The sequence below is a fragment of the Methylobacterium sp. 2A genome (assembly GCF_009806555.1).
GTDB lineage: Bacteria > Pseudomonadota > Alphaproteobacteria > Rhizobiales > Beijerinckiaceae > Methylobacterium.
Genome location: NZ_VUOK01000003.1, coordinates 394,712 through 452,382, shown reverse-complemented (window position 1 = coordinate 452,382; position 57,671 = coordinate 394,712). Strand labels below are relative to the sequence as shown.

Below are 57,671 nucleotides of genomic sequence, written 5' to 3'. Positions count from 1 at the left end.
ATTCAGGATCACACCGGTTACGATGAGCATCGCGGCTCCGGCGAGCGCAGGGACCTGTTCGATTCCGCGCATCTGCGCGCGCGCGAAGAGGCCAAAGCATTTCGTCTTGAGCACGGACCACGCAACGAAGATCCACGCCAGCATCACGACAACAATGTGAACGACCGCAATCAAGAGAGGATTTGCCCGGACATCACAGGCCTGCGGGACAGCCGCACAGGATTTCATATCGGGAACAATGCGCAGGATCGCCGTCCGATGCCACCACGCGAATTGCAGAAATCGTGCGGGTGACTTCATGGGCTCCCAAACGTAGAAGGTCATGAGCTGCTGCAGCCCATTCTGCAGAATGCGCGTGATGACGGCTGCGGGCGCGCGCGCGACCACTGCGGATACGAAGGCCGGCTCCTCGTTTCGCAACCGATCCCGAATCTCATAGTCGGAGGTGGAGAAAACGCCCTTCGAAGGATCCTCCGACCAGAGGACCTCGTCCTCACTGGCAAACGGCCGATCCGCGAACTGGCACAAGGTCGGGCTGGCCCCGTTCGGACACACGGCCGCCAGATAGTCTCGGCCGGGCCCGTCAGCGAGGAGACGCGCCATGAGGAAGGGCGGCGTGCGCTGCGCGACCCCGGTATCCGCCCTGTAGATCACACCGAAGACCCAATTCATGGACAGGGCCACCAGAATGGCCAGGGTGAGCCATCCCGCCCGGTTCGCGATGACCCGCAATGGCGCTCCGGACACGGCCAGGATCGCGAGGGCCATGCCGGACAGAGCCGCGGCGAGCGCGACGTTGGCCGCATGAAACGTCAGGCTTGCAACGAGCAGCAGCCACAGCAGGAAGCGCTCCGATGCGGGCGGGCGCGCCGGGGAGGCGAGGATCGTCACCGCGATGATCAGCAGTCCGGCATAGAGATCCGGCATCGCGAAGGCGGTGAAAAACGGCAGGCTCGTGCCGAGGCCGAGCGCGAGAACGACGCCCTGGTAGAAAACGGGCGTCGCCTCCGGCGACACCCTGCGGATCAGGACGCAGATCGACCACGCCGCCAGGAAGGCCTGCGCCCCGGCCAGCAGCCACAACGTTCCAAATCTGACCGCCAGGACGAGGACCAATCCGTAGAACGGGGATCGACCGCCTGCGATGGTCGCGGGCGTCTTGTCGCGCATCGCTTGCGACCCCGGCAGGACCGAGGTCGGATCGGTCCGGCGGTTCTCGTCGAGGTCCGGCAGCGCGAGGCCCAGGCGCGTGGCGAGATACTCCCCTTGCGAATAGTACCATGCCGTATCGGTGAAGACCGATGGCCGTCCATTGGCTGCCGCGACGGCGAACAGCACGGCAGCGGCCAGGAGGATGTGCATCCACCAGGCTCTGCGTTCGCGGCCGGCTGCAACACCGCGTGCAGTCGGACGGCGCTGCGCGACGGCGTCGGGCGTTGCGGCTGTCATCGCGATCCTGAATTCCGGCCGGAACCATCGCGGCATCCGCCGAGAGCCGTTGCCGATCGCCTTGCGATCGAGACCATCTCCAACCCCTGTCTGGGCGCGCGATCGTGCATCGCGCCGCTCCCCGGTTCGGCGGGGAGCGTTCGTTTCAGGCCGCCGGTTGCCGGGCTTCCGGTGCCGGAACCTCGATCTGCGGAGCTTGGTACTGAAGGAATTCAGCCTCGTTGCCGCCGATCACGGCCAGGAGGAAGCCGCCGAGCGCGTTCTGGGTGCCGACCACCAGAAGCGTCGTTCCGGCAACCGCCGGCAGAACACTGCCGATCGGTCCGTAGCTGTGCCGCGACCAGTACCAGATCACCAGCGCAAGGATGGTTACGCCCGCCGTGACGGTGATGAGGCCAGCGCCGAGCATCGTCTCCAGCGAGATCCAGGATGTCTACCGCACAAGACGCCGGCTCGATCTCCGGTATCCTTCCCGGATACCGTAAAGATGCGTTGCCGCAGCAAAAAGGCTCAAGCTGTGGGCCAGCCCGAGCATCGCACCGGCCAGGATCACCCAATAATTGCCAAGGAAGAACGTCCGTTCCGTGCCCAGGGCCAGGGCGGCCGCGGCCAGAAACACGATTGCGAGACCGCCGCTCGCGAGCAGAGCGGCGGGGGCTGCGAAGATCCCGGTCGGGCTCAACATCAGCAGGTAGCGCAGGTGGCGCCATCCGTCCCGCCATGGGCGAAGGTGCGAACCGCGACCGCGGCAATCGCGCGACAGGGTCGCCGGGCGCTGGGTGATGCGCTCGCCCTTCAGCGCCGCCTTGATCACCATCTCGCTGGCGAACTCCATGCCGCTTCCGCGCAGGTTCAGCCGGCGATGGCAGCCTTTCGTCAGAGCGCGCAGGCCGCAATGAGCGTCCTCGATACCGGCCCGGAACAGAAGGTTCAGGATGCCGGTCAGCACAGGATTGCCGATGTAGCGGTTCTTCCACGGCATGGCACCAGCCGCGATGCCGCCCTGAAAGCGCGACCCCATGCACAGATCCGCACCGGAGCGCAGAGCCGCCACCATGGCGACGGCGTCGCGAAAATCGTAGGAGCCGTCGGCATCGCCCATGACGAGGTAGCGGCCCTGAGCGGCGTGAAAGCCGCCGTTCAGCGCGGCGCCATAGCCGCGCCGGGAAACCGCGACTACGCGGGCGCCGGCAGCCGCCGCGATCGCGCGGCTCTCGTCGATACTGCCGTTGTCCGCGACGATGATTTCACCGGTCAGCGCATGCGTCTCGCTGAGTTGCTCGAGGGCTGCGCGCGCCGTCTCCAGGGCGACGGGCAGAGCCCGTTCTTCGTTGAGGCACGGAATAACGATCGAGACGTCGATCGGGCTCACGCTTCGCGCGCCTGAAGTCCAGTCGTTCCGACTCATGGAAACCGTCCGAGCTGCTCGCCGGACAAGCTAAGGTGTCCCAACCTACGGTTCGGTTAACCAAATCGGTATCGGCTGACGTAGGATTTGAATTTTCTCATACGTGACAAGATCAGCACCGAATGAGCCCAGCGCCATGCTTCCCGTCGGCAGCCGGCGCGGGGGTGATCTGTTCGATGAAGCGAGCACTCTGAGCCATCGCCGCGCGTTGCGATGAGCCGCGCCCCGATGGGCTGATGGCTCATCGCATTCCGGTATCGTGACGGGTTCTCGCCGCAGAAGCGGCAAGCCCACCGCACTCCCTGCTCAAGCCTCCAGCTTGGCCACCAGCGCATCCGACAGGGCGAAGTTCACGTAGACGTTCTGAACGTCATCCTGATCCTCGATGACCTCGACGAGGCGGATCAGCTTCTCGCCGGTCTCGTCGTCCACGTCGATCGTGTTCTGCGCCTTCCAGATCAGGCCGGTGCGGCTCGGCTCGCCGAACCGGGCTTCGAGCGCCTTGGCGACCTCACCGTAGGAATCCTGGGCGCAGATCACCTCGTGCCCGTCCGGGCCGGAATTCACGTCGTCGGCGCCGGCCTCGATGGCGGCCTCCAGCATCGTGTCGGCGTCTGCCACCGAAGCCGGGTACGCGATGACGCCGACACGGTCGAACATGAAGGCGACGGCGCCGGTCTCGGCGAGGCTGCCGCCCGACTTGGTGAAGGCCGAGCGCACGTCCGAGGCGGTGCGGTTGCGGTTGTCGGTCTGCGCCTCGACGATCAGGGCGGCGCCGCCGGGGCCGTAGCCCTCGTAGCGGATGTCCTCGTAATTCTCGCCGTCGGCGCCGGCGGCCTTCTTGATGGCGCGCTCGATATTGTCCTTCGGCATGTTCTCGGCGCGGGCCGCCAGGATCGCGGCGCGCAGGCGCGGGTTCATGGCCGGATCGGGCGTGCCGAGCTTGGCCGCCACCGTGATCTCGCGGGCGAGCTTGCCGAACACCTTCGAGCGGACCGCGTCCACCCGGCCCTTGCGGTGCATGATGTTCTTGAACTGGGAATGGCCTGCCATGGCGTATCGGACTTTGTGCGTTGGCGCGGGCGGGGATGAGGACCCCGCCGACGCGGCTGTGAGGTCGCCCGCGTTATAGGCCGCCGGGTTTCGGCGAAGCAACGCGCTCACCCACGCAGTTCGTGATCGGATCGCCCTGGAAAGATTGCCGCGATCGGGCGTTGCCGCAGGGATTTTCTCGCGCGCTGGGGACCCGATGTCAGGCCGGAACGGACGCAATACGGTGATGGTGGCGGGCGCGAGCGCCGGCGTCGGACGGGCGGTCGCCCACGAATTCGCCCGGCACGGCTGGAATGTCGGCCTGATCGCCCGGGGCGAGGCGGGGCTCCGGGGCACGATCCGCGATGTGGAGCAGGCCGGCGGCCAGGCGCTGGCCTTCGCGGCGGATGTTGCCGACGCGGACGCGGTCGCACAGGCCGCCGACGAACTCGCCGAGCGGTTCGGCGGCATCGACGTGTGGGTCAACAACGCGATGGTGACGATCTACGCCCCCGTGCAGGAGACCAAGCCGGACGAGTTCCGGCGGGCCACCGAGGTCACCTATCTCGGGCAGGTCCACGGCACGCTCGCCGCTCTCAAGCACATGGTGCCGCGCGACCGGGGCACGATCGTCCATATCGGCTCGGCGCTGGCTTACCGGTCGATCCCGCTCCAGGCGAGCTACTGCGCCGCCAAGGCCGCGGTGCGGGGTTTCGTCGATTCCTTGCGCAGCGAATTGCTCCACGACGGCAGCCGGGTGCGGCTGACGATGGTGCAACTGCCGGCGGTGAATACGCCGCAATTCGACTGGGCGCGCTCACGGTTGCCGCGCAAGCTCGAGCCGGTGCCGCCGATCTACCAGCCGGAGGCCATCGCCCGCCACGTATTCCGGGCGGCCCACGACGCGCCGCGGGAATTGTGGATCGGCGCCTCGGCCTGGAAGGCGATCGTCGGCAACATGCTGATTCCGGGCTGGATCGACGGCTACCTCGCCCGGCACGGCTACCGTGGGGAGATGACCAGCGTGCAGGCCCAGAAGAACCGCCCCGACAACCTCTACGACCCGGTCGACACCGATCCCGGGGCGCATGGCCGCTTCGACGCGCGCGCGACCGGGCATGTGGCAGCCGCCGATCCGCGCTGGCTCAAGCTCGGGATCGCGGCGGCGCTCGGGGTGGTGGCCGGCACGATGCTGTTCGCCACGGAGGCGCAGGGTCGGAGCGAGGGGCGTCGTGCGGGCCGGCGCGACCCTCGCCTGGACCGGCCCTAAGCCTTTGTCGCGATGCGCTCTCTTGCGCCGAACCCGTCCGCTTCGGCAGGGCAACCTCGTCGTCGGAAGCGGTCCGAAGTTTCACGCCGCACGCACGGCGGCGAGGAAGCGCAGGATCTGGGCCGGGGAACGCGCGGTCCGACAGGGTTGAGGTCGATCTATGGACAGGCCGCAGCGGTCGCTTTTGCAGCACCGGCTTAGCGACGTCCCGCGTGCCAATCCTTCAGGGCGGCCAGCGTCACCACGTGGCGCGGCCAGGCAAGGCCCGCGATGTGCCGGTGAGGCTGCCCCGGCTCGCCGAGGTCCGAGACCGCCGAGAAGGCGCCGTCGAGCCGGTGGCGCTCGGTGTAGCGGCTGCGGGTCGCCAGCACCGGCAGGCCGGCGGCGCGCGCCGAGCTGATGCCGGCAGCCGAATCCTCGAACGCGACGGCCTCCGAGGCGGAGACATCCAGGCCGGCGAGCGCCAGGAGGAACACATCCGGAGCGGGCTTCTTGCGGTCCGCCTCATCGCCGGCCGCGATCACGTCGAAAGGCTTGGCGCCCGGCGGGAAGTTGACGGCGAGCAACTGATCGACATTCGGCCGGCTGGTGGTGGTGGCGACGGCGAGCCGGAGGCCGTCCGCCCGGGCCTCGGCGAGGAGCCGGGCGATGCCGGGACGCAGGGGCAAGCGGCGCTCCGACACGAGGGCACCGTAAGCTGCGGTCTTGCGGGCGTGGATCTCCGGGGCGAGCGCATGGAGCGCCCCGGCCTCGGCCGGGTGCTGCGCATCGATGTAGTGGGCGAGCCGCTCCTTGCCGCCCATCACGGTGAGCAGGTCGGCGTAGAGCGCCGGATCCCAGTGCCAGGGCAGGCCCAGTTCGGCGAAGGCGCGGTTGAACGCCTGCCGGTGCAGGTCCTCGGTCTCGGCCAGCGTGCCGTCGACGTCGAAGATCAGCGCCCTCAGCACGACAGGTCGCGACCGGAGGCGCCCTCCGCGCCGTCCCGGATCGCCGCGATGCGCTCGGCATAGGCGTCCGGACCGCCGCTGAAGACGGCGTTGCCGGCCACGAAGGTGTCGGCGCCGGCACGGCTCGCGAGCTTCACGGTCTCGGCATCGATGCCGCCATCGACCTGGATCCGGATGTCGCGCCCCGCCACCATCGCGCGCACCCGCGCCACGGATTCCATGCAGCTTTTGAGGAACTTCTGGCCGCCGAAGCCCGGATTGACGGTCATCACCAGAACGAGATCCGCGAGGTCGAGCACCGGCTCGACCAGGGCCGCCGGGGTTCCGGGATTGATCGCCACCCCGGCGCGCTTGCCGAGGTCGCGGATGGTCTGGAGCGAGCGATGGATATGCGGCCCGGCCTCGGCATGGACCGTGATGCCGTCGGCGCCGGCCTCCGCGAAGGCCGCGAGGTAGGGATCGGCCGGGGCGATCATCAGGTGCACGTCGAAGTATTTTTGCGTGTGCGGCCGGAGCGCCTTCACGACCGGCGGGCCGAAGGTGATGTTGGGCACGAAGTGGCCGTCCATCACATCGAGATGGATCCAGTCGGCCCCGGCGGCGTCGATGGCGCGGGTTTCTTCCGCGAGCTTCGAGAAGTCTGCGGAGAGGATGGACGGGGCGATGACGGGAGGCAGCATCACAGGTCTTTCAGCAACGAGCGGGCACAGGCAGGTTTGAGCGGGCTAAGAGCCTCTCACAAAACTCCCGCCAGGCTGTCGTGGCCGGAGGGCGCCCCCCCTGGTGCCCGGGAGTTTTGTGAGGAGCTCTTATTCCATCAAGACCCTCATCCTGAGGTGCCGGAGCGCAGCGGAGGCCTCGAAGGAGGGCTCCAGTTATCGCGTGGCCAGCTGGAGGGCTCCTTCGAGGCCCGCTGGCGCGGGCTCCTCAGGATGAGGCTGAGGATGGGGGCAACATTCTGGCGGGTTCCAAGATGTCCCCTCCCTCTAGGCCAGCCGGCGCCGCCGCTCGACGAGCTGCATGATCATCGGCGTCAGGATCAGCTGCATGGCGAGGTCGAGCTTGCCGCCGGGGATCACGATCGAATTCGCCCGGCTCATGAAGCTGTCGTGGATCATGGAGACCAGATAGGAGAAGTCGATCCCCTTCGGATCCTTGAACCGGATCACCACCATCGACTCGTCGGCGGTGGGGATCCAGCGGGCGATGAACGGGTTCGAGGTGTCGACCGTCGGCACCCGCTGGAAGTTGATGTCGGTGAAGGAGAATTGCGGGCAGATGGTCTGCACGTAATCGGGCATCCGCCGCAGGATCACGTCGGTAACGGCCTCGGTGGAGTAGCCGCGGAACGAGCGGTCCCGGTGCAGCTTCTGGATCCATTCGAGGTTGATCACCGGCACGACGCCGATCTTCAGGTCGGCGTAGCGGGCGATGTCGACATCCGGGTCGGCGACGCAGCCGTGCAGGCCCTCGTAGAACAGAAGGTCGGAATCGGGGGGGAAGGACTCCCACTCGGAAAAGCTGCCCTCCGGGATGTTGTACATCCGGGCGTCGTGCTGGTCGTGGGCGTAGTGGCGGGTGCGGCCGGTGCCGGATTCGGCGTAGCTGCGGAACACCGCCTCCAGTTCCGGCAGGAGGTTCGCCCGGGGCGCGAAGTGCGACAGGGTCGGCTCGCGCGCCATCATGGTCCGCATCGTGTCCCGGTCGAAGGCGTGGAAGCCGTCGCCCTCGATGAACACCGCCCGCACATCCTCCCGGCGGAAGATCTGCTCGAAGGTGTTGCGCACCGAGGTGGTGCCGGCCCCCGAGGAGCCGGTCACCGAGATGATGGGATGCCGCGCCGACATTCTTTCCGGGCTTCGCGTGGCGCTTACGAGCGCATCAGGCCGCGCTGGCCGAACAGCGGCGAGCGGCCGGCATCGGGCTTGCCGCCGCCGTAATAGGCGGCGACGCACTCGACCTCCTCAGTCGAGCCGCAGACCAGCGGGGCGCGCTCGTGGATCCCGGTGGCGACGATGTCGAGGATGCGCGTCTGACCGTCGGTGGCTGCGCCGCCGGCCTGCTCCACCAGCATCGCCACGGGGGCGACCTCGTAGAGGAGCCGCAGGCGGCCGCGGGCGTAATTCTTCCGGGCGTCGCCGGGATAGAGGAACACGCCGCCGCGGGTCAGCACGCGCTGGATGTCGGCCACCAGGGAGGCGAGCCAGCGCATGTTGTAGTCCTTGTCGCGCGGCCCCTCGGTGCCGCGCTGGCAATCCTCGATATAGGCCTTCACCGGGGCGTCCCAGTGCCGGGCGTTCGAGGCGTTGATGGCGAATTCCTTGGTGGCGGCCGGGACCGACATGGCCGGGCTCGTCAGCTTGAACGTCCCGTCCTTGCGGTCGAGCACGTAGGATTGGGTGCCCTGGCCGAGCGTCAGGATCAGCGCGGTGGCCGGACCGTAGGTCACGAAGCCCGCCGCGATCTGCGCCGAGCCTGGTGTCGTGAACGACGCGATGGGGTTCGACGGATCCTTGATCGATGGCCGGATGCCGAAGATCATCCCCACCGCCATGTTGACGCCGATGTTGGAGGAGCCGTCGAGCGGGTCGATGGCGACGGCGAGCGGCGCGTCGGGATTGAGCCGCATCACCTCCTCGGCCTCCTCGGAGGCGACCTCGGCCACGGGGGCGCCGCGCAGGGCCGCCGTCACGCTCTCGTGGGCGATCACGTCGAGCGCCTTCTGGACGTCGCCGTCGCTGTTGTGCTCGCCCGCCGCCGCGAGGTCGCCGCCGAGCGCCCCGCGCCCGATCCGCTCGCTGATCTCCACCGCGGAACGTGCCACCGCTGCAATCACCGCGGCGGCGTCCTTCAACGCCGGGTTGCCGTCCACGGCCTGCGCCAGACAGGTATCGAGAGGCGTCCCGATCGCCGCTGAGATTGCCATCGGCTTAACTCTCCTGCTCGGATCCCGCCCGCCGGGATCGCGCGTTCCGCGCGGGCTCTGTAGCGGCCGTTCGGCCCTCAAGATAGCGGCCCCGGCAACCGGATCGACAGGAGCCGGTCGCCCTTCGTTCAAGATTTCTGTGCGATCTTGTAAGGAAGCACAAAAAATACGAGACCCCGGCCATGCGCAACCTCTCCCTCAAGCAGCTTCAGGCGGTGGCGGCGGTGGCCCGGCTCGGCACCATGACCCGGGCGGCGCAGGAGCTGAACGTCACCTCGGCGGCGCTCTACGCCCGCATCCGCCAGCTGGAGGAAGAGGCCGGCCTCCTGCTGTTCGACCGGACGCCGGGCGGCCTCAAGCCGACGGATGCCGGCCGCGAGATGCTCTGGGCGATCGACAGCATCAACACCGTGCTGGAGACCTGCACGGACCGCCTGCGGACGCTCCGCGGCGCCGAGGGCGGGCGCGTGGCGCTCGGCGTCGTCTCCACCGCCAAGTATTTCGCCCCGCAGGTGATCGCCGGCTTCGTCAAGAAGCATCCGGGCGTCGAGATCAGCCTGTCGGTGCGCAACCGCGGCCAGACCGTGGAGGCCCTGCGCGGCTACGAGATCGACTTCGCCCTGATGGGCCGCCCGCCCCGGGATTTTCCGATCGAGGCCGCCACCTTCGGCCCGCACCCGATCGTACTGATCGCGGCCCCGGACCATCCCCTGGCGGGGCGGCCCGGCCTGACCCGCGAGGATCTCGCCGACCAGCCGTTCTTCCTGCGCGAGGAGGGCTCGGGCACGCGGATGGTGTTCGAGGAATTCATGGCCGGCGTGCTGGTCAAGCGCGCGCCGCTGGAGATCGACACCGGCTCGAACGAGACCATCAAACAGGCGGTGATGGCCGGGCTCGGCATCGCGCTGCTCTCGGTCCACTCGGTGGCGGCGGAGCTGGAGAGCCGCCGCCTCGTCCTCCTCGACGTGAAGGGCCTGCCGATCCGGCGCGACTGGTACGCGGTGCGCCGCGCCGACAAGGTGCTGGGGCCGGCGGCCTCGGCGGTGTGGTCGTACCTGATGTCGGAGGGCGCGCAGAGCCTGCCGGGCGTCGCGCAGAGCGGGCTGGCGCTGGCGGGAGCCGGAGCATGAGCGCGGCCGGGATCGTCGTCGCGGGCGCGGGCCAGGCGGGCTTCCAGCTCGCCGCCTCCCTGCGCGAGGGCGGCTTCCGGGAGCCGATCACCCTGGTGGGGGACGAGGCCGCCCTGCCCTATCAGCGTCCGCCCCTGTCGAAGGCCTATCTCGCCGGCAAGACCGATCGGGAGGGCCTGTTCCTGCGCCAGCCGGGCTTCTTCGCCGAGCACGCGATCACGCACCGGCCGGGCATCCGGGCCGTCGCCATCGACCGGGCCGCGCGCCGCCTGCACCTGTCGGATGGGGACAGCCTCGCCTACGACCACCTCGTCCTCGCCACCGGTGCCCGCAACCGCCCGCTGCCGGTCCCCGGGGCCGATCTCGGCGGCGTGCACCAGCTGCGCGGCCTCGCGGATGCCGACGCGCTCCGGGCGGAGATCGCGGCGGCGCGGGCGATCGCGGTGGTGGGCGCGGGCTTCATCGGGCTGGAATTTGCCGCCGTGGCGGCCGCGCGCGGCCTCCCCGTGACGGTGATCGAGGCGGCCGAGCGGCCCATGGCCCGGGCGGTGTCGGCCGAGATGGGCGCGTTCTTCCGCAGCGCCCACGAGGCGGCGGGCGTGCGCTTCGCCTTCGGGGCGGGCGTCACGGCGATCCTCGGACGCGACGGCCGCGCGACCGGGATCGCGCTGGCGGACGGGACGGAGCGTCCCGCCGATCTCGTCCTGATCGGCATCGGCGTGCTGCCGAACCGGGAACTCGCCCTGGAGGCGGGTCTGCCGGCCGAGGACGGCGTGCGGGTCGATGCGTTCCTCGCCACCCCCGATCCGACGATCTCGGCGATCGGCGATTGCGCCCGGTTCCCGAGCCCCTTCGCGCACGGGCTCACGGCGGATGGCACGGTGCGGATCGAATCCGTCCAGAACGCCATCGACCAGGGCCGCTGCCTCGCAGCCCGGCTCCTCGGCAAGCCTTCCGCCTACGGCGCCTTGCCCTGGTTCTGGAGCGACCAGGGCCCGCACAAGCTGCAGATCGCCGGGCTGTCGGGTCCGGGCGATGCCAGCGTGGTCCGCGGGGCGGGCCCGGCCTTCTCGGTGTTCCGCTTCCGCGACGGGCGCCTGAGCGCGGTGGAATCCGTCGACCGGGCGGGCGACCACATGGTTGCCCGGCGCCTTCTCGCTGCCGGCACGCCGCTGACGCCGGATCAGGCGGAGGATCCGGGCTTCGACCTCAAGGCGCTGGCGATGGGGCGGTCCTGAGCGACGCTCACCCCGGGAACGCCACCGGCGCCGGCTTCTGCCGCAGGGCGAAGGCGGTGCCGATCCCCAGCGCCAGGATGGTCACGGCGCAGCCCGTGAGCGCCCCGAACTGCCCGAACCGCACCAGCGCCTGCCCGATCACCGCGACGCCGAGCGCCTGCCCGCAGAAGAACGAAAAGGCGTGGAGCGCCACCGCCGAAGCCCGGGCCGTGGGCGCGACCTCGGTGACCTGGGTCTGGTAGGTGTTGTGCAGCATGTAGAAGCCGAGCCCCATGGCGGTGAGCGCGGCGCAATCGACCGGCCACGAGCCCGCGAGCCCGACCACGGTGAGCGACGCGCCGCAGATCAGGCCGCCGCCGATCAGCATCCGCGGCAGGCCGAGCAGCCGCACCAGCAGCCCGACCAGCGCCGAGTAGAGCAGGCCGCCGACCGCGAACCCCGCCAGCACGAGGCCGGCCTCGCGCGGACCGCCCTCCCCCCGGGCCTCGAGCAGCGGCGCGAGGTGCGGGAACACGCCGAAGATCGCGATCGCCTCGATGAACACCGCCGAGAACAGCACCCGCGCGCGGGGATTGCCCAGGATCGTCCGGTAGCGCGTCACCGCCTCGCGGAAAGCCGGGCGGCGGGCCGGCGGGCGGCCGGCGCGGTCGAAGCCGAACACCGTCGCGGCGCAGGCGCAGGCCGCCACCGCGGCGGTGACCGCGAACACCCCGCGCCAGCCGATCGCCGCCTCGATCAGGCCCGCGAAGGTCGAGCCGGAGAGCTGGCCGAGGATCACCGCCACGAGGAAGCGCCCGATCGCCACCTGACGGCTCTCCATCGGGACCCGGTCGCCGAGCAGCGCCAGCGAGAGCGGGATGCAGCCCCCGGCGGCCGCGCCCGCAAGCATCCGCAGGCCGAACAGGCTGGCAAGATCGGGGGCGACGCTGCACAGGGCGAGGGCCACGGCGAGCACCGCAAGGCAAGTGCTCATCACCCGCTCCTTGCCGAGCGCATCGCCGACCGGCCCCAGGACCGGCTGGATGAACGCGTAGGGCAGCGCGAAGGCCGTGGAGAGCAGCGCCACCGTGTGGGCATCGCTCGCGAGGTCCCGGGCGAGCACGCCGACCAGAGGCTCGACCGAGCGCAGCGCGAAGGTGCTGCCGAAGCCGGCGCAGGCCAACACCACGATCAGTCGCGGGATCGAGGTTGCCGGCGGCGCGGCGCCAGCCGCGGCGGAGGTGAGAGCCGGCTCTGTGCGGTCGGTCATGGGGGCGCTTCGCGACGCGGACTGGGATCAGCCAAGCCGCATCGCATCTCCCCGGCTTCAGCGGAACCCCGCCGTGCGACAGATCAGTGCGCGTAGAATGCGGGATCCGACTCGTCGGTCGGATGCTCGAACGCCCAGCGCAGGGCAGAGGAGAGCGGCACGTTGTAGTTGAGACCGCGCGGGGGCACCGGCTTGAGGAACCAGCGGTCGTAGATCGTCAGGATCTTGGGGCTGCGGTAGAGTTCGGCGGTCGCCCGGTCCACCACCGCCTTGAAGGCCGGGTCATCCCTGCGCATCATGATCCCGTAGGGTTCCGGGTTGGACAGGGTCTCGTCGCTGACCACGTAGGCGGACGGCTCCTTGGACTGGGCCGCGACGACGCTGAGCTGCACGTCGTCCATCACGAAGGCCGCCGCCCGGCCGGTCTCGACCATCAGGAAGGCCTCCGGGACGTCCTTGGCGGCGATCACCGTGATGCCGAGCTTGCGCTCGTTGTTGGCCTTGATCAGCATCAGGATGTTGGTCGAGCCGGCCACCGACGAGACGGTCTTGCCGCGCAGGTCGTCCAGGCTGGCGATGTGCTGATCCCTCTTGGAGACGAAGCGGGTGGCCGTCAGGAAGTGGGTGTTGGTGAAGGCCACCTGCTTCTTGCGCTCGGCGTTGTTGGTCGTCGTCCCGCATTCGAGATCGACCGTGCCGTTGGTGATCAGCGGGATGCGCGAGGAGGAGTTCACGAACTCCATCGCGACCTCGAGGTCCGGCTTCTTCAATTCGCGCTTCACCGCGTCGGCGATCGTCATGCAGATGTCGATCGCGAAGCCGACCACCTTCTCGTTCTGATCGATGTAGCTGAACGGCGGCGCGGTATCGCGCACGCCGAGGACCAGCCGGTTGCTGTCCTGGATTTTCTTGAGCGTGCCGGTGAGGGCCTCGGCCTGGGCCGGTGCGGCCTGGGACAGGGCGAGGAGGGCCGCGAGGAGGGAAAGCAGACGCATGGGCTGGCTTGATCCGATCGTCGCGCGGGAATGCGGCCGGAAGAACCGGCGGAGCCCGGATGCGCGCCGGATCGGGCTCCGGGCGACCTCTCAGCAAGAGTCCGGCCGCGAAGACGCGATCCACCGGCGGACGATTGGATTTCGCCACCCGTCTCTGCGGCGCGGGTTACGGCGCGCGCAGCACCGGCGCCGTGACGCGCAGGAGGCCGCGCGCGGCACGCCCGGCTCCTCGAAGACCACGCGCACCCCGGACGAGCGCGTATTGGGCGCGTGATAGAACATGATGTCGGCTTTATCGGCCATTCCGTTCCGCCCGATATTGCCGATTCGCGCGGCGCGCCCGCTCATACCGGCCGGTGCCGGGGTCAACCGCGCGGGACGCCCCCTTCACCGCGGACCGGAATCGCGGCAGGAACGTTGGGCGATTGTGCGTTGCCGCGCGTTGGCCTGTCGGCCGGCAGGTCGCGAGCCGGGAATGTCGCGAGCCGGGGATTCGAGTTCTGATGGCGAAGATTCTGCTGGTCGAGGACCACGAAGAGATCTGGGACTTCCTGTCCCGGCGGCTCAAGCGCCGCGGCTACGAGGTGATCCTGGCCCATGACGGCGAGGCCGGCGTCCGGCAGGCGCGCTCGGGCCAGCCCGACGTCATCCTCCTCGACATGAACCTGCCGATCCTCGACGGCTGGTCGGTCGCCCGCACGCTGAAATCCGGCACCGACACGCGGGCGATCCCGATCATCGCGCTCACTGCCCACGCCATGTCGGGGGACCGCGACAAGGCGATCCAGGCGGGCTGCGACGACTACCACCCCAAGCCCGTCGATTTCTCGAAGCTGCTCAGCCAGATCAGTGCCGCCCTGGGCGAGACCGCGCAGGCGAGCTGAAGCGCGGATCCGTTCGCGTCCACGGCCGTTCCCACCCGACCCCTGCGCGTGAGAAGCCTGGAGCGTGTCCGTGAGCGAGGATCCCGTCACTGCCCAGCGCCTGCGGGAGGGCCTTCCCGTCATCGTGGCGTTGGCCTCGCTGCTCCTCGTCGTGGCGACGATGGCGGCTTTGTATCTCGGGCGCGATATCCTGGTGCCGGTGACGCTGGCGATCCTGCTGAGCTTCGTCCTGGTGCCGGCGGTGCGGATGCTGCGGCGGCTTCACGTGCCGCGCGCCCCGGCGGTCCTGCTGGTGGTGGTGATCGTGTTCGGCGCCCTGTTCGGGATCGGCAGTCTGATCGCCAGCGAGGCTTCGCAGCTGGCCGCGGACCTGCCCCGCTACACCCAGACCATGCGCACGAAGATCAAGGATCTGCGCGGCGCGACCGCCGGGAGCAGCAGCCTCTCGCGCATCGTCGACATGGTGCAGGATCTGAGCGCGACCCTGCAGCCGCCGCCGGCCGCGGAGGTCCGTGGCGAGCGGGGATCGGCAACCCATCCCCTCACCGTCGAGATCAGCCCCGCCCGCGCCAGCGTGATCGACACGCTTCAGACCTTCGCGGGTCCCATCCTGCATCCGCTGGCCACCACCGGCCTGATCCTGATCTTCACGATCTTCATCCTGCTCCAGCGCGAGGATCTGCGGAACCGGGCGATCCGGCTTGCCGGGGGCTCGGAGGACCTGCGCCGGACCACGGCGGCGATCGACGACGCCACCAGCCGGCTCAGCCGCTTCTTCCTGGCCCAGCTCGCCCTCAACATCGTGTTCGGTCTGGTCATCGGCGTCGGCCTCTGGCTGATCGGCGTGCCGAGCCCGACCCTGTTCGGTGTGCTCGCCGCAATCCTGCGGTTCGTGCCCTATATCGGTGCCGCGATCAGCGCGCTGCTGCCGCTGATCCTCGCCGCCGCGGTCGATCCCGGCTGGTCGATGGTGATCGCCACCGCGGCGCTGTTCCTGGTGGTCGAGCCGATCTGCGGCCACGTCGTCGAGCCGCTGCTCTACGGCCATTCCACCGGCCTCTCACCGATCGCCGTCATCCTGGCGGCGACGATCTGGACCTTCCTGTGGGGGCCGATCGGCCTCGTTCTGGCGACGCCGCTGACGGTCTGCCTCGTCGTGCTCGGGCGGCACGTGGAGCGGCTCTGGTATCTCGACGTGCTGCTCGGCGATCAGCCGGCCCTGTCGCCGCCCGAGATCTTCTACCAGCGCATGCTGGCCGGAGATCCGGCCGAGGCGATCGATCAGGGCTGGCAATTCCTGAAAGCGCGTGCCCTCGTCACCTACTACGACGAGGTCGCGCTGGCCGGCCTGCTTCTTGCGCAGGAGGACATGTCGCGCGGGACCCTCGACCGCGAACGCCAGCAGGAGGTCGGCGCGGCGATCCGCACCGTGGTGGATCGCCTCGGCACAGCGCCGGTCGCGCGGCGGACCCGGCGGGATGGCGGGCGCAGTTCCGACACCGAGACCGCGGCGGCGCTGGCCGCGATCGGGCCCGACCGGGATATCGCGGGGATCGTCCTCACCCGCGAGGAGCTGGCGCCCCATTGGCGCAGCGCGACCCCCGTCCTCTGCGTGTCGAGCCGCGGCCCGTTCGACGAGGCGGCAACCCTGATGCTGAGCCAGAGCCTGGCCCGGCACGGACTCGCCTCGCAGGTCATGTCGATGGCCGCGATCCGCGCCGGTGAGCGACCCGAGAACCCGGAGGGGCTTGCGCTGATCTGCTTCTCCTATCTGGAGCCGGTGAGCCTCTCGCAGATCCGCTTCACCGTCCGCCAAGCGCGGGCCGCGGTGCCGGGGGTGCGCATCCTCGTGGGCTTCTGGCGCGAGCGCGACCCGGCTACGCTGGACCGCCTGCGCCGTGCAACGTCGGCGGACTTCCTGGTGACCTCGCTCAACGAGGCGCTGTCGGCGGTGCTTGGCGCCTGCCGCGAGCCGGCGCGCCTGCGAGCCGCCCCGGTGTCGCCGGCGGCGCTGCCCGGCAAGGCACGCGAGACGGCGACCGTTTGAGCGTCGGGACGGAGAACCTGTGCGGTCGACTTCGCGTTGCAGACCGCTAGAGTCCCCATCGGCAGGTCGTGACGGGCCACATGCACCTGCCGAGCCCGGAGGGTGAAGACCGCCTCGCATGTCCGAGACCCCAGAGACCCCGCCCGCCGGCCCTGGCCCCCAGGTCCGGGACAGCGCGCCGAGCGACGTCACGGATCGCAAGAGCGACATCTTCTTCGCGGCGGTCGAGACGACGCGGATGCCGATGATCGTCACCGATCCGCGCCAGCCCGACAACCCGATCATCTTCGCCAACCGCGCCTTCCTGGCGATGACCGGCTACACGCCGGAGGAGCTGATCGGGCGCAATTGCCGCTTCCTGCAGGGCCCGGACACCGACCGCGAGACCGTGGCGCAGGTCCGCGCGGCGATCGCCGACAGGCGGGAATTCGCCACCGAGATCCTGAATTATCGCAAGAACGGCTCGACCTTCTGGAACGCGCTGTTCGTCTCACCGGTCTACAACGCCGACGGCGAGCTCGTTTACTATTTCGGTTCGCAGCTCGACGTCTCGCGCCGCCGCGATGCCGAGGAGGCCCTGGGCCAAGCGCAGAAGATGGAAGCGCTCGGCCAGCTCACCGGCGGCATCGCGCACGATTTCAACAACCTGCTGCAGGTGATCGTCGGCTACGTCGACATCCTGGCGGCCGGGCTCGAGAAGCCGGATGCCGACCGCGCCCGGCTGGGGCGCGCCACCGACAATATCCGGCAAGCCGCCGATCGCGCGACCACGCTGACGCAGCAACTGCTCGCCTTCGCCCGCAAGCAGCGGCTGGAGGGGCGCGCCGTCAACCTCAACACCCTGATCGAGGGCATGGGCGAGATGGTCGCCCGCTCGGTGGGCGAGGCGGTCAAGGTCGAGCTCGATCTCGCTCCGGACCTCTGGAACTGCCGCGTCGACCCGACCCAGACCGAGGTCGCGATCCTGAACGTGCTGATCAACGCCCGCGACGCGATGCCGGAGGGCGGCACGGTGCGGATCTCCACCGAGAACAGCGAGGTCGCCGCCCGCGCCCGGGAGATCGGCCCCCTGCGCGACGGCCGGTATGTCAGCATCGCGATCCGCGACACCGGCACCGGCATCCCGCCCGCGGTGCTGGCCCGGGTGATGGACCCGTTCTTCACCACCAAGGAGGAGGGCAAGGGCACGGGCCTCGGCCTCTCGATGGTCTACGGCTTCGCCAAGCAATCGGGCGGTGCGGCGCAGATCGAATCGACGGTGGGCGAGGGCACGACGGTGCGGCTCTCGTTCCCGGCGACCGACGGCGACGTCAACGCGTCGCCCAAGGTCTCCCTGCGATCCGTCGACCGGCAGGGCACCGAGACGATCCTGATCGTCGACGACCGCGAGGACGTGGCCGAACTCGCCCGCACGATCCTGCGGGATTTCGGCTACGTCACCCTGGTGGCCAGCAATGCCCGCGAGGCGCTGGAGATCCTCGATTCGAGCGAGCGGGTCGATCTGCTGTTCACCGATCTGATCATGCCGGGCGGCATGAACGGCGTGCTGCTCGCCCGGGAGGCGCGACGACGCCAGCCGAAGCTCAAGGTGCTGCTCGCGACCGGCTACGCGGAGGCGAGCCTGGAACGAACCGATATCGGCGGTTCGGAGTTTGACCTGCTCAACAAGCCGTACCGGCGCACGGAGCTGGTCCGCCGCGTGCGGGCGATCCTCGACGGTCCGACCGGGGTCGGCTGAGCGCACGGGAGCCGCGCGATGGCACAGGGCGACAAGTCGAAATACACGGACAAGCAGAAACGCAAGGCCGAGCACATCGCCGAGTCCTACGAGGCGCGCGGCGTGCCGGAGAACGAGGCCGAAGCCCGTGCCTGGGCCACCGTCAACAAGGACGATGGCGGCGGCAAGAAGCCCGGCGGCTCGGGGCGCGGTCAGGACCGGGGTCACCCGGCGGCCCACAAGGGCGGCGAATCGGGTGGCAAGGCGTCGGCCGGACGCAGCGCGGCCGAGCGCTCCGCCTCCGCCAAGAAGGCCGCCGCCACGCGCAAGGCCAACGCCGCCGCGCGTGCGTGATTGCCTGCCGCCGACCCGGCGCCATCCGGCAGCGGTGGATCGACGATGTCGGGGCGAGACATCTCGATTGTATCTCCGGCCTAGTCCAACGGGATGGCTGCCGGCGACGGTCGCGCCCGTCCCCGAGGGAACACACGGCCGCGTCCTACGACGTCAGCCTCGAACCTGCGCCTCGGCGAGCTTGACGAGCGTGTGCAGCATCCGGTTGGCCGGCGTGGGGATCCCCAGCGCGGCGCCCATGCGCACGACATAGCCGTTCAGGTGGTCGATCTCGCTGGGACGCCCCCGGGCGAGGTCCTGCGCGGTCGAGGAGCGCTGATCGGCCATGGTGGTGCTGAGGCTCAACACTCGGTCGAGGATATCGGGCGCCACGGACAATCCGGCCGCCTCGGCCACGGCGACGCATTCCCGCACCACGTCGGCCATGCACGCGACAACGCCTTCGCCCTGGACCAAGCGTCCGTAGGGAAGCTGCGTCAGCGCCGAGAGGGCGTTGTAGGCGCAGTTGAGGATCAGCTTGCCCCAGAGGGCGTCGACGGCCCGCTCCGACACCGTGGTCGGGATGCCGGCCGCCGAGAAGGCAGCGGCGATGCGCGCGCTCGCCGCCGAGGCGCCGAGGATCAGGTCGCCCCGCCCGTTGTGGCGGACGCGGCCCGGCCCGGCCATCTCGGTGGCGACGTAGACCGCAACCGGCACGACGGGCCGCCCGAGCACCGCGGCCAGACGCCCGGCATTGTCGACGCCGTTCTGGAGGCTCAGGACCGCCGCCGCGGGATCGAGATGCGGGGCGATCATCGCGCCGGCCGCTTCGGTGTCGCCGGACTTCACGCAGACCAGGACGAGATCCGCGCCGGCGACCCCGTTCCCCGCGGTGGTCGCCCGCACCGGCACGGAGGCGGTGCCGCTTGCGCTGTCCAGAATCAGCCCCGACGCCGCGACGGCCTCGACCAGGGCCGGGCGCCCGATCAGCGTGACCGCGTGGCCGGCCTTCGCCAGCATGAACCCGTAGTAGCAGCCGACCGCGCCGGCTCCCACCACGGCGGCGTTCAAACCCATGCCGCTCATCGCGCCGCGGCCGCCGCGCGCTCGGGATGGAACGGCGCCGCCCCGACCTCCGAACGGACATGCTCGAGAAGCGCCTGGACCGGATGGCGCAGCCGCACGCCGTCGACCAGCTTGGCCTGGGATCGGCAGGAATAGCCGTCCGCCAGCAACGTGCAGCCGGGGGCCTCGGCGACGTGGCGGGCCCAGCTCAAGCCGTAGATCGCCTCCGAGGTCGCGCGGTGGCGGGCCTCGTGCCCGTAGGTCCCCGCCATGCCGCAGCAGCCGGCCGCCGGCACGTCGAGCCGCAGGCCGAGATGGGCGAACACGGCCTGCCAGTCGCGCACCGCACCCGGCGCGTTGGTGCGCTCGGTGCAATGCGGCAGGAGCCGCATGGTCCGGCCGCCCCGGCGCGGCGCGATCCGGTCGAGCCGGGCCGTCAGCCATTCCTGCAGGAGATGCACCTTGGGCACGTCGGCGCCCAGCGCCTGCGCGTATTCGGACCGGTAGGTCAGCGTCATCGACGGGTCGATCCCGACCAGCGGCACCCCCTGCCGGGCGAGATCGCGCAGCATCGCGGCGTTCGCACGCGCGACGCCGGCGAACCGGGCGAGGAAACCGTGGACGTGCAGCGGCTTGCCGTTCGGTCGGTACGGCACCAGCCAGGGCCGGAAGCCGAGGGCGATGAGCAGCGCGCAGGCATCGGCCACCACCTCCGCATCGAAGTGGCTGGTGAAGGCGTCCTGCACCACCAGAACCGCGGTCTCGCGCTCCTGCGGGCTCAACCGGGCCAGCGCCTCCGGGCTCGCGACGGCGACGCCGAGTTCCGCGAGCCGCGTCCGGAGATCGACCGGCGACAGGGGCGGGATCGCCACCAGCCCGGCCCTGGCCAGGAGCAGGCGGGTGATCGGGCTGGTCAGGATCGCGTTGCTCAGGCGCGGCGCCCGGGCAGCCAGCGGCAGCAGCGGTTCCAGGGCCGCCACGAGGTGATCCTTCAGGGGGCGGGCGTAGCGCGTGTGGTAGAGCGCCAGGAACTTCGCCCGGAAGTTCGGCACGTCGACCTTGATCGGGCACGATCCCGTGCAGGATTTGCAGGCGAGGCAGCCATCCATCGCCTCCTTGACGGCATGCGAGAAATCGTCCCGCGCGGAACGCGGTCGCACGGCGCCGAGCAGCGTGGCGGCCACGTCGCGGAGCCAGCCGGAACGCTGTCGCGCCAGTTCGGCGGCCGGATCGAACCCTTCCGCCGCAGCCCGCCGCAGCCACTCGCGCATCAGCGAGGCACGGCCCTTGGGCGAATGCCGGCGCTCGCGCGTCGCCTTCCAGGACGGGCACATGGCCTCATCGGCGTCGAAGGAGAAGCAGGCGCCGTTGCCGTTGCAGTGGAGCGCCGCGTCGAAATCCTGCCGGACCGGAGCCGGGATGGTGCGATCCTGCTCGCCCCGGCGCGGCACGCCGTCGATCCGCGTGAGGCTCTGCCCCTTCGCGGAGGCGATCTTGCCGGGGTTCATCCGGTCGCCCGGATCGAAGGCCCGCTTGATCGCCTCCAGCGCGGGCATCAAGGGCCCGAAGGTCGCGGGCACGAATTCCGAGCGAAACCCTTTGCCGTGCTCGCCCCAGAGCAGGCCACCGTACTTCGCGGTGAGCGCGACCACGCCCTCCGTCACCTCGCGGATCAGGCCGTTCCGGTCCGGATCCTTGAGGTCGATCGCCGGGCGGACATGCAGCACGCCGGCATCGACGTGGCCGAACATACCGTAGCGCAGCCCCTTGCCATCGAGGAGCGCCCGGAACTCGGCGATGTAGTCGGCAAGCCGCTCGGGCGGCACCGCCGTATCCTCCACGAACGGGATCGGCCGGGCATCGCCCTTGGCGGCGCCAAGGAGGCCCACCGCCTTCTTGCGCATGGTCCAGAGCCGCTCGATCGCCGGGCCCCGGGCGATGGTGAAGCCGAGGCGCTTGGTGTCGGGGCCGCGCTCGGCCTCTAGCATCCCGGTGAGCCGCCCCAGGGCGGCCTCGACGCCGGCCGCGTCGTCGCCGACGAATTCCACGAGGTTGATCCCGTCCACCGGCCGCCCGGCCGGGTCGTCGGGGAAGAAGGCCTGCACCTCGGCCCAGATCGGATCTTTTCGCGCGAGGCCCAGCACGGTCGAGTCGATGGTCTCGACCGAGGCGGCGCCGAAGGGCAGCAAAGCCTGCGCGTCACGCAGCGCCGCGTCGAAATCCACGTAGGAGAGCGCCACCAGCACCGCGGCCTTCGGGATCGGCAGCACGTTGAGCCGCGCCTCGGCGATCAGGGCCAGCGTGCCCTCCGATCCACAGAGCACGCTCTTGAGGTCGAACCGCCCCTCTGCATCGCGCAGATGCGCGAGGTCGTAGCCGGTCAGACAGCGGTTGAGCTTGGGAAACCGCTCCTCGATCAAAGCCGCGTTCTCGGTGACGACGGCATCGACGGTGCGGTGGATCTCCCCGACCCGGTCGTTGCGCCCCTTGGCGGCCTCAAGGCCCTCCGCATCCAGGGGCTCGGCAGTCCAGACCGTGCCGTCGGTGAGCACGCAGGTCAGCGCCAGGACATGGTCCCGGGTCTTGCCGTAGAGGCACGAGCCCTGGCCGCAGGCATCGGTGGAGATCATCCCGCCGATCGTGGCGCGGTTCGAGGTCGAGAGTTCCGGCGCGAAGAACAGGCCGTGCTTGGCCAGTTCCCGGTTGAGCTGGTCCTTCACGACACCCGGCTCGACCCGGACGGTGCGGTTGGCGACGTCGATCTCCAGGATGCGGTTCATGTGCCGCGAGGTGTCGACCACGAGGCCGTGGCCGAGCGACTGGCCGTTGGTGCCGGTCGCGCCGCCCCGGGGCCGGATCACGATCTCGGCAAAGCGCGGGTCGTCGAGGAGTTTTGCGATCCGCACGAGGTCGTCGCGGGAGCGCGGGAAGGCCACGGCCCCCGGCTCGACCTGATAGATCGAATTGTCGGTGGAGAAGACGGTGCGGTCGGCATCCGACAGCGACAGGTCGCCCGCGAAGCCGCGCAGGCGCAGCTCCGCGCAGGCCGCGGCATAGAGCGGCACGGCCTCGGTGTGGCGGGTCAGGACCGGGATCATCCACGCCTTCTACACCCGGCGGACCGCCAGGGAAGATCGGCGGTTCTGTCACAGCGGCCCGATCGTGGCTGGCATCCGCCTTGCCACGCGCTCAAAACCTTCGGAACGGATGCCCATGAACGCGAGCGTGGAACGGGTCAGGGATGCCCTGGCCGAGCTGATCAAGGCGGCCCTGATCTCGGACGACGCGGCGAGCCTCGCCTGCCGGGACGCGGGCCGCGCCAAGATCGCGGCGCTCGCGGGCGATCCGCCCGACCCGGCGAGCCTGCGCATGGACGGCGCCTGGACGCTGGCCATCCACGATGCCGAGACGCCGGATCTGGCACCGCTGGAGGGACAGGTGAACCTGACCCTGCCGCGCGCCTGCCCCTTCACCCTGGAGGCGATCGTCGCGCCGGGCTTCGACGTGGATCAGGCGGTCGACCATATCCGGAAGATCGCCTCGACCGGCTGAGCGCGCCTGTTGAGGAGCGCCGGCGCGGCGTTGCCCTGGGCGGGTCCGGGACCCATGTTAGGCGCATAGGATCGAGTCGGTCCTCAGCCCGCACGGGCTTCGTTTTCCGAGACTTATCCGGCACCCATCGTTTGGCACGACGCACCACCGCCCCGGCGGCCGAGCCCGCCGCTCCGCCGCCCTTCCCCACCCGTGAGCAGATCCTCGCCTTCGTGGCCGAGTCGAAAGAGCGCGTCGGCAAGCGGGAGATCGCCAAGGCCTTCGGCATCACCGGGTCCGCCAAGATCGAGCTGAAACGCCTCCTCAAGGAGATCGAGGCGGACGGCGCCCTCGACCGCGACCGCGGCGGCCTCACCCCGGCGGGCCATCTGCCGCCGGTCGTGCTGGCGGATATCCGCGCGCGCGACCGCCACGGCGATTTTCTGGCGGTTCCGGCGGAGTGGACCGGCACCGGCAAGCCGCCATCCATCGTGCTGACGCAGGGGCGCGGCCCCCGCAAGGGAAACCGGCCGGCGCCGGGCATCGGCGACCGCGCCCTGATCCGGGTCGAGCGCGACGCCGAGGGCGGCTATAGCGGCCGCGTCGTCAAGGTCATCGGGAAGAACAAGGCCGAGATCATCGGCGTCTACCGGGCAGGCGCGCAGGGCGGCCGGATCGTCCCGGTGGAGAAGCGCTCGCAGGGGCGCGAGATCCTGATCCCGCCCGGCGAGGAGGGGCAGGCCCGCGACGGCGACCTCGTCAGCGTCTCGCTGGAGCGCGAGACCCGCTTCGGCCTGCCGCGGGGCCGCGTGCGCGAGCGATTGGGCTCGCTCGGCTCCGAGAAGGCGGTGAGCCTGATCGCGCTCCACCTGCACAACATCCCGCACGTGTTTTCGGATGCGACCCTGGCCGAGGCGGATTCCGCCAAGCCCGCCACGCTGAAGGGCCGGGAAGACTGGCGCGACCGGCCGCTGCTCACCATCGACCCGCCGGACGCCAAGGACCATGACGACGCCGTGATGGCCGAGGCCGATCCCGACCCGGCCAATCCGGGCGGTTTCATCCTCACCGTCGCCATCGCGGACGTCGCCGCCTATGTGCGCCCCGGCTCCAGCCTCGACCGCGAGGCGCTGGAGCGCGGCAACTCGGTCTACTTCCCCGACCGGGTCGTGCCGATGCTGCCCGAGCGGATCTCCAACGACCTCTGCTCGCTGCGCGAGGGCGAGGACCGGCCGGCGCTCGCGGTGCGCATGGTCATCGCGGCGGACGGCGAGAAGCGCCGCCACGGCTTCCACCGGGTGATGATGCGCTCCCGCGCCAAGCTCGCCTACGCGCAGGCGCAGGCGGCGATCGACGGGCATCCGGACGACAGGACCGGGCCGCTGCTGGAGACGGCGCTGCGCCCCCTCTGGGCGGCCTACGCGGCCCTGCGCGCAGCCCGGGACCGCCGCGGGCCTCTGGCGCTGGACCTGCCCGAGCGCAAGGTCCTGCTGAGGCCCGACGGCGCCGTCGACCGCGTGATCGTGCCGGAACGCCTCGACGCCCACCGGCTCATCGAAGAGTTCATGATCCAGGCGAACGTCGCCGCCGCCGAGACGCTTGAGCAGGCCAAGCAGCCGCTGATCTACCGCGTCCACGACGAGCCGGCCCTCGAGAAGATGCGCGCGCTCGGCGAGGTCCTGGCCTCGGTGGGGATCAAGCTGCCGAAGGAAGGCGCGCTGCGCCCCGCCCTGTTCAACCGCATCCTGGCCATGGCGGCCGAGACCGAGCACGGGGTCTTCCTCAACGAAGTGATCCTGCGCAGTCAGGCGCAGGCCGTCTACGCCGCCGAGAATCTCGGGCATTTCGGGCTGAACCTGCGCCGCTACGCGCATTTCACCTCGCCGATCCGGCGCTACGCCGACCTGATCGTCCACCGGGCGCTGATCACCGCCTGCCGGCTCGGCAGCGATGGGCTGGCGCCCGTCATCGCGGCGGGCGAGCTGGCGCAGATCGGCGAGCAGATCTCGGCGGCCGAGCGCCGCGCCATGGCGGCCGAGCGCGAGACCATCGACCGGCTGATCGCCCACCACCTCGCCGATCAGGTCGGCGCGACCTTCGCGGGTCAGATCGCGGGCGTCACCCGGGCCGGTTTGTTCATCAAGCTCGACGAGACCGGGGCGGACGGATTCGTGCCGATCTCGCAGCTCGGGGCCGACTATTTCCGCCACGAGGAGGGCCGCCACGCTCTGGTGGGCGAGCGGACCGGCGAGACCTTCCGTCTCGGCGACCGGGTCGAGGTGCGCCTCGTGGAGGCCGCGCCGGTGGCCGGCGCCCTGCGGTTCGAACTGCTGAGCGAGGGCCGCTCCGGCGCCCGGAAAGCCAGCCCCGGCAAGAAGCCCGGCGGCCGGCCGTTCAAGGCCGCGCCGCCCGGCCGCCCTGCGGGAATCCGCAACACCGGGTCGCGCCACCGCGGCTCGCGCCGCTGAGCCGGGCGGTGTAGACCTGGGACATGGCCGCCGAAGCGATTCCCCAGCGCACCCGCCTCGTCCCCGCGATGGCCCGGGGCTTGATCGGCCGCTGCCCGCATTGCGGCCGGGGGCGGATCTTCGGCCGCTTCCTCAAGGTGCGGCCCGAATGCGACGCCTGCGGCCTGGAACTGCATCACCACCGGGCCGACGACCTGCCGCCCTACGCGGTGATCTTCATCGTCGGCCACATCGTCGGCTACCTGATCCTCGAGACCGAGAGTGCGTACGACGTGCCGCTCTGGGTCGAGATGGGCGTGTGGCCGGTCGTCACGCTGGCGATGGCCCTGGCGCTGCTCCAGCCGGTGAAGGGGGCCGTCGTCGGGCTGCAATACGCCCTTGGCATGCAAGGCTTCGCCACGCTACCGCGGAGCCGTCCCGCCCCGGGGCTGGAGGAGACGCGCCTTGCCGCTGCCGCAGCAGGAATCCCAGACCGCGACCGCGCCTGAGCACAAGCCCGCCCCGGCGCGCCTGCGCCCCCGCGACGCCGCCACCATGATCGTGCTCGACCGGCGCGGACGCGGCGGCCCGAAGGTCCTGATGGGCCGGCGCAACCCGAACCTCGCCTTCATGCCTGGCAAGTTCGTCTTTCCGGGCGGCCGGATCGAGTTCGGCGACCGCCACATGCCGGTGGCCGGGGCGCTGCCCGACTACGCGGAGGCTGCCCTGACCCGGCAGGTCTCGCGGCCGCCGCACCATCTCGGCCGTGCCCTGGCGCTCGCCGCCATCCGCGAGACCTACGAGGAGACCGGACTGCTGCTCGGCACCACGGAACATGGCGCCCCGGAGGAGACGCCCGCGGGTTGGGAGGGGTTTGCCCGGCACGGCGTCCTGCCGGATCTGGAGGCGCTGCACCTCGTGGCCCGGGCGATCACGCCGCCCAAGCGCGTGCGCCGGTTCGACACGCGCTTCTTCGCGGTCGACCGGCAGATGGTCGCGGCCGAGGAGCCCGGACGCGTGACGGCCGACGCGGAATTCACCGAACTCGCCTGGGTCCGCCTCGACGCGGCCCGCAAGCTCGATCTGCCGTACATCACCCGCGCCATCCTGGACGATCTGGAAGCCCAGATCGCCGCCGACTTCGCTCCGCACCGCATGATTCCCTTCCACTACGAGCGCTACGGCCGCCGCGAGCGGGTGGCTTTGTGAACCAAGAGGAATTGGGTCAGGACGTGCGGCGGGTGATCCGGCCGGAGGATGTGGCGGCGATCGCGGCGGCCGTGACCTGCGTCACCGTGGTCGGCATCGGGCTGAGCCTGTCGATCCCGCTCCTGTCGATCGAGCTGGAGCGGCGCGGCGCGTCGAGCACGCTGATCGGGATCAACACCGCGGTGGCGGGCATCGCCAGCATCTGCACGGTTCCGTTCGTGCCGCGGCTCGCGGCGCGGATCGGAGTCGCGCCGCTGCTCGGCCTCGCGCTGGTCGTCGGGGCGGCGAGTCTCGCGCTGTTCCCGATCCTGCCGGGCATCGCGCTCTGGTTTCCCCTGCGCTTCGTCTTCTCGATGACGCTCGGCGCCCTGTTCGTGCTCTCCGAGTACTGGATCAACGCCGCCGCCCCGCCGGAGCGCCGCGGCCTCGTGATGGGCATCTACGCCACCGTGCTGGCGGCGGGCTTCGCGGTGGGCCCGCTCCTGCTGGCGCTCGTCGGCACCGAGGGGCTCGCCCCCTACGCGACCGGCGCCGCCCTCATGCTGGCCGGCGGCTTGCCGATCCTGCTCGCCCGCGGATTGTCGCCGACGATCGAGCCGGGTTCGGGCCAGGGTCTCTTCGGCTACCTGCGCCTCGCCCCCGGCGCGCTCGCGGCCGCCCTCGCCTACGGGGCGGTCGAGACCGGCATCTTCGCGATCCTGCCGCTCTACGGCCTGCGCCTGGGTTATGACGCACAGGGCGCGGCCGGGCTCGTCAGCCTGATCGCGCTCGGCAACGTCCTGTTCCAGATCCCGTTCGGCTGGCTCGCCGACCGGTTCGACCGCGGCGCGGTGCTGCTCGGCGCGGGCCTCTCGGGGGCCGTGGGCTCGGCGCTCATCCCCCTGACGGCCGGCAGCCCCCTGGCGTTCGGGCTGCTGCTGCTAATCTGGGGCGGCATCGCCGGCACGCTCTACACGGTCGGTCTCGCCATGCTCGGCGATAGGACGCCGCCAAACGACCTCGCGGGCGCCAACGCGGCCTTCGTGGTGCTCTACAATGTCGGGCTGATGCTGGGGCCGCCGGTGATCGGCGGCGGGCTCGATCTCGTGCCCCCGCACGGCTTCGCGCTGGCGCTGCTCGCCCTGTTCCTGGCCTTCACCGCCTGGCTCGCCCTGACGGAGTGCAAGCGCACCCGCTCTTGACCTGCCCGGCCCGATCGGGCATTCACCCGCCCGTATTCGGCCGGGTCTTCCCGGCCATTTGCGTTTCGCTCACGCGGAATGCCGCACCCCTGCAGGAGCGCCGCGCCATGGCCAAGGCCGTCACCGTCAAGATCAAGCTCATGTCCACCGCCGACACGGGCTACTTCTACGTCACCAAGAAGAATTCCCGGACGCAGACCGAGAAGCTGTCGATGCGCAAGTACGACCCGGTCGCGCGCAAGCACGTCGAGTTCAAGGAAACCAAGATCAAATAAGCCGACGCGCCGCAGCCCGGTCGTCGCAAAGCCGCTCCGGAGACGGGGCGGCTTTTTCGTGCGTCCCGCCATATGCGCGCAGGGCGCAACCCGCGATCAGGCGGATGACGCTTCCGACGAACCCGGATCGAGCGTCCGCGCCAGCGAGCGGGCGATGGCCACGAGGGCGGTGACCATCGGAGTCGACGGCTCGCGCCGCGGGGCGACGAGGCCGATCGTATGCACCAGATCCGGTGCGGTGATCGGGATGGCCCGAACGCCCTCCATGGGCCCCAGGGCATCGACCAGGATCTCCGGCATGACCGAGGCCCAGCGCAGGGTGCGCACATGGGTCAAGAGCACGATCATCGAGTTCGATTCGAGGGTGGCGGCCGGCTCGGCGCCCGATTCCCGGATCTGGTGATCGATGATCCGCCGGTTCTGCATGTTGGGGGTGAGCAGACAGAGCGGCAGGCTGCCGGTCTCGGCCCAGGTGACGCTCTCCCGCTGGTCGAACGGGCCGCCGATCGCCGTCACGAGGCGGTAGCGCTCCCGGTAGAGCGGCACGGAGATCACCCGCCCGAGGGGCTCGTTGTCGAGGTAGGTCAGGCCGGCATCCGCCTCCAGATTCTCGATCAGCGAGAAGATGTCGGTCGAGGTCGCCGACTCGACCGTCAGCCGCACGTCCGGATGCCGCTCCCGATAGGGCGTGGTCAGCTGCACGATCATCGGCAGGGCGGTGGGGATCGCCGCGATGCGCAGGTGCCCGGTCAGACCGCGGCGCAGGCCCGTGACCTCCTCGTGCATGGCGCGGGCGTCGGCCACGATCCGCCGCGCCCATTCCAGCACCCGCTCCCCCTCGGGGGTGAAGCCCTGGAAGCGCGAGCCGCGCAGCACGAGCTGCACGCCGAAGCGGTTCTCCAGCTGCTTCACGCCGGCCGAGAGCGTCTGCTGGGTCACCCCGCAGGCCTCGGCGGCGTGTCCGAAATGCTGCTCGCGGGCGAGCGCGAGCAGGAAGTCCAGCTTGTCGATCACCACGCAGGGATCCCGGCACCGCGAGTCGCCGGGAGCCTAGCGACCCCCGGCAGCACCGACAACCGGGCGACGCGGTCGCTCACCGGAACAGGATGAAGGCCTTCGACAGGGTGATGCCGATACCCCAGACGATCGGGATGCCGACCACCGCCCAGGCCACGGCCGCACCGGGGCTGAAGCCGCCATGGCCGATGCCGAAGGAGCCCGACGGTCCGGACGCCGTTGCGCCGGCCTTGACGTCGAGGGCGGCACGCTCCGTGTCGGACATGAACCAGCTTTGGGCCAGGGGCCGGACGAGCAGGTTGCAGAGGAACCCGACCGCCAGGAAGCTCGCCAGCACGTACATGGTCCGGCCGTAGAGGTCCGCGCCCTGCACGCCCGCGGCGACCTGCGCCTCGCGGATCTTGGTGATGACGAACGGTCCGACGATGCCCGCCATCGACCAGGCCGTGAGCAGGCGCCCGTGAATGGCGCCCACGAACTGCGTGCCGAACACGTCGGCGAGGTAGGCCGGCACCGTCGCGAAGCCGCCGCCATACATGGACAGGATCACGCAGAAGATGGCGACGAACAGCGCCTGCGAGCCGATGCCGGCCGCCCAGGGCGCCGCCGCGTAGAGCACTCCGCCCAGCGCGAAGAAGATCGCGTAGGTGACCTTGCGGCCGATGCGGTCCGACATCGACGCCCAGAAGAACCGGCCCAGGATGTTGAACAGGGAGAGCAGGCCGACGAAGCCCGCCGCGATCGCCGCCACCTGCGCCTTCTGGCCCCCGTCGAGGGCGGAGAAGGTCGTGCCCGGCTGGCCGATCAGCGCGCCGCCGAAGATTTCCTGCAGCATCGGCGAGGCGAGCGCCAGCACGCCGATGCCGGCCGACACGTTGAGGAAGAGGACGAGCCAGATCATCCAGAACTGGACGGTCTTGTGGGCATCCCGCAGATGGACGTGTCCCGAGGCGATCATGGCGCTCCTGGCCGCCGGCGCCGTCCAGCCGTCCGGGCGCCAGCCCGCGGGGGGGACGCGGTAGCCGAAGGCGCCGCCCAGCATGAACACGATGTAGCCGAGGCCCATCACCGCCAGCGTCTGCCAGACGCCGACGGAATCCGGGCTCCGGAAGGTCTTGATCAGCGTGTCGGCCAGCGGCGAGCCGATCATGGCGCCGCCGCCGAAGCCCATGATGGCCATGCCGGTCGCCATGCCCCGGCGGTCGGGGAACCACTTGATCAGGGTCGAGACCGGCGAGATGTAGCCGAGGCCGAGCCCGATGCCGCCGATCAGCCCCATGCCGAGCCAGACCAGCCAGAGCTGGTGGATGTAGACGCCGAGCGCGCCGATCAGGAAGCCGCCGCCCCAGCACAGGGCCGCCGCGATGCCGGCCTTGCGCGGGCCCGCCCGCTCCAGCCAGCCGCCGAACAGGGCCGCCGACAGGCCGAGCATCACGATGCCGATCGAGAAGACCGTGATGAGGTCGCTGACGCGCCAGTCGCAGGTGGTGGTGAACAGGGCCGTCATCACGCCCATGTCGGGACAGGCCGCCGGCGCGGGCTGGCCGACCGAGAGCGCCCGGGTCAGCGGCAGCCAGAACACCGACAGACCGTAGGCCATGCCGATGCAGAGATGGATCGCCAGCGCCGCGGGCGGAACCAGCCATCGGTTGAAGCCCGGCTTGGCGACGATCCGCTCGCGGGACAACAGACTTGGCGTATCCCCGGGCGCGACCGCGCCCGCTACTCCAGCACCCATGACGATCTCCTCAGCGGCGGTCACGTCGATGGACCGCTCGATGCGGAAGGATGCGCGATCTGTGTACAGGGTGCTAGCGGGATGCATCCCGCGTGGACAGATTTAATCCCGATCTGCGCAATTTGCAGGCGAATTACAGCGTACGGGGTGGATTTCCGGAGGCGACGTCCAGGCTCTGCGCGAAGACCGTCGGATGTCTCCGGCCTCGATCCATGCGGGTTTCCGGCATGATTCCGACCCGGGCACGGTACACGACAGGGATGCCGTCTTCGCCGAGTGAGGCGCGGATCCCCTCTCCGGCTCAGGAGAGGGGGCAGGTTGCGCCCGTCCGGCACGTCAGCGCACGACTGTCCTGTACCGTGCGCACCAGGGACATTCGCGCCCCGGGACATGAGCGAAGACAGTCGCGCGCGCGTCTTGTTGCCCCGACGCTTCAGCCCGCGTCGCTGGCACCTTCGCCGAGTTTTTGCGGGTCGCGGGTCGCGGGGCGGACCGGGCTCTCGGCCTGGGGTTCGGCACCGCGCATCGCCCGCTGCACGAGGATATCGGCCCGGTCGCCCATCTCGGGCAGGGCGGCTTCCAGTTTCGAGACCATCTTGGGCGTCCAGAACGCCACGATGTGCTTGTGCACCCCGGCGACCGCCTCCTCCTCCGGATAGGACCGGAAGAAGGACGCGATCTGGTTGGCCATGCGGAGGAGCTTGTCCTCCTGCGTCAGCGCGCTCATCGCCTCACTCCGCCGCGTCGAGAGTCTGGGCGATGCGCGTCAACGAGAAATCCTCCTCGTAGAACTTCGCCTGCCAGTCGGAGGGCCGGTTGGTCCGCCGGACCTGCACCGCCGTCACCTTGTATTCGGGGCAGTTGGTCGCCCAGTCCGAGTAGTCGGTGGTGATGACGTTGGCGCCGGTCTTGGCGTGGTGGAAGGTCGTGTAAACGACGCCCGGCTGCATCCGCTCGGAGATCCTGGCCTTCAGCGCGATATCACCGGAGCGGCTCTCCAACGAGACCAAGTCGCCGTCGACGATGCCGCGCAGCTCCGCGTCGAAGGGGTGGATCTCCAGCACGTCCTCCTCGTGCCAGCGCGAATTGTGGGTGCGCCGCGTCTGCGCGCCGACATTGTACTGGGAGAGGATCCGGCCCGTGGTGAGGATCAGCGGGAACTTCGCCCCCGTCCGCTCCTCGGTGGCCACGAACTCGGTGATCATGAACCGGCCCTTGCCGCGGACGAACCGGTCCACGTGCATCATCGGCGTGCCGAGCGGCGCCTTCTCGTTGCAGGGCCACTGCACCGAGCCGAGTTCGTCGAGCTTGGCGTAGGACACGCCGGTGAAGCTCGGGGTGAGCCGGGCGATCTCGTCCATGATCTCGGACGGGTGGCTGTAGTTCATCGGGTAGCCGAGCGCGTTGGAGAGCAGCACCGTGCCCTCCCAATCGCCGTAGCCGCCCATCGGGGCCATCACCTTGCGCACGCGGGAGATGCGGCGCTCGGCGTTGGTGAAGGTCCCGTCCTTCTCCAGGAACGAGGCGCCCGGCAGGAAGACGTGGGCGTATTTCGCGGTCTCGTTCAGGAACAGATCCTGGACGACGATGCACTCCATCGCCTTCAGGCCCGAGGTCACGTGGTGCGTGTCCGGGTCGGATTGCGCGATGTCCTCACCCTGGATGTACATGCCCTTGAACGTGCCCTCGACGGCCTCGTCCAGCATGTTGGTGATGCGCAGGCCCGGCGCGTTGTCGAGCTTGGCGCCCCACAGGGCCTCGAAGCTCTCGCGGGTCGCGTCGTCCGACACGTGGCGGTAGCCGGTCAGCTCGTGCGGGAACGAGCCCATGTCGCAGGAGCCCTGCACGTTGTTCTGGCCGCGCAGCGGGTTCACGCCGGCGCCGAGCTTGCCGATGTTGCCGGTGGCCATGGCGATGTTGGCCATGCCCATCACCATGGTCGAGCCCTGGCTGTGCTCGGTGACGCCGAGCCCGTAATAGATGCCGGCCGCGCCGCCCTTGGCGTAGAGCCGGGCCGCCCCGCGAACCTGCTCGGGGTCGAGGCCGGTGAATTGCTGCTGGTTCTCCGGGGAATGGCGCTCCTCGGCGATGAACCGCGCCCAGGACTCGAACTCGGCCAGATCGCAGCGCTCGCGGATATAGGCTTCGTCGATCAGCCCCTCGGTGACGATCACGTGCGCCAGCGCGTTGATGAAGGCGACGTTGGAGCCGGGCTTCAGCGGCAGGTGATAGTCGGCCTTGATGTGGGGCGACTTCACGAGGTCGATCTTTCTCGGGTCCGCGACGATGAGCTTCGCCCCTTGCCGGAGGCGCTTCTTCATCCGCGAGCCGAAGACCGGGTGGCCGTCGGTCGGGTTGGCGCCGATCACCAGGATCACGTCCGAATGCTCGACCGACTTGAAGTCCTGGGTGCCGGCCGAGGTGCCGAGCGTCGACATCAGGCCGTAGCCGGTCGGCGAGTGGCAGACGCGGGCGCAGGTATCGACGTTGTTGTTGCCGAAGGCGGCGCGCACGAGCTTCTGGACGAGGTAGGCCTCCTCGTTGGTGCAGCGCGACGAGGTGATGCCGCCGACCGAATCTTTCCCGTATTTCGCCTGGATGCGCTTGAACTCGGAGGCCGCCCGGTCGATCGCCTCCTCCCAAGAGACCTCGCGCCACGGATCCGTGATCTTCTCGCGGATCATCGGCTTGGTGATGCGGTCCTTGTGGGTGGCGTAGCCGTAGGCGAAGCGGCCCTTCACGCAGCTATGGCCCTCATTGGCCTTGCCGCCCTTGTAGGGGACCATGCGGACGACGCGCTCGCCCTGCATCTCGGCCTTGAACGAGCAGCCGACGCCGCAATACGCGCAGGTCGTCACCGCGGCGTGCTCGGGCTGGCCGAATTCGTGGATCGATTTTTCCTGCAACGTGGCCGTGGGACACGCCTGAACGCAGGCGCCGCACGAGACACACTCGGATTCAAAAAAATTGGTCGGGCCGGCGGCCACGCGGCTGTCGAAGCCGCGGCCCGCGATGGTCAGCGCGAAGGTGCCCTGCACCTCCTCGCAGGCGCGGACGCAGCGGTTGCAGACGATGCACTTCGACGGGTCGTAGGTGAAATACGGATTCGACTCGTCCTTCGGCAGGTACTTTTCGGCCGTCGGCGCGACGTGGTTGTCGCCGTCATAGCCGTAGCGCACGTCGCGCAGGCCGACGACGCCGGCCATGTCCTGCAGCTCGCAATCGCCGTTGGCCGCGCAGGTCAGGCAGGTCAGCGGGTGGTCGGAAATGTAGAGCTCCATCACGCCCTTGCGGAGCTTGTGGAGCTTGTCCGACTGCGTATGCACCACCATGCCGTTCTCGGCCGGCGTCGTGCAGGAGGCCGGGGTGCCGCGGCGTCCCTCGATCTCCACGAGGCAGAGGCGGCAGGAGCCGAACGGCTCCAGGCTGTCGGTGGCGCAGAGCTTCGGGATCTGCGTGCCGGCATGCATCGCCGCCGCCATCACCGAGGTGCCGGCCGGCACCGTCACCGCCATGCCGTCGATCGTCAGCGTCACCGTCTGCTCGTTGACGCGGATCGGCGTGCCGTAGTCGATTTCTTTGATGAGGGCCATGGCGCTACCTCACTCGGCCGCCGCAGGCAGCGAGCCCGCGCGGCGAAAATCTTCGGGGAAATGGGTGACCGCGCTCATGACGGGCATCGGGGTGAGCCCGCCCATGGCGCAGAGCGACCCGTCGGTCATGACCTCGCAGAGATCCTCGACCAGCTTCAGGTTCGCGTCCGGCCGGATGCCGGCGATCACCTTGTCCATGGTCTCGACCCCGCGGGTCGCGCCGATGCGGCAGGGGGTGCACTTGCCGCACGATTCGGCGGCGCAGAACTCGAAGGCGAAGCGGGCCTGGTTCGCCATGTCGACGGTGTCGTCGAACACCACGATGCCGCCATGGCCGACGAGGCCCTTCCTGGCCGCCATCGCCTCGTAGTCCAGGGGCGTGTCGAGGAGATGGTCGGGGAAGTAGGCCCCGAGCGGCCCGCCGACCTGCACGGCCCGGACCGGTCGGCCCGAACGGGTGCCGCCGCCGAAATCCTCGATCACCTGCCGGATGGTGATGCCGAACGCCACCTCGATCAGGCCGCCATGCTTGATGTTGCCGGCGAGCTGGATCGGCAGGGTGCCGAGCGAGCGGCCCATGCCGTAATCGGCGTAGGCCTTGGCGCCGTTCTCCAGGATCCACGGCACGGCCGTGAAGGTCATGACGTTGTTGACCAGCGTCGGCTTGCCGAGGAAGCCCTTGAGCGCCGGGATCGGCGGCTTGGCGCGCACGATCCCGCGCTTGCCCTCCAGGCTCTCCAGCAGCGAGGTCTCCTCGCCGCAGATATAGGCGCCGGCGCCGAGGCGCACTTCCAGGTGGAAGGTCTTGCCCGAGCCCAGGATGTTCTCGCCCAGCACGCCGGCCTTCACGCCGTTGGCGATCGCCTCCTTGAGGGTGGCGAAGGCCTGCGGGTACTCGGAGCGCAGGTAGATGTAGCCGCGCGTGGCGCCGGTCGCGACGCCCGCGATGGTCATGCCCTCGATGAGGTTGAAGGGGTCGCCCTCCATCATCATCCGGTCGGCGAAGGTGCCGGAATCGCCCTCGTCGGCGTTGCAGACCACATACTTCTGGTCCGCCTCGGCGAGCATCACGGTGTTCCACTTGATGCCGGCCGGGAAGCCGGCACCGCCCCGGCCGCGCAGGCCGGAATCGCGCACCGCCGCCACGATGCCCTCGGCATCGAGCTTCAGGGCCGCCTCCAGGCCGCGATAGCCGCCATGGGCCCGGTAATCCTCGACGGAGACCGGGTCGATCACGCCGCAGCGCTGGAAGGTCAGGCGCTGCTGCCGGGCCAGGAACGGGATCTTTTCCGGGTCGCCGAGGCGCAGGGCATGGTCGCCGCCCGTGGTCAGGCCGGCATCCAGAAGGGCCTCGACATCCTCGAGCTTGACCGGCCCGTAGGCGATCCGCCCCTCCTGGGTGCCGACCTCGACCATCGGCTCCAGCCACGCGAGGCCGCGGGAGCCGGTGCGCACGATGGTGACGTCGAGGCCGCGGCGCTCGGCGCCCGCGAACAGCGCGCGGGCGACCTTGTTGGCGCCGAGACCGAGCGCGACCGCATCGCGGGGAACGTAGAGGGTGACGCTCACTGGCGCACCTCCGTCAGGGCAGCTTCGAGGGCGTCGGCAGTCAGGTGCGCGACCGGTTCACCATCCACCAGCGCGGCGGGGCCGTTGGCGCAGAGCCCCAGGCAGTAGACCGGCTCCACCGTGGCGTTGCCGTCGGCGGTGGTCTCGTGCCAGCCGCAGCCGAGGCGGCCGAGGATTTCGCGGTGGAGCTTGTCCGAGCCCATGGCCTGGCAGGCTTCGGCCCGGCACAGCTTCACCTCGTGACGGCCGGCGGGGCGGGCGCGGAAGTCGTGGTAGAATGTGACGCAGCCATGCACCTCGGCGCGGGACAGGTTCAGCGCATCCGCGATCAGCGGCACCGCGCCGGAATCCACGTAGCCGAAGGTTTCCTGCAAGGCGTGCAGGATCGGCAGCGTGGCCCCTTCGAGATGGGTGTGTTCGGCGATGATCCCGGATGCGCGCTCCGCGCTCCAGGGCTCGTGACGCGCCATGGTTTCCTGCCCAGTCTGGTCCTTTTCTAATGCGAAGAGGAACAGAAATGCCGATTGGCTTCAATCGTGCAGTCCGGTTGCGTGACAAAGGACGTCTGTCGAACTGTCACGCGCCGCGGGCATCAGAACGCGCAGTGCGTTAAACTCCTGTCACCGACCGATTTTTCGAATCGATACCTCGGAAAAAGAATCTTTCTCGCGACGCAACATGAATTTGTGCTCTGCACGAAATTGCATGGTGTCGCGTCGCTCAAGCTGTGCCGGGCTTGCGATGCGTGGCCCCACCGGCCGGCCAGCCCGTCGCGGGCACGACCATGCAACCTCCGATCGGAGGATCCTGAACCACGCTCCGATACGGAAGTCGCGACGGTTTCCGGAAAGGCCCTGAGTCCGGGCCTTCGGCGCAGCGCCGTCTCAGAACTCCATTTCGAGTTCTTCGATCTCGTCCGGCTCGTCGGCGGCAGCCTCCGCCCATTCGACCATCAGCGGCCAGTGCAGGATCGTGTCCCGATAGGCCGCGGCCCGGGGCGGCAGCGCCACGTCGTAGGTGCGGAAGCGCGTGCAGACCGGCGCGTACATCGCGTCCGCCAGGCAGGGCTTGGCGCCGAACAGGAAGGGCCCGTCGTAGCGGTCCAGGCAATCGTCGAAGATCGTGACGATGCGCTCGATATCGGCCTTCGCGCCGTTGAACAGCCGGAAGCCGGGATGGAAGGCGCGCAGGTTCATCGGCAGGGCCGAGCGCAGATTGACGAAGCCCGAATGCATCTCGCCGGAGATCGACCGGCAATGGGCGCGCTCCGCCACGGGACCGGGCAACAGGCCGGCCGTCGGAACGATCTCGCCGAGGTACTCGGCGATGGCCAGCGTGTCCCAGACCACGACATCGCCGTGCCGCAGGCGAGGCACCAGGAAAGACGGCGACAGGTGCAGCAGTTCCGCCCGGCTGCTGGCGTCAGTCCCGGACAGAACCTCGGTCTGGAAGTCGAGACCCGCCATCCGGCAGATCAGCCAGCCCCGCAGCGACCACGAGGAGTAGTTGCGGCTCGAAATGGTGAGCGTAGCGGCCGTCATCGTCCTGCCCCCAGGCACGTCGCCGAACATGCGGTCTGCGAGGCCTGATCCAAGACTCGTGCCGAGGGGGCTCGCGAATCACCGCTGTGAGCGATTCTACTCCCGTCGCAGGAGCGCGGCGACCTCTGCTTCCTCGGCGGCCGACAGGCCGCGCGTCGGTGCCGGCCGCCGCCGGCGGGCGAGGCGCCAGAGTCCGAATCCGCCGAGCAGGACCGCGAGCACCGGCGTCAGCCACAGCAGCAACGTGTGCAGGGCGAAGACCGGGCGCAGCAGCACGAACTCGCCGTAGCGCGCGACCACGTAGTCGCGCACGGCCGTGTCGCTGTCGCCCTTCTCCAGCCGCTCGCGGACGATCAGGCGCAGGTCCTTGGCGAGCGGCGCATCGGAATCGTCGATCGACTGGTTCTGGCAGACGAGGCAGCGCAGTTCGGCGGAGATCTGCCGGGCGCGGTGCTCCAGGGCGGGGTCCTTCAGCACCTCGTCGGGCTGGACGGCGTGGGCGGGGGCGATGAGGACGAGAGCGGCGATGAGCGCGGCGCCGAGTCGGGCGCGCGCCCTCCCTCCCCCCTCTACGGGGGAGGGTGGCCCCTGCGTCAGCAGGGGTCGGGAGAGGGGAGCCCGGCTTCCGGAAGAGGCGCAGCCTTCATGAAGGCCGGAGCCTTCTTCTGCACCGTTGCTCCCCTCCCCCCCCCTGCTGCGCAGGGTACCCTCCCCCGCAGAGGGGGGAGGGAGAACCGCAGCGGGCTTCATATCCGCGACCGCGCCCATCACTCGGCCGGCACCGCGTTGGGCAGCGGGCGGGCCTTCGCCTTGGCGGGAGCGCCCACGCGCATCCGGCGATCCGTGAGCGAGAGCCCGCCGCCCAGAGCCATCACCACGGCGCCGAGCCAGATCAGCAGAACCAGCGGCTTGTAGTAGAGCCGAAGTCCGACGCTGCCGTCCTGGCCGATCTCGCCGAGGCTCGCATAGACCTGGCTCACGCCGACGGTCAGCAGGCCGGATTCGGTCACCGCCATCTTGCGGCTCGGGTAGAAGCGCTTGCCGGTCTCGACCTGCCCGACCTCGTCGCCGGCCCGGGTCCGGATCGTCAGATAGGCGGCCGCCTCCTCGTAATTCGGACCCTTGCGCGGCGCGACCCGCTCCAGCGTCGCCGTATAGGGCCCCGTCGTCAGGCTCTGGCCGGGCTTCAGCGTCGCCAGCCCCTCGGCGGCCCAACCCTGCGCGGCGATGCCCAACACCACCACCCCGACGCCGGCATGGGCCAGCGCCGTGCCCCAGGCCGAGCGCGGCAGGCCGATGGCACGGCGACCGGTCTGGCCCAGCGAGCGGGTCCGGCTCGCCCCGTAGCCGCGGGCGCGGGAGACGATCTCCAGCGCCGAGCCGATCAGCAGGTAGACCCCGAGGCCGATCCCCACCGGCGCCATGACCGGACCGCCCCAGGTCAGGGCGAGCACCGCGAAGCCGACCACCAGGGCCAGGGCCAGCGCGGCGAACAGGCGCTGCGCCGCGGCGAGCACGTCGCCGCGCTTCCAGGCCAGCGCCTGCCCGGCGGGGACGATCAGCAGGAGCGGGATCGCCAGCGGCACGAAGGTGGCGTTGAAGAAGGGCGGCCCGACCGTGATCTTCTCGCCCGTCAGCATCTCCAGGAGCAGCGGGTAGAGGGTGCCGACCAGCACGGTGGCGCAGCCCGCGACCAGGAACAGATTGTTGAGGACGAGCGACCCCTCCCGGGAGATCGGCGCGAACAGCCCGCCCTGCCGCAGCAGCGGCGCCCGCCACGCGAACAGCGTCAGCGAGCCGCCGATGAACAGCACGAGGATCGCCAGGATGAAGACGCCGCGGGTCGGGTCGGTGGCGAAGGAATGCACCGAGGTGATCACGCCCGAGCGGACGAGGAACGTCCCGATCAGCGAGAGCGAGAAGGTCAGGATGGCCAGCAGCACCGTCCAGACCTTCAGGGCGTCGCGCTTCTCCATCACCACGGTGGAGTGCAGCAGCGCCGTGCCGGCGATCCAGGGCATCAGGGAGGCGTTCTCGACCGGGTCCCAGAACCACCAGCCGCCCCAGCCGAGTTCGTAATAGGCCCAGTAGGAGCCCATCGCGATCCCGAGCGTCAGGAAGCACCACGCGGTCAGCGTCCAGGGCCGCACCGCCCGCGCCCAGACGGCGTCGATCCGCCCGTCGATCAGCGCGGCCACCGCGAAGGCGAAGCTGATCGAGAAGCCGACATAGCCGACATAGAGGAGCGGCGGGTGGATCGCGAGGCCGGGATCCTGCAGCAGCGGGTTGAGGTCGTTGCCTTCGAGCGGCGCCGGGATGACCCGGCTGAACGGGTTCGAGGTCGTGATGATGAACAGCACGAACACGAAGGTGATCAGCCCCTGCACGCCGAGCGTGTTGGCCCGCAGGCGCGGCGGCACGGAGGTCTTCGCCGCCGCCACGCAGGCGCCGAACAGGGTGAGGATCAGGACCCAGAGGAGCATCGAGCCCTCGTGGTTCCCCCAGACGCCGGAGATCTTGTAGACCAGCGGCTTCTGCGTGTGCGAGTTCTCGACGACGTTCTGGACCGAGAAGTCGGACGTCACATGCGCCCAGGTCAGCGCCGCGAAGGCGAACAGCACGCAGGCGAAGGCGCCGAGCGCCGCCTGCGAGGCGATCTGCCGGAGCGCCGGGTCGCCCGAGCGGGCGGCCCAGATCGGCATCACCATCTGGACGAGGGAGATCGCCAGCGCGAGCGCGAGGGCGAAGTGGCCGGTCTCGACGATCATGCGGCTCCCCTTAGCGCTCGCTGCGCGGGCCGAGGGTCGAGTCGGCCGCCGCCGTCACGGGCTTCGGCGCCGGCGCGGCCTTGTTCGGGCCACCCTCCTGCCAGCGCCCCTGCGCCTTCAGCGCGTCGGCGACCTCGCGGGGCATGTAGGATTCGTCGTGCTTGGCCAGCACCGTGTCGGCGCGGAACAGCCCGCCCGGCTCCAGCACGCCCTCGGCGACCACCCCCTGCCCTTCCCGGAACAGGTCCGGCAGCAGGCCCTTGTAGTGGACCCCGACGGTGGCGTTCGTGTCGGTGACGGCGAAGTCCACCGCCTGATCCGGGCCGCGCTTGAGCGAGCCGTCCTTCACCAGACCGCCGAGCCGCAGGCGCGTGCCCGGCGCGATGCCCTGCAGGGCGATGTCGGAGGGCGAGCGGAAGAACACGATCGAGCCGCTCATGGCGTACAGGATCAGCCCCACGGCCAGCGCCAGCACGCTGCCGCAGGCGGCGATCAGGATCAGGCGGCGGCTCTTACGCGTCACGATACGTCCACCCCGCGATCCGGCGGGCGGCGTCCCGCCCAGGCCCGAACCGTTCTCATTCTAGCTCATGAGGGTGTCGGCTCCGGACGCGCCTGGGTCAAGGGCGGGCGCCGGGACCGATTGTCGTACGAGTGGTCCCACATTGCCGGCCTCGCGGCTTCGTGCGGTCAGGGCGCGGCCTTGCCGGGCAGGTCGAGTTCCCGGGCGAGCCCGTCGAGCCGCGCCACCGCCTCCCCGTTGGCGGCGAGCGCCATCCGGGCGCGATCCAGAGCCTTGATCGCCTGATCGCGCTCGCCCAGCGCGCTGTAGGAGCGCACGAGCCGCATCCACTCGTCCGGGGTGCCCCCGCGGGCCGCCAGCCGCCGGTCGAGCCCATCGACCATGCCGCGGATGGCGGCGTCGCGCTCCGCCTGCGGCATGGCGCGCACCGCCGCCATCGCGGCCTCAGTCTCGGCCCGGGCCGCCGGCCCGGAGGGGGCGGTCTCGGCGGAGCGCCCCGGGCCGCCCTCCGGATCGAGGCCGATGGCGCGGGCGCCCTGCTCCACCTGGGCCAGCCCCTGTGGATCGCCGGCGAGCGCGGTGCGGGCGCGCGCCAAGGCGGCAGCCGCCTGATCGTGCTCGCCCAGCACGGCGCGGGACCGGACGAGCCGCAGCCACTCGTCGGGTGTGCCGCCGCCGGCCTTGAGCCGGGCATCGAGCCCGTCGACCATGCCGCGGATCGCCGCCTGCTGCGCGGCGGGGATTTTTGGGGCGGCCGACGGTGTGGCCGGGGGTTCCGGCTCGCCCTTGAGGCGGGCGAGGGTCTGGCGCACCACGCCGAGCCAGGGGGCGTCGGGCGGGCTCGCGGCTTCGAGGGTCGTGAGCTGGCGGATCGCCTCGCCGGTTTCGCCGGCCTGCTCGGCCGCCCGGGCGAGGTAGAAGCGCGGCTTGGGCGCGTTCGGATCCTTGGCCTGCGCCTTCTCGAACAGGGCCTTGGCCTCGGGCGTCACCGTGCCGTCCGCGGCCGCCGTGAGGGCCTCGCCCTGATCGGCGAGGAGGTCGGCGGTCTCGCCCTTGAGCCGGGCGATGTTGCCGTAGGCGCGGGCCGCTTCGTCGAACCGGCCGGTGCGCATGTAGACCGGGGCGAGCACCGCCCAGCCGCGGGCATCGTTCGGGTCGCGGGCGAGCCGCGCCTCGATCTGGCCGACCGCCTTCATCAACTCGTCGGCGCCGCCGCGGGCGGCCTGCCGGTCGGCCTCGGTCTGGGCCGGCAGTTCCGGCGAGCCGTAGAGGCCGTAGGCGATCAGCGCCACGAGGGGGATGGTGGAGACCGCGAAGGCCGAAGCCGCCCGGCGCCGGCGCAGCCGCGGCTCGGCCGGGCGCGCGGCCTCGACGGTTCCGGCCTCCTCGGTCTCGCGCGTCACCTCGCGGCTCGCCCGGAGCAGGCGGCGCGCCGCCTCGGCCTTGGCCGATTCAGCCTCCTCCGGGGCGATCAGGCCACGGTCCAGATCGCGCGCGATCTCGGCGATCTGGTCCTCGTAGAAGGCGGTCTCGGTGGCGATCGCGGCGCCGCCCGTCTCGCCCGCCGGCACGATGGCGCGCCGCGACAAGGGCCAGAGCAGGCCGAGGACGGCCGCCGCGGTCATGGCCGCCAGGATGAACCAGATCGCCGTCATCGAACGCCGAAAACTCTCTCTTAGTGCGACCGAAATCGACGCAGACCCGTCGCCTCACCCAGGACCTATGACAATCTCTGCGAAAACAACAAAAAACCCCGCCTGGGCGGGGCCTTCAAACGTCTCACGAAGAGCGGAGCAGAGACGACCGCAGCGATCAGTCGCGCTTCTCGCGCCCGACACGCAGCCGATCCAGCTGCTTGAGCGCACGATCACGATCCCGCGCCGAAGTTCCCGCATCGCGCGACCGGATGCCGTCGAAAACGCGGTTGCTGACGTAGGCATCGTCGCTGCGTGACTGCCGCAGGGCGATGGTCATGGCACTCTCCTGAACGGCTGCATCCTCCACACGGAGGCAGTCATGTCAACTATCGCTTCAGGACCCAGAAACGCCTGCCCCATGGGTCCGTTCCCGACTCGATCACGGCGTACCCTTCATCCTCAAGCACACGCGTCAACAAGATATGCTTGCGCAGCGCTTTTTCGGGAGGGTTGCGAGACTTCGTGACGCGATAGATGACCGGCGGCCGGACACGACCAACGAGCGCTCTCAACCCGGCGCAGACGATCGGCATGATCAGAGATCGAGAGGGATCGGGTCGATAGGGCTGAGCGTAAGCCCGATCCTGCGTCTCGAAGCTCGAAGGTCGGCCCATCGCCGGATAGACTGACGACCAGTATCGTGAAGGAAAATTCGTGAAACCAGACCACGCTTGGGCGGGATGACGGATTCTGCGTGTAGGTCAGCCTGCACTCGACTTGCACCAAGCGATCCGTCTCGCCGCAATGTGCAACCGGGACGACGACGACGTGAGATGTATCGTCGTTGACCTCAACGCATAAAGCGAGGGGGATTTCCGAGACGAGCAAGACAAACGCCACGGGCCTAAGAGCTCCTCACAAAACTCCCGAGCACCGGATATTTCCCTCTGGCCGCGACAGCGCAGCGGGAGTTTTGTGAGAGGCTCTAAACCGCTTGCTGAGGCCATCACGCGGAGTGAGGCCGGAACCCGGAGGCTCGTGGCAGGCACTTCAACGTCAACGACAGTATCGTCGTGGCAGCTTCCACGCGTCAACATGGGACACGCGGTTCGGCAGAGGCTCAATGGGTCGTCGCCCCCACCGGCGCGTCGCCCGGCACCTCCAGCACCGCGCGCAAGCCCCCCAGCGCCGCCTGCTCCAGGGTGAAGCGCCCCCGGTAGAGGGCGGCGAGGTCCGCCACGATGGAGAGGCCGAGACCGGAGCCGGGCTTCGACTCGTCGAGCCGCCGCCCCCGCCCGAGCACGGCCTGGCGCGCCTCCGGCGGCAGGCCGGGGCCGTCATCCTCGATGGCGACGACGAGGTGGGGATAATCGGCCTTGGTCACGGCCTCGGCGCGGATCGCCACCCGGGCATGGGCCCATTTCGAGGCGTTGTCGACGAGGTTGCCGACCATCTCCTCGAAATCCTGCCGCTCCCCGCGGAAGCGCAGCCCCGGAGGCACGTGGACGTCGTAGGCGATGTCCTTGTCGCGGTAGATCTTGCCGAAGGTGCGCACGAGGCCGGCCAAAGCCGGCTCGACCTCCGTGGAAGTGCCGAGCGTGCCCGCGAGCGCGGCCGCCCGCGCCCGGTCGAGATGGTAATTCACCTGATCGCGCATGACGGCGGCCTGCTCGCGGATCTTCTGGGCCAGCTCCTCCGGCGCATCCGAGGCGCCGACCTCGTTGACGATGATCGAGAGCGGCGTCTTCAGGGCATGCGCGAGGTTGCCGACCTGCGTGCGGGCGCGTTCCAGGATCTCGCGGTTGGTCTCGATCAGGAGGTTCACCTCGCCGGTGAGCGGGGCGATGTCGCGCGGATAGGTGCCGGTGATGCGGTCGGCCTCGCCCCGGCGGACGGCGCCCAAAGCCGCGCGCATCTTCTTCAGGGGCGCGAGGCCGAACCGGATCTGCAGCAGGGTGGTGAGCGCCAGCGACAGGCCGAGCAGGCCGAACGTGATGGTCAGCGAATTGCGGAACCGATCGACGTCGTTGACGATCTCGTCCGCCGGCCCGGCGACCCGAACCGTGTAGCGGCCCTCCTCGCCGAGATCGACATCGCGCTCCATGATGCGCAGCAGCCGTCCGTCTTGGGCCTTGCCGTAGCCCTGGCGGATCTGGCCGACGCCGACCTTGCCCTCGGAATCGGTGGCGGGCGGCAGCGGCACGCCGACGAGCGAACGGGAGGTGCGCACGTCCCGCGGCTTCGCGTCGGGCTTGCCGACCTGCCAGTACCAGCCCGACAGGGGCAGGTCGAAGCGCGGATCGCCCAGCGAGAAGGTCCGGCTCTCGGGATCGTTGGGCGAGACGAGGTCGGTGGCGAGGTTGTTGGTGAAGACGAGCAAACGGCTGTCGAAGGCCCGCTCGGTGTTCTCGCGATAGAGCGTGGTCAGGATCCAGGCCGCGATCAGCAGGATCGCCGAGCTCGACAGGAAGGCCGAGACGGCGAGCCGCACCGCGATCGAGCGGCGGCGCAGGGAGAGGAGGCCGATGAGGTCGGTCATGGATGCGTCGGTGGTTCAGACGGGCGGCGCCGCATCGTAGAACACCTCCCCCCGCATGAGCGGCCGCGCCGTGCGAAAGAACGCGCCCCGCTCCGCCTGCCAGACACCGCCGTCACGCGTCACGGCGGCGTCGGCGGTGAGGATGCCCGAGGGCATGCCGACCCGGAGCGCCGCGTCGGTCACACGCGCGGCCTCGTGGACGAGGCTGCCTTCGATCCGCGCGGCGACCGCGAGGCACAGGGTGGCGGTGAGCGGCAGGGCCTGGTGCGGCATGCCGTTGGAGATCACCCGGGCGGTCAGATCAATGTCGGCGGCCCGCACCGGCTCGCCGGAGAGGCTGCCGGCCTCAAGCGGCGGCGCCACGATCCCGACGAACGGCACGTGGACGATGCGCGCAGCGGCCTCAAGGTCGGACGCGATCCCCATCGCCACCGAGGCGGCGCGGCGGATGTGCCCGAGCCGGTCGAGCAGGCCCGGCACCGCCTCCAGGGCGGCGGGCAGCTCGGTCCCGGTCAGCCCCAGATCGGCGGCGCGCACGAACACGCAGGCATTGGCCGCATCGACCAGCGAAGCCTCGATCGGCCCGAGGCCCGGCACGTCGAGGCTCTGGCGGACGGCCCCGGTCGGCAGGAGCCGGCCCGTGGTCGCGCCGCCGGGATCGATGAAGTCGAGGCGGATCGGCGCGCCCGTACCGGTCACCCCGGGAATCGCGAGGTCGCCGCGGTAGACGGCACGGCCGTCGCGCACCGCGAAATGCGCCTCGATCAGCTTGCGCGTGTTGGTGTTGTAGATCCGAAGCCGCACCAGGCCGTCGGGAACCGCGATCAGCCCCTCGTCCACCGCGAAGGGTCCGACTGCGGAGAGCATGTTGCCGCAATTGCCCGACAGGTCGATGCGGCCCGCGCGGACCACCACCTGCACGAAGGTGTAGTCGATATCGGCATCCGGCCGTTCGGAACGCGCGACGACGCAGATCTTCGACACCGACGAGACGCCTCCGCCCATGCCGTTGAGCTGGCGCCCGAACGGGTCGGGGCTGTCCATGGCGGAGAGGAAGACCGGTTCCCAGGCGGCCAGATCCCCCGGCACGTCCCGGCGATGCAGCATCAGCGCCTTGCTGGTGCCGCCGCGCATGAAGACCGCCGGCAGCGTGCCGGGTTGGGCCGCCCCGCTCACACCCGCGCCGGCGGCTGGTTCGGATCCACGAGATAGCCGAGGCCGCGCACCGTCTGGATCAGGTCCACCGCGAGCTTCTTGCGCAGCCGCCCGACGAAGACCTCGATCGTGTTGGAATCCCGGTCGAAATCCTGATCGTAGAGATGCTCGGTGAGTTCGGCGCGGGACACGACCCGGCCGGTATGGTGCATCAGGTAGGAGAGCAGCCGGTATTCGTGGCTCGTCAGCTTCACCTGGGCGCCATCGACGAAGACCTTGCCGGAGCGGGTGTCGAGGGTGACGGGGCCGCAGGCGATCTGGCTGGTGGCGTGGCCGGCGGCCCGGCGCAGGAGCGCGCGGACCCGGGCCATCAGCTCCTCCATGTGGAAGGGCTTGGTGACGTAATCGTCCGCGCCGGCATCGAAGCCATCGACCTTGTCGGACCAGCGGTCCCGGGCGGTGAGGATGATCACCGGCGTCTTCACCCCGGCCCGGCGCCACTTCTGCAGCACCGTGACGCCGTCCGCCTTGGGCAGGCCCATGTCGAGGATGATGGCGTCGTAGGGCTCGCTCTCGCCGAGATAGCCGCCCTCCTCGCCGTCATAGGCCTTGTCGGCGACGTAGCCGGCCTCTTCAAGGGCGGCGACCACCTGCCGGTTGATGTCCTTGTCATCCTCAACGACGAGCAGACGCACGGCTCACTCCCCTCCGAAACGATCTCGGCGCCCGCTCAATACTGTCCAGCCACGCTGCCGGTGCGCGCGTCCACGATGACGTGCACGAAGTGACCGTCCCGACGCAAGGCGGTCAGCATGTAGACCAGGGTATCCTCGTAACGGCACAGGCTTGCCCGCTGGATCTCGGCCCGGGGGATCACCGTGCGGGCCGCGCGGATCGCCGCCACGGGCGGGATCACCCGGCGCTCGCCGACCTCCTCGCGCATGTCGGCCGGCGACAGGCAGGTCTCGATCCGCAGCGGGGCCTGGCTGGAGACGGTGCCCGTCTGCGGGGCCGGCCCGTCATCGGCCATGGAGCCGAGGCCGCCCGCGGCGAGGGCCGCGGCGGTCAGGCTGATGGCGACGAGGGCGATGGCGTAGCGCATTGAGGGCAGATGTGGTCCCGGAGCACTGAATGCGCCCTGAATATGGAGCCGTTGACGCGTCCCGGCGGGTGCGTCGAGCAGGCGTCGGGCTGGAAATCGGCGGGCGGACGGCATCGTGCCGGCACTACGGCCGAGGCCGCGACCGGTTCCCGCCGGGCCTGCGGCGCGGGTTCACATCGGCTGCGGAACGATCCCCGGAGGCCGAGCCGGTCAGGGCCTGCCGGAGCCGTTGGGTCAGCGTCTGCTCCCGGTCGGCGCCCTTCGGATCAGCTCCACGAACACCTCTCGGGCATCAGGGCCGCGCCCGACAGCGTTGCAATCGCGCATGGCCCCGAGCCTCTGTTTTGACGCGCCCGCTTGCACCGAACCGGTATCCATTTCGGCGGATAGCATCTTAAGTTCAGTCTCTATATTGAACGCGGTACAATTCTACACCTTGACCTGTCATGGAGGAGGCCATGACAGCAAACCGGACCCTGATCGCCCCTTTCTTGCTCATCACGCTGCCGATCGGCGCGGTCTTCGCGCAGACCGATCAAGCGAGTACTGCAGACCGCGTGTTGTCGACCGGGAAAGTGCCCAACACGACCGCCGTCGGGCAGACCAAACCGCCGAGCCGCGATGCGAGCCCGACCTCGCTCACGCCCATCGAGCGCCGGACGCCGGATCAGGTTTCGAATGACGCAATCGTGGCCAAGATCTGCGTTCGGTGCGCCCCCGAACCCGCAACCGGAGATCCGCTCTCTGAGGATCCATCCGTCCGTCTCGCCGGCGGGGCGCGATGGTCAGTTGGACGAACGCATCGGCCAGCGCGACGCCGGCCTGAACACGGCCGCGCCGAGACAGCAATCGGATCTGGATACCGTCGCCCTGGCGTCCGCGCATCGTGAGCGCGCGGCGTCGGTCCAGGAGAAGACCCACGGTCTTTGGCAATCGTGGCTGGTGTCGGTCTGTGACGGCTGTGGCGACCAGCGGCCAGCCAGAGCCCTCAAAATGGAGGATTGGCCCGACCGCGACGGGCCGGCCGCCACCGGATCGCTTACCCACACGACGCGATCGGCTGCGGCACGCCAGGATATCAAGCTCGCAGGACCGCACCCGCGCGGCAGTCTCGAAGCGGATCTCTCGCCGGCAAACATCGATTCGATCCGACGTATGCCGCGGCCATGACCGGCGTAGTCACACACGGGCTTAGAGCGTGCGCGACTGCGATCACGGCCCGGTACTAGACCTTTGCCAAGACGTGCTCTCGTGCGCCGGACCGGCACCCCCTTCGGCGGGACGGCGGCAGGCAGCCGGCATGGAGAATGGCATCCGGGAACACGTGATGAAATCCGCGGGTTGTGCCTTCGTCTTATGGAGTAGAACATGCTGACAGGTAGCCTGTTGTGGCTTTTGGGCGTGCCGATTCCCGTCCTCATTCTGATCTGGTTTTTCTTCCTGCGTGGTCGATAGCCTCAGCCCCGGCATCACGACGGGCCGCGTCAAACCGAAAACTGCCGCTCGCCGCGATCCTGTGATTGGCCCGTCGGCGAAACTGTCCCCCCTCAGCCAAGACCGCCAGATTGTCGCCGCGGCGAGGACGCTCAGGCAGCGCGCCGCCCGGCCCGGCGGCCAGCGATAGGCCGGCGCGGGTGACCGGCTGCGCGAAGGCGAGCGCGGCGGCCGATGCCTGCCACTCCGACGGATAAGAGCGCCTCACAAATTTCCGGGCTTTGGGAGTGAATCCTCTGTCCGCGCCAGCACAGCGCAAGTTTTGCCAGAGGCTTTTGCCCTCCATTCCGGATTTTGCGCACTGCGACGTCAGAATCCGTCCGCTGATGGGCGATTGTGACTCCAGGCCCACGGGGATCATGGATGCGGCCCATCTGCGCTGGTCTACGCGCAAGAGCGTTCGCCTTCTATTCGAGGCGGACTATCCGGTTGAGGGATTCAGCGGCTCAGCCGGCGGATGGATGAGCCTCCACAACTCTACCCCGCTCCGCTGGCCCACGCAAAACCAGAGAAGCTTTGTTCTCGGCCAGATTTGCCGATTTGCGCCGAAGTTATCCACTGTGCAGCATATCGTGTCGGCTCGACCGAGATAGATCCGAAACTCCCGGCACCGGTAACTCAGGCCGCACGCAAGGCCGACAGCCCCCGGGCAGGAGGCTCACGCAGTCCGGGCCGCGACAGATCCCGCTCAATGCGGCGTCAGCCCGACCTTCGCGAGCACGATCCCCCCGAACGCCAGCAGCGCCGCCGAGGCCAGGCCCCAGCCGATCCGGTACAGCGACTTCACCTGACCGTTGACCTCGGCCAGCCCCCTGGCCGCCTCGGCCCGCGCCCCGTCCACCGCCTTGTCGATCCGCCGCTCGATCTCGTCCCGCGCCACGAAGGCCTCGATGTCCCGCCGGTAGGCCACGCCCTCCAGCTTCTCGTCCATTCGGTCGAGCTTGCCCCCCAGCGCGTCCATCTGACGGCCGGTCGCCTCGACCCGCTCGATCAGGCGCCCGATCCACTCGGGCAGCGTGTCCGCCATGACCCCGCCCCTCCGTGCCCCGCCCGCCCGCGATGTCCGCGCCCGGGGCGGCCTCGCGTCCGCCACGGCGCGAGGCCCGTGATCCTCGGCGCTCATCCCTTCGCCCCGATCACCTGCGGCACGATCTTGTCGACCGAGCGGGCCAGCATGTAGGCGCCGATCCCGACCGTCAGCAGCGACCACAGCTCCGCCGGCACGCCCTTCAGCGCCGCCACCACCTCGACCTGCAATCCGAGCATCGGCGAGACCACACCGACCCAGGTAATCATCGCCAGCGCCCACAGCACCGTGATCGGCCGGGCGTTGCGGGCGAGCGGGCTCTCCGAGCCGGCATCGGCCTTCATCACCTCGGCCATCGCCCGGCCGATCTCGCCCTGCTGCTCGATCAGGGCCTTCTGCAGGTCGAGCTGCACCTGAAGCCGCTGGCCCTCGTCGGGCAGTACCTTCGCGAGGATCGGGCCTATGGCGCCGAGCAGGGCCGGGAGGAGCGCGAGGAATCCCATGATCAGGCCCCCTTCTGCATGTTGCGGCGGATCGCGTCCCGCAGGCGCGGCCACCACGCGGTTGGTTGTGGGCTCGGCGCGGCGCCCTGGGCGGCGCCGGCCGGGAGGGCGGCTTCCAGGGCCGCCAGGAAGCTCCGGTGGTAGCCGGCGATCCGCGCGCCGTTCTTCGCGCCGTCACCGTTGACGATGGCGCGCGCACCCACCGGATCGTCGGTGTGCGCATCGAAGTACCGCCCGAGCGTGTGGCCGGGGCGGAACAGCCCGTCGCGGGCGCCGAGCACCAGGATCGCGGCGCTGGTCGCCGGCACCAGCGCCAGATCCGGATCGCCCACGAGGTCGAGCCCGAGGAGCCGGCCGAAGGTCCGGTAATTGTCGATCCACGTGAGCTGCGCCGCGCCGCGGCCGTAATAGACCCGGCCGTTCACCGGCACGCCGTAGGCGTGGCCGCGGCCGAGGCCTTCCTCGCGGATCGTGAGGTCGAGCCGGCACTCATGCCACGCGGTCGCCAGCGTGTAGGCGACGGGGCGCGGGTCGGCGGGCCAGCCCAGCCGTTCCCAGGCGTCGAGCAGGTTGTTGAGCCCGTCGACTTCGAGCTGCGTGAGGTGCGGCCCGCACGGGCCGACGGCGCGGAGACGGGCGAAGAAGCTCGCTCGCACGAGTGTTGCGGTCATGGGAGCCTCGCGGATCGGGGGTGAACGGACGCGGACAGGCGGAACGGTCAGGCGAACACCGCGAGCGACGAGGCGAGGCTGATCGTGATGCTGCCGGAGCCCGCGATCGTCTCGCGCAGGAACACGAGGTTCGCCGCCGAGACCGGTGAGGGGACCGTGCAGGGGACGAGGATCATGCCGTTGGCCAGCGATGCGTCACCCGGGCTGGAGACCGCGACGAAGCTGCCGCCGACGGCCGAGCCCGACAGGGCGAGGCTCGCCTGGGCGCCGATCAGGGCGGCCTTGCACAGGATCCCGGTCTGCGGGAACGCGCGGCCGAACAGCCGGGCGAGCATCGGGCTGGGATCGAGCGCGACCACGTTGAGGCCGCCGTGCTGCGCGGGCGGGTCGCCGAGCTGCACGGCATCGCCCGGCGCCCAGGCGGAGACATCGGCCGCGCTCGTCACCGCGAGCTGGTTGGCGGCCGGCACGGCGGCGATCCACGCCGCGGTACCGCGCGTGGTGTTCCAGATCCGGGCCAGGGACACGCCCTGCATGGCCGCGTCGTAGAACAGGCCGGCATCGTTGGCCCCGCTCAGGGTCAGCGTCGTCCCGGAGACCCCCGACAGGGTCGTGCCGCGCGGGTTCGGGCCGTGCGCGACCGTGCTGCGGAACAGGGAGACCGTGCCGTCGCCACCGGGGGTGAACAGGAAGGTCCCGACCGGCGCGCCGAGGAGCGCAGGCGTCGCCCCCGCCGTCTCGTCCACGATCGTCCACTTGTCGAAGCCGTTGCTCTGGAGCGCGAGGAACCCGTAGGGCACGACGATGGCGGCCGAGGCCGCGCCGTTGACGCGGTCGGCGCCGGCGGTCGCGACCGTGAGCCTGAGCGCGGCGGAGGCGGCGCCGCTCTCGTCGAGGATGGTCAGGGTCGCCCCCTGCGGATAGGCCGAGGCCGCCGGCAGGGTGAGGGTGCGCGCCTGGGTCAGGGCGATCACCGCGACCGTGCGGTCGCCCGGCTGGATCGCGTAGGCGGCGTCCTCGACCTGGGTGCGCGCGAAGGCGGCCGCGTCGGCCCGATCCACGTAGGCGGTGGTGGCGAGGCGGGTCGTGTTGTCCCGCGCGGCCGGCGTCGGCGCGGTCGGGCTCGCCGCGAAGCCGACGACCCCGGTCGCCGCGGCGGCGGTGAGCGCGGTGGTGAAGGCGGCCCCGTCCGGCGAGGTCTTGAGGACGAAGTCGTCGCCGCCGAGGGTGCCGAACAGCGCCCGGGTCGCGTAGCCGGTCTGGAACACGAAGCCCGCGTCGCGCGCGGCCGCCTTCTTGTTGACGGTGATCCGCATGTCGCCGGAGCCGGGCGTGACGTCGTCCCAGGTCAGGAGCGTCGCGTCCGCCTTGACCGCGAGGCGATTGGTGTCGTCGGCGCCCGTGTTGATCCCGAGGCGGCTCACGCTCTGGCTTGCCGTGAGCGTGCGGCGGAGGCTCGTCCAGGCCGTGCCGTCGAACACGTAGAGATCGGCCTCGTCCACCACATAGGCGAGCCAGCCGGCCCGCGGGACCGCGCCGGTCCAGACCCCGTCGGAATAGCGCACCACCTGCCCCGCGAGCCCCGCCCAGGCGCCCCCGGGGTTCGCCGCCGCCACGAGGTAGCGGTCGCCCTCGGCCGGGCTCGGCGGCGGCGCGGTCAGGTCCTTGTCCAGGCAGGCGAGCTGGACCAGGGCATCGAGGAGGCCGAGCGCCTCGTTGTGGGTCACGTGCTTCTGGGCCTGGCTCGCCGCGATCAGCGGCAGGCCGAGATGGGGCGTCGAGTCGGACATGGGATCTCCCCGGAGGTTCAGGCCGAACGGACGGGAATGCGGGCCCGGCAGGCGGGTCCGGGGCCGGCGACGGCGCCGATCTGCGCCACCGCCACGTCGAGGCTCCGCTGCGGGCCGCCGAAATCCCCCGCCTCGTCGGCATAGAGGAGCTGCTGGGCCTCGGCCCGGAGCGTGCGCAGGGCCGCGCCGGTGCCGGCGAACACCGTGACCGCGTAGGCCTCCGGATCGTCCAGCGGGATCTCGGCGGGCTCCCAGGCATCGCCGTCGCGGCGCGCCCGCCGGATCCAGGAGAGCAGCACGCCCTGCCCCGTCCGGCGCGCCCGCAGGTGGACCGGCCGCAGCGGCCGGAGCGCCGTCAGCCCGGCGGTCGCGGTCAGCTCCGTGAAGGCCGGGTCGCCCGGGTCGCGACCCGCCGGCCCGACCCGGTAGCGGAAGGCGCGGCCGGCCGCGTCGAGCCCGTCCACCAGCGGCACCAGGGCGCCGTCATCGAGGCGCACGATCAGGCTGCCGACGGGTGCCGTGCGGCCGGCGGCCTCCTCGCTGCCCGCGAGCCCGCGCAGCAGCCCCGAGAGCCGGTAGGTGTCGGCCCCGATCAGCACCGCGTGCGCCGCGCCGATCAGTTCCACGGCGCCGTCCGGGCCGATCAGGGCGAACAGGTTGCCGCCGGCCAGCATCGCGGCCTCGCCGATCGACGCCAGCGCCCCGCCCCGCCGCAGGGTGACGTCGAGACTCCGGTGGCGGTCGATCCGCCAGACCGGCCCGGCGGGCAGGGCCGTGAGGGTCCGCCCCAGGCAGGCGGGGTAATCGGCCACGCCCCGGAGCGCGAGCGGCCCCGTCCCTTCCGCGCGCCAGATCGCGGCCGCCCCGGGCCAGGGCTCGGCCGCCACCGCGAGGACTTGCAGGATCGTGGGGCTGCCCCGGTCCACCGGCAGGTCGACGGCCAAGGCCAGCGGCGGCCCCGGGAAGGCCGGACGCGCCACCTGCGGCTGCGCCATGCTGCGCGAAACACCGCGTCCCGGCCCGCCCCGGGGCGGCACGCCGCTCGCCTCGATCCGGCGGCCGGTGGGTGCGTCGTCGATCCGGTCGATCCTGCGCAGGACATGGCCGCCCGGCACGTCGGCCGGGACCGCCAGGAGGTCGCCGGGCTCGAGCTCGACCCGGCGCGGGCTCAGAGTGAGGACCGCGCTGTCGCGGGCCGCGATGATCCGGTCGAGCATCGCCTCGGCGAGCCCGTCGCCGGTCTCGCGGCGGGTGACGATCGCGGCGTCGATCCGGGTCTCGCGCCGACGCCCACCCACGGGCCGCACGGCCGCCGCGGTGGCGCGTCGATAATCCGGACTCTCCGACTCGGTGAGGCCGAGCTCGACCGAGCGCGGCAGGGCGCTCTCCTCGGCCCGGACCTGGCGGAGCACCGGCTTCTCCTCGGAGAGCCGGACGAGTTCGGCCGCGTCGAGCACCACCGGCCGGTCGCGGCGCGGCCCGCGCAGGCGCAAACGTCCGGCGACCGCCGAGACGTCGAGCCCGTAGACCTGCGCCAGGGTCTCCAGGGCGCCCCGCGCCGAGAGCGGCCGGTCGATCACGTAGCCGTCGAGATAGGCCGCCGCCTCGACGGAGACGGGAGCGTCGAAGCCGAACTCCGCGAGGATTTTCAGAACCAGCAAATCGAGGTCGCAGCCCTCGATCCGCCCGGTGATCCAGTGGCCGACCCGCCAGTTGCCGATATCGGCCCAGACCCCGCGCACGGTCGGGAAGGCCGGATAGGGCCGCGCGTCCCAGGCCCAGATGAAGATCCCGGCCGGATCGACCATCCGGCCGCCATAGACCGGCGAGACCGGGTTGTCGGCCTCCCGGAAGCCCGGCACCGCCGGATCGAACCGGGCGATCACCGCCTCCAGGCCGCGGAGCTGGATCAGCTCGTCCCGGAGCGCCCGGGATTCCGGCGGGTAGGCGTTCTCGATCGATTTCGGATCGGGGAAGACGTTGGGGCCGTTCGTGCCCTTGTCCACCGCCGGCACGCCGAGTTCGGTGAGCCAGATCGGCTTTCCCATCGGCACCCAGGCGGTCGCCCGGGTCTCGACGCCGCCGTCCCGCTCGACATGCGGGTTCGACCACCACGCCACGAGGTCCTTCACCCGGAAGACCCAGGGCTTGCCGAAGGCCCCGTCGGTGATCGGGACGCGGGCCTGGGCGGCGCGGGCCTGGGCGTCGGGATAGTACCAGTCGAAGGCCTCGCCGGAGGCGCCGCGGTCCTTGAGATAGGCGCGGTCGTAGATGTCGCCGGCGACGGCGAGGTCGGCATGGTCCGGCGTGTCGCGCCAGTCGGAGACCGGGGCGTACCAGTCGATCCCGACCGCCGCGATGTTCGGGTCGGCGAACAGGTCGTCGAGGGGGAAGCGGATCGTGGCGCCCCCGTCGAGGACATGGGCGCCGTACTCGGTCCAGTCCGCGCCGTAGACCAGGGCGACGCCGGGGCCGAGGCGCTCGCGCACGGCCGCCGCGATCGCCCGGAAGGCCCGCACGGCCGGGTAGCCGGCGGCGCCCCGAACCCGGGTCAGCCCGACATACTCGCTGCCGATCACGAAGCCCGCGATCTGGACGCCCTTGGCCGCCCAGCGGGCCGCCAGGTCGGCGTAGTGCAGGATCTCGGTGTTGTAGCCGTTGGCGAAGAAGGCCGCGACCTGCGCGTCGGCCGCGGCGCTTCCGTCCGGGCTTCCCGGCACGCCCGGGGCCGGATCGCAGGTGACGCGACCCCGCCAGGGATAGGGCGGCTGGGCCGCACCGGGCACGCGGGGATCCGGCAGCCCGTTGCCGGCCGGCACGTCCATCATCACGAAGGGGTAGAGCAGCACCTCCAGGCCGCGGCCGACCAGCTCGGCGACCAGCCGGGTCAGGCCGTCGTCGCTCGGGGTCCCGCCATAGGCCGGGTTGCCGTCCGGCAGGATCGTGACAATCTCGGCCTCCGCGCGGGTGATCCCGGCGACGCTCCAATCCGCCGGCAGGGCGCGCTTGGTCCGCGCCTCGACCTTCGGCACCACCCGGCAGGACCCGGCCCGCATATCGGTGCCGAACCACGTCGCCACCACGGCGACCCGGCGCAGGTTGGGGCACAGGGCCTGGAGGGCGTCGAGGGAGGCGAGCACGTCGGTGGCGCGCTGGAGCTGATGCCGGTTGGCGGCCTCGGTCCGGCCAAGGCCGAGATCGACGGTGACGAGATCCGGATCGAGGCCGAACTCGCTGGCGCCGGGGATCATCTCGAGCGCGCGGATCCGGCCGTACAGGCCGTTGACGGGGCGGATCACCTCGAAGGCGAATTGCGGGATGCGGTTGCCGAAATCGGCGAGGGGCAGGCCCTCGAACACCACGTAGGCGAGGCCGCGATAGGCCGGCGCGGTCTCAGGCCCCTCCTTGGCGACGATCAGCGGATCGGGCGCCTGATCCGGGCCGCCGGTATGGACGCGGATGGTGAGGCCGACCTGATCGATCTCCCTGCCGTCCGCCCAGATCCGGCGGACGCAGGCGATTTCCGCCTCGCACAGGCCCACCGCGAGGTTGGCGAAGTAGGTGTAGCGGGTGGTGACGGTCTTCTGGCCGCCCAGGCCCTTGGCGGGGGTGGCGGCGCGCTGCACCGTGGTGTTGGCGACCTCCAGTGGGCGCGTCGCCCAGATCAGGCTGCCGCCGATCCGGGCCCGCCCGTAGACCCGGGGGATCGGGTCGCCCTCCGTGGAGGTGAGGCCGCTGATATCGGCGAGCCGCGGCCCCGCGACGAAGCGCGTATGCGGCCCGGAGCCGGACAGCGCACCGTCGAGCCCCGCCCCCGCGACGGCGCCGAGGGTGCGCCCGACCACAGCGCCGATCGGCCCGCCGAGGGCCGTGCCCACCGCCGCCCCGGCCGAGGACAGGATGAGAGTCGCCATGGCGGGGCTCCGTGGTGAAGCTGTGGACAGGTCGGGCCGTGATGGGCCGTCAAGCCGAGAAGCATTGCCGAGCCGTATCCATCCGGATACGTTTCCGACGTGGCGACGATCCTACTGTCCGATACGTTCCGGGCTTGGCTCGCGGGCCTGCGGGATCATCGCGCCAAGGCTCGCATCACGGCGCGGATCCGCGCCGCGGGCCTCGGTCATCTCGGTGATGTCAAACCGGTCGGCACCGGCATCTTCGAGATGCGGATCCCGTATGGCCCCGGATACCGGGTCTATTATATCCGACGCGGCGAGGTGACGTACCTGCTGCTGTGCGGCGGCGACAAGTCCAGTCAAAGCCGGGACATTCAGCGAGCCAAAGCCATGGCTGCCAAGCTTGATGGGATCGCCTGATGCGCTTCATCCCCTTCGACGCCTCGGAATTTCTCGACAGCGAGGAGGCCATCGCCGAGTACCTCGCTGCCGCCCTGGATGATCCCGATCCCGAATTGTTCATCGCCGCCCTCGGCGACATCGCCAAGGCCCGGGGCATGTCGCAGATCGCCCGTGAGGCGGGCCTGGGGCGGGAAAGCCTCTACAAGGCCCTGATGCCCGGCTCGAAGCTTCGCTACGAGACCGTCCGCAAGGTCATGGATGCCTTGGGCGTGAAGCTGACCGTTGCAACTGGTTCCTCGTGAGCCGGATCGGACCGGCCTCCGGAAACCGGAACACCCCCGTCTGATGCCGCCGCCACCATCCGGTGAGCGCC

General features: G+C 70.3%; 51 protein-coding genes (2 of these 51 running past the window's edge). 17 read left to right on the top strand and 34 right to left on the bottom strand.

The features are described from left to right. The 4 genes from FVE89_RS02270 to FVE89_RS02260 form a co-directional block, all read right to left on the bottom strand. On the bottom strand, positions 1-1,449 hold the 5' portion of the coding sequence (locus FVE89_RS02270) for a hypothetical protein (protein ID WP_160532493.1). It extends 144 nt beyond the left edge of the window; the window shows 1,449 of its 1,593 coding nt (coding positions 1-1,449); the start codon lies at positions 1,447-1,449; the stop codon falls past the left edge of the window. 145 nt (positions 1,450-1,594) lie between these two features. Next, complete coding sequence (locus FVE89_RS30880) at positions 1,595-1,858, bottom strand: hypothetical protein (protein ID WP_246730445.1); 264 nt, start codon at positions 1,856-1,858, stop codon at positions 1,595-1,597. A gap of 24 nt (positions 1,859-1,882) precedes the next feature. After that, positions 1,883-2,821 carry a glycosyltransferase family 2 protein gene (locus FVE89_RS02265; protein WP_342389794.1) on the bottom strand — a complete coding sequence of 313 codons (939 nt, stop codon included), beginning with the start codon at positions 2,819-2,821 and terminating at the stop codon, positions 1,883-1,885. 342 nt (positions 2,822-3,163) lie between these two features. After that, complete coding sequence (locus FVE89_RS02260; protein ID WP_160532492.1) at positions 3,164-3,910, bottom strand: YebC/PmpR family DNA-binding transcriptional regulator; 747 nt, start codon at positions 3,908-3,910, stop codon at positions 3,164-3,166. Positions 3,911-4,106: 196 nt separating this feature from the next. Between FVE89_RS02260 and FVE89_RS02255 the strand changes: the two genes are divergently transcribed. After that, positions 4,107-5,159, top strand: coding sequence for an SDR family oxidoreductase (locus FVE89_RS02255; protein ID WP_160532491.1), 1,053 nt, complete (start codon positions 4,107-4,109; stop codon positions 5,157-5,159). Between the two features lie 197 nt (positions 5,160-5,356). Here the strand turns inward: FVE89_RS02255 and FVE89_RS02250 are convergent, their stop codons facing one another. From FVE89_RS02250 to FVE89_RS02235, 4 genes are all read right to left on the bottom strand, one after another. Then, positions 5,357-6,106, bottom strand: a complete 750-nt coding sequence (locus FVE89_RS02250) for an HAD-IA family hydrolase (RefSeq protein WP_160532490.1) — start codon at positions 6,104-6,106, stop codon at positions 5,357-5,359. After that, entirely contained in the window at positions 6,100-6,786 is a 687-nt protein-coding gene (gene rpe, locus FVE89_RS02245; RefSeq protein ID WP_160532489.1) for a ribulose-phosphate 3-epimerase, read from the bottom strand. Before rpe ends, FVE89_RS02250 begins: the two co-directional genes overlap by 7 nt. A gap of 306 nt (positions 6,787-7,092) precedes the next feature. Further along, positions 7,093-7,953 (bottom strand): phosphoribulokinase, encoded by an 861-nt coding sequence (locus FVE89_RS02240; RefSeq protein ID WP_160532488.1) that lies wholly within the window; start codon positions 7,951-7,953, stop codon positions 7,093-7,095. 23 nt (positions 7,954-7,976) lie between these two features. Next, on the bottom strand, positions 7,977-9,032 hold the full coding sequence (locus tag FVE89_RS02235; RefSeq protein ID WP_160532487.1) for a class 1 fructose-bisphosphatase: 1,056 nt from the start codon (positions 9,030-9,032) through the stop codon (positions 7,977-7,979). A gap of 182 nt (positions 9,033-9,214) precedes the next feature. Here FVE89_RS02235 and FVE89_RS02230 point away from each other — a divergent pair, with 182 nt between their 5' ends. Beyond that, positions 9,215-10,162 carry a LysR family transcriptional regulator gene (locus FVE89_RS02230; protein WP_160532486.1) on the top strand — a complete coding sequence of 316 codons (948 nt, stop codon included), beginning with the start codon at positions 9,215-9,217 and terminating at the stop codon, positions 10,160-10,162. Further along, positions 10,159-11,400, top strand: coding sequence for an FAD-dependent oxidoreductase (locus FVE89_RS02225; RefSeq protein ID WP_160532485.1), 1,242 nt, complete (start codon positions 10,159-10,161; stop codon positions 11,398-11,400). Before FVE89_RS02230 ends, FVE89_RS02225 begins: the two co-directional genes overlap by 4 nt. 7 nt (positions 11,401-11,407) lie before the next feature. Here the strand turns inward: FVE89_RS02225 and FVE89_RS02220 are convergent, their stop codons facing one another. Next, positions 11,408-12,649 carry an MFS transporter gene (locus FVE89_RS02220; protein WP_202130507.1) on the bottom strand — a complete coding sequence of 414 codons (1,242 nt, stop codon included), beginning with the start codon at positions 12,647-12,649 and terminating at the stop codon, positions 11,408-11,410. Positions 12,650-12,732: 83 nt separating this feature from the next. Beyond that, complete coding sequence (locus FVE89_RS02215) at positions 12,733-13,644, bottom strand: amino acid ABC transporter substrate-binding protein (protein ID WP_160532484.1); 912 nt, start codon at positions 13,642-13,644, stop codon at positions 12,733-12,735. Here FVE89_RS02215 and FVE89_RS02210 point away from each other — a divergent pair. From FVE89_RS02210 to FVE89_RS02190, 5 genes are all read left to right on the top strand, one after another. Then, positions 13,643-13,918, top strand: a complete 276-nt coding sequence (locus FVE89_RS02210) for a hypothetical protein (protein ID WP_160532483.1) — start codon at positions 13,643-13,645, stop codon at positions 13,916-13,918. The genes FVE89_RS02215 and FVE89_RS02210 overlap by 2 nt on opposite strands. A 229-nt stretch (positions 13,919-14,147) precedes the next feature. Continuing rightward, positions 14,148-14,528, top strand: coding sequence for a response regulator (locus FVE89_RS02205; RefSeq protein WP_160532482.1), 381 nt, complete (start codon positions 14,148-14,150; stop codon positions 14,526-14,528). Between the two features lie 70 nt (positions 14,529-14,598). Next, complete coding sequence (locus FVE89_RS02200) at positions 14,599-16,575, top strand: AI-2E family transporter (protein ID WP_160532481.1); 1,977 nt, start codon at positions 14,599-14,601, stop codon at positions 16,573-16,575. A 118-nt stretch (positions 16,576-16,693) separates the two neighbouring features. Next, the gene (locus FVE89_RS02195; RefSeq protein ID WP_160532480.1) at positions 16,694-18,313 is read left to right on the top strand and encodes a hybrid sensor histidine kinase/response regulator; all 1,620 of its coding nucleotides are present in this window, start codon (positions 16,694-16,696) and stop codon (positions 18,311-18,313) included. Positions 18,314-18,331: 18 nt separating this feature from the next. Next, the gene (locus tag FVE89_RS02190) at positions 18,332-18,646 is read left to right on the top strand and encodes a plasmid stabilization protein (protein ID WP_160532479.1); all 315 of its coding nucleotides are present in this window, start codon (positions 18,332-18,334) and stop codon (positions 18,644-18,646) included. Positions 18,647-18,799: 153 nt separating this feature from the next. On the opposite strand, the gene FVE89_RS02185 is transcribed toward FVE89_RS02190, so the two are convergent. Next, a complete protein-coding gene (locus FVE89_RS02185) occupies positions 18,800-19,696 on the bottom strand; it encodes a 2-dehydropantoate 2-reductase (protein WP_160532680.1) in 897 nt (298 codons plus the stop codon). Positions 19,697-19,707: 11 nt separating this feature from the next. Then, positions 19,708-22,788, bottom strand: coding sequence for an FAD-binding and (Fe-S)-binding domain-containing protein (locus FVE89_RS02180; RefSeq protein ID WP_160532478.1), 3,081 nt, complete (start codon positions 22,786-22,788; stop codon positions 19,708-19,710). A 115-nt stretch (positions 22,789-22,903) separates the two neighbouring features. Here FVE89_RS02180 and FVE89_RS02175 point away from each other — a divergent pair, with 115 nt between their 5' ends. The 6 genes from FVE89_RS02175 to rpmG all read left to right on the top strand — a co-directional run bounded on the left by FVE89_RS02175 (position 22,904) and on the right by rpmG (position 28,333). Then, the gene (locus FVE89_RS02175; protein ID WP_160532477.1) at positions 22,904-23,242 is read left to right on the top strand and encodes a hypothetical protein; all 339 of its coding nucleotides are present in this window, start codon (positions 22,904-22,906) and stop codon (positions 23,240-23,242) included. A gap of 131 nt (positions 23,243-23,373) precedes the next feature. Beyond that, a complete protein-coding gene (gene rnr, locus FVE89_RS02170; RefSeq protein ID WP_160532476.1) occupies positions 23,374-25,689 on the top strand; it encodes a ribonuclease R in 2,316 nt (771 codons plus the stop codon). A 23-nt stretch (positions 25,690-25,712) separates the two neighbouring features. Then, a complete protein-coding gene (locus FVE89_RS02165; RefSeq protein WP_160532475.1) occupies positions 25,713-26,177 on the top strand; it encodes a DUF983 domain-containing protein in 465 nt (154 codons plus the stop codon). Further along, positions 26,134-26,877: an NUDIX domain-containing protein gene (locus tag FVE89_RS02160; RefSeq protein ID WP_160532474.1), complete on the top strand. Its 744-nt coding sequence runs from the start codon at positions 26,134-26,136 to the stop codon at positions 26,875-26,877. Before FVE89_RS02165 ends, FVE89_RS02160 begins: the two co-directional genes overlap by 44 nt. Beyond that, entirely contained in the window at positions 26,874-28,058 is a 1,185-nt protein-coding gene (locus FVE89_RS02155; protein ID WP_342389793.1) for an MFS transporter, read from the top strand. The genes FVE89_RS02160 and FVE89_RS02155 overlap by 4 nt, the downstream gene beginning before the upstream one ends. A gap of 107 nt (positions 28,059-28,165) precedes the next feature. After that, complete coding sequence (gene rpmG / locus FVE89_RS02150; protein WP_160532473.1) at positions 28,166-28,333, top strand: 50S ribosomal protein L33; 168 nt, start codon at positions 28,166-28,168, stop codon at positions 28,331-28,333. 96 nt (positions 28,334-28,429) lie between these two features. On the opposite strand, the gene FVE89_RS02145 is transcribed toward rpmG, so the two are convergent. The 16 genes from FVE89_RS02145 to FVE89_RS02070 form a co-directional block, all read right to left on the bottom strand. After that, entirely contained in the window at positions 28,430-29,347 is a 918-nt protein-coding gene (locus FVE89_RS02145; RefSeq protein ID WP_160532472.1) for a LysR family transcriptional regulator, read from the bottom strand. 79 nt (positions 29,348-29,426) lie between these two features. Beyond that, positions 29,427-31,088, bottom strand: a complete 1,662-nt coding sequence (locus FVE89_RS02140; RefSeq protein ID WP_160532471.1) for an OFA family MFS transporter — start codon at positions 31,086-31,088, stop codon at positions 29,427-29,429. Positions 31,089-31,521: 433 nt separating this feature from the next. Then, positions 31,522-31,815 carry a formate dehydrogenase subunit delta gene (locus FVE89_RS02135; protein WP_160532470.1) on the bottom strand — a complete coding sequence of 98 codons (294 nt, stop codon included), beginning with the start codon at positions 31,813-31,815 and terminating at the stop codon, positions 31,522-31,524. A gap of 4 nt (positions 31,816-31,819) precedes the next feature. Continuing rightward, a complete protein-coding gene (fdhF, locus tag FVE89_RS02130; RefSeq protein ID WP_160532469.1) occupies positions 31,820-34,681 on the bottom strand; it encodes a formate dehydrogenase subunit alpha in 2,862 nt (953 codons plus the stop codon). 9 nt (positions 34,682-34,690) lie between these two features. Further along, positions 34,691-36,250 carry a formate dehydrogenase beta subunit gene (locus FVE89_RS02125; protein WP_160532468.1) on the bottom strand — a complete coding sequence of 520 codons (1,560 nt, stop codon included), beginning with the start codon at positions 36,248-36,250 and terminating at the stop codon, positions 34,691-34,693. After that, positions 36,247-36,720, bottom strand: coding sequence for a formate dehydrogenase subunit gamma (locus tag FVE89_RS02120; protein ID WP_160532467.1), 474 nt, complete (start codon positions 36,718-36,720; stop codon positions 36,247-36,249). The genes FVE89_RS02125 and FVE89_RS02120 overlap by 4 nt, the downstream gene beginning before the upstream one ends. Positions 36,721-37,134: 414 nt before the next feature. After that, positions 37,135-37,791 (bottom strand): glutathione S-transferase family protein, encoded by a 657-nt coding sequence (locus FVE89_RS02115; RefSeq protein WP_160532466.1) that lies wholly within the window; start codon positions 37,789-37,791, stop codon positions 37,135-37,137. A gap of 96 nt (positions 37,792-37,887) precedes the next feature. Next, on the bottom strand, positions 37,888-38,319 hold the full coding sequence (locus FVE89_RS30875; RefSeq protein ID WP_160532678.1) for a cytochrome c-type biogenesis protein: 432 nt from the start codon (positions 38,317-38,319) through the stop codon (positions 37,888-37,890). Between the two features lie 239 nt (positions 38,320-38,558). Next, positions 38,559-40,559 (bottom strand): heme lyase CcmF/NrfE family subunit, encoded by a 2,001-nt coding sequence (locus FVE89_RS02105; RefSeq protein ID WP_160532465.1) that lies wholly within the window; start codon positions 40,557-40,559, stop codon positions 38,559-38,561. Between the two features lie 10 nt (positions 40,560-40,569). Next, entirely contained in the window at positions 40,570-41,082 is a 513-nt protein-coding gene (gene ccmE / locus FVE89_RS02100) for a cytochrome c maturation protein CcmE (protein ID WP_160532464.1), read from the bottom strand. A gap of 167 nt (positions 41,083-41,249) precedes the next feature. Next, positions 41,250-42,737 (bottom strand): c-type cytochrome biogenesis protein CcmI, encoded by a 1,488-nt coding sequence (gene ccmI / locus FVE89_RS02095; RefSeq protein ID WP_160532463.1) that lies wholly within the window; start codon positions 42,735-42,737, stop codon positions 41,250-41,252. 157 nt (positions 42,738-42,894) lie between these two features. Beyond that, positions 42,895-43,056 (bottom strand): hypothetical protein, encoded by a 162-nt coding sequence (locus FVE89_RS02090; RefSeq protein WP_160532462.1) that lies wholly within the window; start codon positions 43,054-43,056, stop codon positions 42,895-42,897. A gap of 783 nt (positions 43,057-43,839) precedes the next feature. Continuing rightward, entirely contained in the window at positions 43,840-45,258 is a 1,419-nt protein-coding gene (locus tag FVE89_RS02085; RefSeq protein WP_160532461.1) for a sensor histidine kinase, read from the bottom strand. 15 nt (positions 45,259-45,273) lie between these two features. Continuing rightward, positions 45,274-46,434, bottom strand: a complete 1,161-nt coding sequence (locus tag FVE89_RS02080; protein ID WP_160532460.1) for a PrpF domain-containing protein — start codon at positions 46,432-46,434, stop codon at positions 45,274-45,276. Beyond that, positions 46,431-47,108: a response regulator transcription factor gene (locus FVE89_RS02075; RefSeq protein WP_010684559.1), complete on the bottom strand. Its 678-nt coding sequence runs from the start codon at positions 47,106-47,108 to the stop codon at positions 46,431-46,433. Before FVE89_RS02075 ends, FVE89_RS02080 begins: the two co-directional genes overlap by 4 nt. A 35-nt stretch (positions 47,109-47,143) precedes the next feature. Continuing rightward, positions 47,144-47,515 (bottom strand): PepSY domain-containing protein, encoded by a 372-nt coding sequence (locus FVE89_RS02070; protein WP_160532459.1) that lies wholly within the window; start codon positions 47,513-47,515, stop codon positions 47,144-47,146. Between the two features lie 789 nt (positions 47,516-48,304). Between FVE89_RS02070 and FVE89_RS30870 the strand changes: the two genes are divergently transcribed. Next, entirely contained in the window at positions 48,305-48,685 is a 381-nt protein-coding gene (locus FVE89_RS30870; RefSeq protein WP_246730443.1) for a hypothetical protein, read from the top strand. 1,012 nt (positions 48,686-49,697) lie between these two features. Here FVE89_RS30870 and FVE89_RS02060 read toward each other — a convergent pair. The 5 genes from FVE89_RS02060 to FVE89_RS02040 all read right to left on the bottom strand — a co-directional run bounded on the left by FVE89_RS02060 (position 49,698) and on the right by FVE89_RS02040 (position 56,914). Then, positions 49,698-50,036, bottom strand: coding sequence for a hypothetical protein (locus FVE89_RS02060; protein WP_160532458.1), 339 nt, complete (start codon positions 50,034-50,036; stop codon positions 49,698-49,700). Positions 50,037-50,128: 92 nt separating this feature from the next. Beyond that, positions 50,129-50,539 carry a 3TM-type holin gene (locus FVE89_RS02055; protein ID WP_160532457.1) on the bottom strand — a complete coding sequence of 137 codons (411 nt, stop codon included), beginning with the start codon at positions 50,537-50,539 and terminating at the stop codon, positions 50,129-50,131. Positions 50,540-50,541: 2 nt separating this feature from the next. Continuing rightward, positions 50,542-51,210 carry a glycoside hydrolase family 19 protein gene (locus tag FVE89_RS02050; protein WP_160532456.1) on the bottom strand — a complete coding sequence of 223 codons (669 nt, stop codon included), beginning with the start codon at positions 51,208-51,210 and terminating at the stop codon, positions 50,542-50,544. Positions 51,211-51,257: 47 nt separating this feature from the next. Beyond that, positions 51,258-53,000, bottom strand: coding sequence for a DUF2793 domain-containing protein (locus FVE89_RS30865; RefSeq protein ID WP_246730442.1), 1,743 nt, complete (start codon positions 52,998-53,000; stop codon positions 51,258-51,260). Positions 53,001-53,017: 17 nt separating this feature from the next. After that, positions 53,018-56,914 carry a glycoside hydrolase/phage tail family protein gene (locus FVE89_RS02040; RefSeq protein ID WP_160532455.1) on the bottom strand — a complete coding sequence of 1,299 codons (3,897 nt, stop codon included), beginning with the start codon at positions 56,912-56,914 and terminating at the stop codon, positions 53,018-53,020. 99 nt (positions 56,915-57,013) lie between these two features. On the opposite strand from FVE89_RS02040, the gene FVE89_RS02035 reads away from it, so the two are divergent. Together FVE89_RS02035 and FVE89_RS02030 are read left to right on the top strand one after the other, a co-directional pair. Continuing rightward, a complete protein-coding gene (locus FVE89_RS02035) occupies positions 57,014-57,316 on the top strand; it encodes a type II toxin-antitoxin system RelE/ParE family toxin (RefSeq protein WP_160532454.1) in 303 nt (100 codons plus the stop codon). Further along, positions 57,316-57,600, top strand: a complete 285-nt coding sequence (locus FVE89_RS02030) for an addiction module antidote protein (RefSeq protein WP_160532453.1) — start codon at positions 57,316-57,318, stop codon at positions 57,598-57,600. Before FVE89_RS02035 ends, FVE89_RS02030 begins: the two co-directional genes overlap by 1 nt. Here the strand turns inward: FVE89_RS02030 and FVE89_RS02025 are convergent. Beyond that, positions 57,551-57,671: the end of an NlpC/P60 family protein gene (locus FVE89_RS02025; RefSeq protein WP_160532452.1), read on the bottom strand. 401 nt of this gene lie beyond the right edge of the window; the window shows 121 of its 522 coding nt (coding positions 402-522); the start codon falls outside the window, past its right edge; it ends in the stop codon at positions 57,551-57,553. The two genes, FVE89_RS02030 and FVE89_RS02025, sit on opposite strands and share 50 nt — an antisense overlap.

Coding starts and splice junctions, on each gene's coding strand:
- FVE89_RS02070 (WP_160532459.1), bottom strand. CDS start 47,515: ATGCGCTACGCCATCGCCCTCGTCGCCATCAGCCTGACCGCCGCGGCC.
- FVE89_RS02120 (WP_160532467.1), bottom strand. CDS start 36,720: ATGGCGCGTCACGAGCCCTGGAGCGCGGAGCGCGCATCCGGGATCATC.
- FVE89_RS02235 (WP_160532487.1), bottom strand. CDS start 9,032: ATGGCAATCTCAGCGGCGATCGGGACGCCTCTCGATACCTGTCTGGCG.
- FVE89_RS30865 (WP_246730442.1), bottom strand. CDS start 53,000: ATGTCCGACTCGACGCCCCATCTCGGCCTGCCGCTGATCGCGGCGAGC.
- FVE89_RS02055 (WP_160532457.1), bottom strand. CDS start 50,539: ATGGGATTCCTCGCGCTCCTCCCGGCCCTGCTCGGCGCCATAGGCCCG.
- FVE89_RS02215 (WP_160532484.1), bottom strand. CDS start 13,644: ATGCGTCTGCTTTCCCTCCTCGCGGCCCTCCTCGCCCTGTCCCAGGCC.
- FVE89_RS02115 (WP_160532466.1), bottom strand. CDS start 37,791: ATGACGGCCGCTACGCTCACCATTTCGAGCCGCAACTACTCCTCGTGG.
- FVE89_RS02255 (WP_160532491.1), top strand. CDS start 4,107: ATGTCAGGCCGGAACGGACGCAATACGGTGATGGTGGCGGGCGCGAGC.
- fdhF (WP_160532469.1), bottom strand. CDS start 34,681: ATGGCCCTCATCAAAGAAATCGACTACGGCACGCCGATCCGCGTCAAC.
- FVE89_RS02135 (WP_160532470.1), bottom strand. CDS start 31,815: ATGAGCGCGCTGACGCAGGAGGACAAGCTCCTCCGCATGGCCAACCAG.
- FVE89_RS02190 (WP_160532479.1), top strand. CDS start 18,332: ATGGCACAGGGCGACAAGTCGAAATACACGGACAAGCAGAAACGCAAG.
- FVE89_RS02220 (WP_202130507.1), bottom strand. CDS start 12,649: ATGACCGACCGCACAGAGCCGGCTCTCACCTCCGCCGCGGCTGGCGCC.
- FVE89_RS02175 (WP_160532477.1), top strand. CDS start 22,904: ATGAACGCGAGCGTGGAACGGGTCAGGGATGCCCTGGCCGAGCTGATC.
- FVE89_RS02140 (WP_160532471.1), bottom strand. CDS start 31,088: ATGGGTGCTGGAGTAGCGGGCGCGGTCGCGCCCGGGGATACGCCAAGT.
- FVE89_RS02210 (WP_160532483.1), top strand. CDS start 13,643: ATGGGCTGGCTTGATCCGATCGTCGCGCGGGAATGCGGCCGGAAGAAC.
- FVE89_RS02225 (WP_160532485.1), top strand. CDS start 10,159: ATGAGCGCGGCCGGGATCGTCGTCGCGGGCGCGGGCCAGGCGGGCTTC.
- FVE89_RS02240 (WP_160532488.1), bottom strand. CDS start 7,953: ATGTCGGCGCGGCATCCCATCATCTCGGTGACCGGCTCCTCGGGGGCC.
- FVE89_RS02085 (WP_160532461.1), bottom strand. CDS start 45,258: ATGACCGACCTCATCGGCCTCCTCTCCCTGCGCCGCCGCTCGATCGCG.
- FVE89_RS30880 (WP_246730445.1), bottom strand. CDS start 1,858: ATGCTCGGCGCTGGCCTCATCACCGTCACGGCGGGCGTAACCATCCTT.
- FVE89_RS02195 (WP_160532480.1), top strand. CDS start 16,694: ATGTCCGAGACCCCAGAGACCCCGCCCGCCGGCCCTGGCCCCCAGGTC.
- FVE89_RS02090 (WP_160532462.1), bottom strand. CDS start 43,056: ATGACCATCGCCCTGCGGCAGTCACGCAGCGACGATGCCTACGTCAGC.
- FVE89_RS02165 (WP_160532475.1), top strand. CDS start 25,713: ATGGCCGCCGAAGCGATTCCCCAGCGCACCCGCCTCGTCCCCGCGATG.
- FVE89_RS02050 (WP_160532456.1), bottom strand. CDS start 51,210: ATGACCGCAACACTCGTGCGAGCGAGCTTCTTCGCCCGTCTCCGCGCC.
- FVE89_RS02040 (WP_160532455.1), bottom strand. CDS start 56,914: ATGGCGACTCTCATCCTGTCCTCGGCCGGGGCGGCGGTGGGCACGGCC.
- FVE89_RS02180 (WP_160532478.1), bottom strand. CDS start 22,788: ATGATCCCGGTCCTGACCCGCCACACCGAGGCCGTGCCGCTCTATGCC.
- rpmG (WP_160532473.1), top strand. CDS start 28,166: ATGGCCAAGGCCGTCACCGTCAAGATCAAGCTCATGTCCACCGCCGAC.
- FVE89_RS02105 (WP_160532465.1), bottom strand. CDS start 40,559: ATGATCGTCGAGACCGGCCACTTCGCCCTCGCGCTCGCGCTGGCGATC.
- FVE89_RS02205 (WP_160532482.1), top strand. CDS start 14,148: ATGGCGAAGATTCTGCTGGTCGAGGACCACGAAGAGATCTGGGACTTC.
- FVE89_RS02060 (WP_160532458.1), bottom strand. CDS start 50,036: ATGGCGGACACGCTGCCCGAGTGGATCGGGCGCCTGATCGAGCGGGTC.
- FVE89_RS02030 (WP_160532453.1), top strand. CDS start 57,316: ATGCGCTTCATCCCCTTCGACGCCTCGGAATTTCTCGACAGCGAGGAG.
- FVE89_RS02230 (WP_160532486.1), top strand. CDS start 9,215: ATGCGCAACCTCTCCCTCAAGCAGCTTCAGGCGGTGGCGGCGGTGGCC.
- rpe (WP_160532489.1), bottom strand. CDS start 6,786: ATGCTGCCTCCCGTCATCGCCCCGTCCATCCTCTCCGCAGACTTCTCG.
- FVE89_RS02260 (WP_160532492.1), bottom strand. CDS start 3,910: ATGGCAGGCCATTCCCAGTTCAAGAACATCATGCACCGCAAGGGCCGG.
- ccmI (WP_160532463.1), bottom strand. CDS start 42,737: ATGACGGCGATCTGGTTCATCCTGGCGGCCATGACCGCGGCGGCCGTC.